Origin of the sequence: Bradyrhizobium sp. 87 (assembly GCF_023073015.1) — a bacterium.
GTDB classification, from domain to species: domain Bacteria; phylum Pseudomonadota; class Alphaproteobacteria; order Rhizobiales; family Xanthobacteraceae; genus Bradyrhizobium; species Bradyrhizobium canariense_D.
The window spans coordinates 113817-170135 of record NZ_JADPIQ010000133.1; the positions used below are offsets into that span (position 1 = coordinate 113817).

Here is a 56319-nt window from a genome sequence, read left to right on the forward strand (position 1 = left end):
AGCTTCGGCGCACGCTCGGTGAACGACTTGTCCCAGATGTCGGATTCACGGATGAACGTGAGACCGACATGGCTCTTCTTCAGCGACACCGTCTTGGAGACGATGAACTGGAGATAGAGCCAGGCCGCCTTGCGGCGATCCGGGGGAGTCGATTTCAGCAGCGTCGCCGAACCCGCATCCTGGTAGCCGAGCTTCATGCCTTCCTTCCAGTACGAACCGTGCGGCGACGGAGCCATACGCCACTTCGGCGTACCGTCCGCGTTCATCACGGCGATGCCCGGCTTCACCATGTCGGCGGTGAAGGCGGTGTACCAGAACATCTGCTGGGCGATGTTGCCCTGCGCCGGCACCGGACCCGACTCGGAGAAGGTCATGCCCTGGGCCTGCGGCGGAGCATACTTCTTCATCCACTCGAGGTACTTGGTGATCGAGTAGACCGCGGCCGGACCGTTGGTGTCGCCGCCACGCTCGACCGAGGAGCCGACCGGACGGCAGCCTTCCATGCGGATGCCCCATTCGTCGACCGGCAGACCGTTCGGGATGCCCTTGTCGCCGTTACCGGCCATCGACAGCCAGGCGTCGGTGAAACGCCAGCCGAGCGAGGGGTCCTTCTTGCCATAGTCCATATGGCCATAGACCTTGACGCCGTTGATCTCCTTGATGTCGTTGGTGAAGAACTCGGCGATGTCTTCGTAGGCTGACCAGTTCACGGGCACGCCGAGCTCGTAGCCATACTTGGCCTTGAACTTGGCCTTGTAGTCGGCGTTGGTGAACCAGTCGTAGCGGAACCAGTAAAGGTTCGCGAACTGCTGGTCGGGCAGCTGATAGAGCTTGCCGTCCGGCGCCGTGCCGAACGACTTGCCGATGAAGTCGTTGACGTCGAGCATGGGGTCGGTGACGTCCTTGCCCTCGCCGGTCATATAGTCCGACAGCGCGATGGTCTGGCCGTAGCGGAAGTGGGTGCCGATCAGATCGGAATCGTTGATCCAGCCGTCGTACACGTTCTTGCCGGACTGCATCTGGGTCTGCAGCTTCTCGACGACGTCACCTTCCTGGATGATGTCGTGCTTGAGCTTGATGCCGGTGAGCTCGGAGAACGCCTTGGCCAGCGTCTGCGACTCATATTCGTGGGTCGTGATGGTTTCGGAGACCACGTTGATCTCCATTCCCTTGAAGGGCTCGGCGGCCTTGGCGAACCACTCCAGCTCCTTCTTCTGGTCTTCCTTCGACAGCGTCGAGGGCTGGAATTCCGCGATCCACTTCTGGATCGCGGCGTCGTCGGCGGCGCGCACCGGCGCCGAGACGGCCAGCGACACCGCGACGATGGCGGCGACGCTGGACATCGTCAGAAAGCTATTCTTGGTCAATGGACGTTCCCTTCTCCTAAACTGCCGCATGTTATTCCTCCGTTGCAGCGACAAACTTTTTACAGGCCCGGGTTGGTCCCGGATCTGGCCGTTCCTTCGCGGGCTAGACCGTGCGGAAAATGAGTACGGCCGTGGCCAGCGAAATTCCTGATGCGATCCAAAGGCGCGAAATTTCAACTCCGTCCTCGCCGATCGGCAGCGTGGCGAGGGGGTCGGTGCCGGCGAAGGCGATCCACAGCAAGTGGATGACCGCCGCCGTGATCAGGGAGATGAACAGGCGGTCGCCGCGCGTGGTCGGGATGCGCAGCACGCCGACGCGCTCGGCTTCGGGATAAGCCACCCCGAGCCAGGTCATCACAGCCAGCGTGCAGGCGAGCGCGACAAAAAAGATCGCCGTCGGCGGCGTCCAGGCCATCCATGCAATCCATTCCATTGATGCCTCCCTAGACCCGACCGAGCGCGAAACCGCTCGCGATATAATTGCGGACGAACCAGATCACGAGTGCGCCCGGGATGATCGTCAGCACGCCGGCTGCCGCCAGCAGGCCCCAGTCCATGCCCGCAGCCGACACCGTGCGCGTCATGATCGCCGCGATCGGCTTGGCCGAGACCGAGGTCAGCGTGCGCGCGAGCAGCAGCTCGACCCAGGAGAACATGAAGCAGAAGAAGGCGGCGACGCCGATGCCGCTCGCAATCAGCGGCACCAGGATCTTGATGAAGAAGCGCGGGAAGGAATAGCCGTCGAGGAAGGCGGTCTCGTCGATCTCGCGCGGCACGCCCGAGACGAAGCCTTCCAGGATCCACACCGCCAGCGGGACGTTGAAGATGCAGTGCGCGAGCGCGACCGCCCAGGGCGTATCGAACAGCCCGATCGCCGAATAGAGATTGAAGAACGGCAGGGCATAGACCGCGGCCGGCGCCATGCGGTTCGAGAGCAGCCAGAAGAACAGATGCTTGTCGCCGAGGAAACGGTAGCGCGAGAACGCGTAGGCCGCCGGCAGCGCCACCGAGATCGAGATGATGGTGTTGAGGACGACATATTCCAACGAGTTGATATAGCCGGAATACCAGCTCTCATCGGTGAAGATGCGCTTGTAGTGCTGGAGCGTCGGCGCGTGCGGCCACAGCGTCATCGTCGAGACGATCTCGGCGTTGGTCTTGAAGCTCATGTTGACGAGCCAGTAGATCGGCAACAGCAGGAAGATCAAGAACAGCGCCATGATGAGGCGACGGCCGGGGATCGAGTGCATCACACGGCTCCTTCCTGCGGCTTCCGATCGCTGCCGGCGTTGGTCATGACGGTGTAGAAGATCCAGCAGACGATCAGGATGATGAGATTGTAGACCAGCGACAGCGCGGCGGCCTTGCCGAGGTCGAACTGGCCGAGCGCGATCTTGACCAGCTCGATCGAGACGAAAGTCGTCGAATTGCCGGGCCCCCCACCAGTCACCACGAACGGTTCGGTGTAGATCATGAAACTGTCCATGAAGCGCAGCAGCACCGCGATCAGCAGCACGCGGTTCATCTTCGGCAGCTGGATCGCCTTGAACACGGCCCAACGCGAGGCGCCATCGATCTGCGCCGCCTGGTAATAAGCCTCCGGGATCGACTTAAGTCCGGCATAGCACAGCAGCGCGACCAGGCTGGTCCAGTGCCAGACGTCCATCACGATGACCGTGACCCAGGCGTCGATGTCGTTGGAGACGTAATTATAATCGATGCCGGTCGCATTGAGGACATAGCCGAGCAGGCCGATGTCGGGACGGCCAAAGATCTGCCAGATCGTGCCGACCACGTTCCACGGGATCAGCAGCGGCAACGCGAGGATGACGAGGCAGGCCGCAACCGTCCAGCCCTGGCGCGGCATCGACAGCGCGACGACGATGCCGAGCGGCACCTCGATCGCGAGGATCACCAGCGAGAAGAACAGATTGCGGCCGAGCGAAGCCAGGAAGCGGCCGCCGAGATCGGTCGAAGGATCGAGCAATTCCTTGAACCAGCCGACACCGTTCCAGAAGAACTGGTTGTTGCCGAAGGTGTCCTGCATCGAATAGTTCACCACCGTCATCAACGGCAGCACTGCCGAGAAGGCGACGACCAGGAACACCGGCAGCACCAGGAACCAGGCTTTTTGGTTGATAGTCTTGTCCATCAGGCGGCTCCCTCCACCAGAAGGCTGTCGGCATAGACGTGGACGTGCGACGGATCGAATTTCAGGCCGGCCGTGCCGTCCGGGCTGGTGAAGCCGGCCGGCGCGCGCGCCGCGAGCTTGGCGTCACCGAGCCGCGCGCGCGCGAAGCGGATGCGGCCGAGGTCGTCGACGCGTTCGATCTTCGCACTGAGCAGGCCGGGCGCCGGCGCGACGGCCTCAACGAATTCCGGACGGACGCCGATCTCGATCTTTGCGCCAGCAGGCAGCTTGTCGTAGCTGCGGTTGAGCGCGATCACATGACCGCCGATCTTGGCCTCACGGCCCCTCACCTCGGCCGGCAGGATGTTCATGCCGGGCGAGCCGATGAAATAGCCGACGAACGTGTGCGCCGGCTTGTCGAACAACTCGGCCGGCGTGCCGCTCTGCACCACGCGGCCGTCATGCATGACCACCACGGTGTCGGCGAAGGTCAGCGCCTCGGTCTGGTCGTGGGTGACGTAGATCATCGTCAGGTCGAGCTCGCGATGCAGCGCCTTCAACTTGGAGCGGAGCTGCCATTTCAGCTCGGGGTCGATCACGGTGAGCGGCTCGTCGAACAGCACGGCGGCAACGTCGGAGCGTACCAGGCCGCGGCCGAGCGAGATCTTCTGCTTGGCATCGGCCGTAAGCCGCGTCGCCTTGCGGTTCAGATAGGGCTCGAGGTCGAGCAAGCGGCCGATCTCGGCGACCCGCTTGTCGATCTCAGCCTTCGGCACGCCGCGGTTCTTCAGAGGGAACGCCAAATTTTGCCCCACCGTCATGGTGTCGTAGATCACCGGAAACTGGAACACCTGGGCGATGTTGCGCTTCTGGGTTGACAGCGGTGTGATGTCCTCGCCGTCGAACAGGATTTTCCCCCGCGACGGCGTGATGATGCCGGAGATGACGTTGAGCAGCGTGGTCTTGCCGCAGCCGGACGGCCCGAGCAGCGCATAGGCGCCGCCCTGCCGCCAGGTCATGGTGACAGGCTTGAGAGCAAAGCTGTCCTGCGGGGCATCATTGCCGCCGTAGGAGTGGGCGAGATCGACGAGGTCAATGCGGGCCATGTCGCATCCCCCTCAGGCTTTTTTCTTTGACGCGTTTTCTTCACGCGAACCGCTCGGCACTTCGCTTGAAAACGCTATGGGACCGGGTGCCGCGACCAGCCGGTCGGCAGCATCGAAAACGAACACGTCGTTGGGATCGAGCACGGCATCGAGCGTCTGGCCGGGCTCGAATTCGTGCACGCCGTGCAGCACCGCCACCCAGTTCGATCCGTCGCGGGTCAGATGCACGAAACTCTCCGAACCGGTGATCTCGGTCACCGTTACCGTCGCATGGAAGGCGTGGCGGTCAGTCTCGCCATTGGCAAGTGCGAGCTGATGGGCGCGAAATCCGACGCGATAGGCGCCGTCCGCGAGCGAGGAATAGAGACCGGACGCCGGCGCGGCAATGCCGCCCGCATATTGCACGGAACCGTTCTTCTTCTCGATGCCGACGAGATTCAGCGGCGGATCGGAGAACACCTGCGCGACCCGCAAGGTCTGCGGATGACGGTAGACCTTTGGAGTCTCGCCGATCTGGAGCGCCTCTCCCTGCCACATGCACACCGTGTTGCCGCCGAGCAGCAGCGCCTCGGTCGGCTCGGTGGTGGCATAGACGAAGATCGCGCCGGAGGCCTCGAAGATGCGCGGCAGCTCGGTGCGCAGTTCCTCGCGCAGCTTGTAGTCGAGATTGGCGAGCGGCTCGTCGAGCAGCACGAGGTCGGCGCCCTTCACCAGCGCGCGCGCCATCGCAGTTCGCTGCTGCTGGCCGCCGGAAAGCTGGAGCGGCGTGCGCTTCAGGAACGGCTCGAGCCGGAGCAGCCGGGCGGCTTCCGCAACGCGCGCCTCGATTTCGGCGCGCGGCTTGCCCTGCACGCGCAAAGGCGAAGCGATGTTCTCGTAGACCGACAGCGAGGGGTAGTTGATGAACTGCTGATAGACCATGGCGACCGAGCGCTGGCGCACGTCGACCCCGGTGACGTCCTTGCCGTTGACCAGCAGCTTGCCCGATGTCGGTTTGTCCAGGCCAGCGAGCAGCCGCATGATCGAGGTCTTGCCCGACAGCGTCGGCCCGAGCAGCACGTTGAGCGTGCCGCTCTCGAGCGTCAGCGAGACGTCGCGGATGTGTGGGACCCCGTCGACAGTCCGGGTCACGTGATCGAGTGTCACCGTCATGAGCGTCCTCCGGCTTCCAGCAGGGGACTTTGCTGCACGGCGTGGGTCCTGATCCAGTCGTCCAGCGCCGCGATCTCGTCGGCACTTAGTCGCAGGCCGAGCTTGGAACGGCGCCAGACGATATCTTCGGCGGTGACGGCCCATTCGTTGGCGATGAGATAGCGGACTTCGCGCTCGGTCAGCGTCGCACCGAAGGCCTGGCCGAGATCGACCGCCGATTTCGCATCCCCAAGCAGCTTGATCGCCCTCGTGCCATAGGCGCGCGCCAGGCGCCGCGCATGCTCGTGGCTGAGGAAAGGATAGCCGCGCTGAAGCTCGGCGATCAGGCCGTCGACATCGGACACGCCCATGTCGCCGCCGGGCAGCGGCCATTTGCCGGTCCAGCCTTCGCGTGCTTTCGCACTGCGAAGATAGGGCGCGAGCCGCTCCAGCGCCTCCTCGGCGAGACGGCGATAGGTCGTGATCTTGCCGCCATAGATCGACAGCAGCGGCACGCCGCCGGGCGTGTCGAGTTCGAACACATAGTCGCGCGTCGCGGCCTTGGCTTCGCTGGCCCCGTCGTCATAGAGCGGACGTACGCCGGAGTAGGTCCAAACCACGTCATCGGGCGTGACAGGCTTGGCCAGATATTCGCTCGCCGCCGTGCAGAGATACTGGATCTCTTCGGCCGTCGCCTTCACCTTGGCGGGATCGCCGTCATAGTCGCGGTCGGTGGTGCCGATCAGCGTAAAATCGTCCTGATAGGGAATGACGAAGATGATGCGGCCATCTGCATTCTGGAACATGTAGGCGCGGTCGTGGTCGTAGAGTTTTTTCACGACGATGTGCGAGCCCTGCACCAGGCGCACCTTGGCTTTCGCGTTGACGCCGGCGCCGCGGCCGAGCACATCCTCGACCCAGGGCCCGCCGGCATTGACAACCGCACGGGCCTGGATCGACGAGCGCGCGCCTGTCAGCGTGTCGATCATGCTGACGGTCCAGATGCCGTCTGACTGTTTGATATCCGTCGCGCGAGTGCGGGTGCGGATCTCGGCGCCCTTGTCGGCGGCATCGCGTGCGTTGAGCACGACGAGACGGGCGTCGTCGACGAAGCAGTCGGAATATTCGAACGCGCGGCCGTAGCGGTTCGGGATCAGCGGGCGGCCGACCTCGTCGCGTCGGAGGTCAACCGAGCGCGTCGCCGGCAACAGATGACGGCCACCGATGTGGTCATAGAGAAAGAGGCCGAGGCGCAGCAGCCAGGCTGGCCGCAGGCCCGCATGGTGCGGCAAAACGAAACGCAGGGGGCGAATGATGTGCGGCGCGATGCCCCAGAGAATCTCGCGCTCGATCAGCGCCTCGCGAACCAGCCGGAACTCGTAATATTCGAGATAGCGCAGGCCGCCATGCACCAGCTTGGTCGACCAGGACGACGTCCCGCTCGCCAGATCGTTCATTTCGCACAGGAAAACCGTGTTGCCGCGGCCCACCGCGTCGCGCGCGATGCCGCAGCCGTTAACACCGCCTCCGATAATGGCGAGGTCGAAAATACGATCCAACAGACGCATCCCCCGGCGACCGCCCGTTCAATCGAGCGGTTACTTTCGCTTTTGATTAGATCACACCAGAAAACGAAAGCAAGATGAAAGAGGAGAGAAACGAAGTGAAAGCGGAACTTTTAAGCGGGCACACGGGGGGCGAAATAGGCAGTTCAGGAGGGATTTGAGCGGCATTATTGCTCTTGAAAAGTCGTCGATGACCCTTATTAGTAAGAATAGTCATATTGGTCGTTGTTTGCATGACGGAACACACTGCACCAGATTCACCAGCGACGGACTCGTGGACGCTTGCCAACGCCAAGGCCCGGCTCTCCGAGGTGATCGATCGTGCCCAAGCCGGCCCGCAAATCATCACCCGACACGGCAAGCCCAACGCGGTGATCGTTTCCGTCGAGGAATGGGCGCGCAAGACGGCGCGCAAAGGTACCTTGGCCGAATTCCTGCTGGCTTCGCCGCTGCGCAGCGGCGACCTCGAGCTTGAACGCGTTCACGACGCGCCGCACGACGAGCTGCCGTGAATCTACTGCTCGACACCAACGTGTTGTCGGAGGTCCAGAGGCCCGCCCCTTCGCCGAAAGTCTTGTCATGGCTTGATACGATCGACGAGGATCCTGCGTTCATCAGCGCGGCATCGATCGCCGAGCTTCGTCGCGGCATCGCGTTGCTGGAGGACGGCCGTCGCCGTGCAGCACTGGCCGCCTGGCTTGCCCGCGATCTGCCGGAGCGTTTTGCCGGGCGCACACTGCCGATCGACCACGCGGTCGCGGAACGCTGGGGTGACCTGATGGCTCAGAGTCGCAGAAGCGGTCTCGCATTGTCTGTCATGGACGGCTTCTTTGCCGCGACCGCGCTGGCAAACAACCTCATGCTCGTCACGCGCAATGTGAAGGATTTTGCGGTATTCGGCGTGCCGCTGCTGAACCCGTGGGACAACCCATAGTCCTACCTCAGCCGCACCACCGGCGCGGCCTCGGGCGCTTCTTGTGCCTCGGCCTGAGCCTCATCGACGTCCGCCCCCTTCGACATCGCGGCCATCACCTCGATGCCCTTGCCGTGGCAGATGGTGGCGAGGCGCTCTGGCAATTCCTGGTCGGTGACGAAGGTCTGGATCTGGCTGATATGCGCGATGCGGACCGGCGCGCTGCGCCGGAGCTTGGTGGAATCAGCGACCAGCATGACGCTGCGGGCGTTGGCGATGATGGCCTGCGCCACCTGCACCTCGCGATAGTCGAAGTCGAGCAGCGCGCCCTCCTCGTCGATCGCGGACGCTCCGATGATGGCATAGTCGACCTTGAACTGGCCGATCAGCTGCGTCGCGGTCGAGCCGACCACCGCGCCGTCGGCGCGCCGCACCGTGCCGCCGGCGACCACCACCTCGATGCGGGGATGACGATAGAGCAGCATGGCGACGTTCAGATTGTTGGTGATAACGAGGAGGTCCTCGTGCGAGGTCAGCGCGCTCGCGACCTCCTCGGTCGTGGTGCCGATGTTGATGAAGAGCGAGCAGCCGTTCGGGATCAGCGAGGCGGCCGCGGCTCCAATCGCCTTCTTCTCGTCGGCGGCGACGAAGCGCCGCGCCTCGTAGGCGAGGTTTTCGACGCCGGATGCGATGATGGCGCCGCCATGAATGCGGGTCAGCGAGCGCCGCTCACAGAGGTCGTTGAGATCCTTGCGGATGGTCTGCGCCGAGACCTCGAACCGGCGCGCCAGCTCCTCGACCATGACGCGGCCCGAGGCTCGCGCGATGTTGAGGATTTCGGCTTGGCGATGGGTCAGTCCGGTCACGGCGATGGCCTCAAGTCAGGAAGCTGCATGGTGCGGCGGTTCGCGCGCTCGGTCAATGCGCGCGCCGATCACGGTTAACGGACCAAGGTCCTCACCACGCCATTGCGGCGGCGAGACGCGCCAGCAGCTCCGGATCGTCGAAGGCGCTGGCGGAGGCGATGGCCCCGGCGGCGACGAGATCAGCATGGCTGAGGCTGGTCCGGATACCGATGGTCGGAATGCCGGCCGCTGCGGCCGATTGCACGCCGGTGCGGGAGTCCTCGAACGCGATCGAGGCCATGGCGCTGGCGCCGGCAAAGCGCAACCCTTCCTGATAAGGCAGCGGATGCGGCTTGCCGTGCAACAGCTCGGCACCGATCACGAGCGCCTTGAAGCGGTGCGTGATGCCGAGGCCGGACAGCAGCAGCTCCGCATTGAGCCGCGGGGCATTGGTCACGGCAACCATGGGAATACCGGCCGCATCCGCCCTGTCGAGCAGCGCCATCAGGCCCGGCAGCGGCTCGATCTGCCCGGCAACAAGCGTGCGGAAGACTTCCTCCTTCTCATCGAGGATCAAGGCACGCCGTTCGGGCGCCTCGTCGGGCAGAAAACGCTCGCCGATCGATACATTCGCGAAGCCTTGCAGCTCTCTGGAGAAGCGCGCGTGATCGAAGACGTGGCCGCGAGGGCCGAGCACCAGATTGAACGCCTTCAAGTGCAGCGGATCGGTGTTGGCGAGCGTACCGTCGATGTCGAACAGCAACGCCCTGCCGATAGCCTCGATCATGTCCGTACTTTCCCGAATATATGACGCATCAATACGAAAGCCGTATCAATACAGCGTCAATCGCGCAATGACGCACGTGCATGACCAATACGCGACCCTCGACAAAGTCGCGTGCGACTGCAACACTCCATGCAAGACCAAAAAGGAGGAAACGATGACGATCAACCGACGCGATCTCGCTCTCTCGACTCTTGCCGTCCCAGCTCTTGCCGTCTCCACTCTTGCAGTTTCAGCGCTCACGACACCGGTGCTGGCGGCCTCGGCCGACGAGGAAGCCGTGGCGAAGAAGGTCGAGGCGTTCCGTCTCGCCCAGATCGCGGCCGATCCCAAGGCGCTCGGCGCACTCTGCGCCGAAGAGGTGAGCTACAGCCATTCCAGCGGCAAGGTCGAGGACAAGGCGACCTTCATCGCCAACGCCACCGACGGCAAATCCAAATTCCTGTCGATCGAGTACAAGGACCCGACCATCAAGGTCGTCGGCCCCGCCGCGATCGTGCGCTTCCACTGGGTGGCGGAACAAGAGATGGCGGCTGATGGGAAAAAAGTGCCGACCAACCTTCACATCCTGATGAACTGGCAGAAGCAGGGCGACGACTGGAAGCTGCTCTCACGGGCGGCGACGAAGTTGTGAACAACGGCTCTTCCCCTCTCCGTTGCGGGAGAGGGTGGCTTCGCGAAGCGAAGTCGGGTGAGGGGTTTCTGTCCGACAACGAATCCTCTCGCATTGGAATTCGCGGAGACGACCCCTCATCCGGCGCTACGCGCCACCTTCTCCAACAAGGCGAGAAGGGAAGGCAGAGTTCGCGGCAAAAGATTCCCACCTCTCGGGCCACACGCGGCCCGGAATGACCCGCGGGAGGACTAAGCCGCTTCCTTCACATCACCGTTAACCAGCTTGCGCGCGGCGCGCTCGGCTTCGCGGGCGTTGCGGAAGAGCTGGCCTTCGAGACGGTTGAAGCGGCTGGACGAGGCGAAAAAGCAGTAGCCTCCCTGGGAACGAACGACGATACCTGCGGTCTGCGAATCGACTTCGATGATGTAGCTGTCCGGCATGGTCCGTGGATTCCTCAGTGCGGGCAAACAACGGCAGTTCTGCCCAAAGGTTCCTGGGCATTTTGACGCCGTTTCCACCCCGGATCGACACGCGACGGAGTACGCCGGGACCTCATCCGTTTTATGACTGGTTCTGGCAAAGCCGCGGCGGCGGGACTCAGTCGCGCCGCGTTTGGTGTTGCCGCACGCATCAGACAGATGAGGCGCAACGCCGCGTGCGATTACGTCGCGATCGCGGTGTCGGTCGGGCGAACCGGCTGCGGGCGGCCGTGCTCGTCGATCGAGACGTAGGTGAAGTTGCCGTCGGTGACGAGGAACGGTTGCTGCTCGCCGCGGCGCAGCGCCCATGCTTCCAGATGCACGGTGATGGAGGTGCGCCCGACGCGAACGAGGTGGGCGTGGACCGAAACGAGATCGCCGACATAGACGGCCTTGCGGAAATTCATCGCCTCGATGGCGACGGTCACGGTGCGCGACTTCGCGACCTTTGACGCAAACACGCCGCCGCCGACGTCCATCTGGCTGAGCAGCCAGCCGCCGAAGATGTCACCGTTGGCGTTGGTGTCGGCAGGCATCGCCAGCGTGCGAATGCAGAGATCGCCGCCCGGCCCGGCATCGGCTTGCTCGTTCATGCCGCTCTCACTTGAAGATTGCTCACTTGAAATTGCTCACTTGAAATTGTCCCAGCCCGGATCCGGCGCAAAGCGCTCGCCGAATCTTCCGGCCAGCGCGCGCAAGGTGGATACGACATGATCGACGCCACGCGTGCGCGCATAATTCAACGGGCCGCCACGGAACGGTGCATAACCGGTGCCGAAGATCATGGCGCCGTCGACCATGTCGGCATCATCCACGATACCCTCGCGAAGCGCCGCGACGCAGACGTTGGACATCGGCAGCACCAGGCGGTCGATCATCTGGTCGGTGACGCGCGGACCGGTCTCGGGCAACGGCGCCTTCTCGGCCTTGCCGTCACGCCAGACGTAAAAGCCCTTGCCGGTCTTGCGGCCGAGTTCGCCCTTGGCGACCTTCTCGCGCAGCCAGGCCGGCGTCGGCGGCAGCAGATCGCCGAACTTGGTGCGCAGCATGTCGCCGACATCGAGACAAATGTCGAGCCCGACCTGGTCGGCCAGTTCGATCGGCCCCATCGGCATGCCGAACTGCTCCGCGGCGGCGTCGATCAGGCGCTGGTCGATCTTCTCGTCCAGCATCACCATCGCTTCCAGCATGTAAGGCGTCAGCGCGCGGTTGACGAGGAAGCCCGGCGAGCTCTTCACCGGCAACGGCAGCCGATCGATCGCGCCGACGAAGGCGAGTGCCTCCTTCAGCACCTGCGTATCGTTACCGTCATGGCTGACGACTTCGACCAGTTGCAACCGCGACACCGGGTTGAAGAAGTGGAGACCGACCAGCCGCTCCGGCCGCGCCAGCGTGGTGCGCAAATCCTGCAGCGGAATGCTCGACGTGTTGGTCGCGAGGATCGCGCCCGGCTTCATTCGCGGCTCGAGGCCGGCATAGACCTTCTGCTTGAGCTCGAGCTTCTCCGGGACCGCCTCGATGATGAGATCGGCGTTGCGGACGCCCTCCCCATCCATGTCAGGCATGAGGCGATCGAGCGCGTCGCGCACCTCGGTCGGCTTGCGGATGATCTTGCCGTAGAGCTCGGCGGCGCGCTTGACTGCGCCCGCGATCGGCTCCGCCTTCATGTCGGCGAGCGAGACGCGCACCCCCTGCCCCGCGCACCAGGCCGCGATGTCGCCGCCCATGGCGCCCGCGCCGATGACGTGGGCATGCCTGATCGTGTTGCCGGAGCCTGCCGCTTTCTTCATCTGCTCGCGCAGGAAGAACACGCGGATCAAATTCTGCGCGGTCGGCGTCACCATCAGCTTGGCGAACGAGGCCTGCTCTGCCCCGAGCATCGCGGCCTTGCTGCCGCCATGGGTCTCCCAGAGATCGATCAAGGCATAGGGCGCCGGATAATGCTCGCGGGACGCGGCCTTCGCCGCCTCCGATCGCATCCGTTTGGCCAGCAGCCCGCGCACCGGGCCGAAATTCGCCGCACGCGTCAGAAAACCCGGCCGCGCCCTCTTGAGGCGGCCGAACAGCGCATCCTTGACGGCATTGCGAACGTGGCGCTCCTGCGTCACGGTGTCGACGAGGCCGAGCGATCTGGCGCGGCGGGCATCAATGGTGCGGCCGGTCAGCATCAGGGCCATCGATTGTGTCGGATTGACCAGCGCAGTGAAACGCGCGGTGCCGCCGAGACCGGGATGTAGCCCCAGCATCACCTCAGGGAAACCGAAGCGCGCGCCGTCGATCGCGATGCGCGATTGGCAGGCGAGCGCGACTTCGAGCCCGCCGCCGAGGCAGAAGCCGTGGATCACCGCGACCGTCGGCAGCTTCAGCGCTTCAAGATGATCGACCACCGCATGGGCGGCGCGGATCCGCGTCTCCACCATCCCGGCGTCACTGGCGCCGCGAAATTCGTTGACGTCGGCGCCCGCGATGAAGCCGGACGGCTTTGCGGAGCGGATCACGAGGCCGGCAGGGCGCTCGGTCTCGATCGCCGCCAGCACGGCGTCGAACTCCTCCATCACCTCCGAGGACAGCGTGTTGGCGCTGGCGTCAGTGCGGTCAAACAGCAGCCAGGCGACACCGTCGGCGTCGCGCGTCAGCTTGAAGTGCTTGTAGGGACGATCGGCGGCGGGCTTGGGCCCGAGCTCCAGCACGCGGTCGCCGAGCGCGGTCATGATCCTGGAATCCATGGTCATACCGCCTCGATCAGCATGGCGCCGCCGAGCCCGCCGCCGATGCATTCGGTGGCAACGCCGCGCCGCGTGCCGAGCCGCTTCATGGTGTTGACGAGATGCAGCACGATGCGATTGCCGGACGTGCCGACGGGATGCCCGAGCGAGATAGCGCCGCCATCGACGTTGAGTTTGTCGCGGTCGACCTCGCCGGCAGCGCCCTCCAGTCCCAAAATCTCGCGGCAGAACTTGTCGTCATTCCAGGCGGCGAGGCAGCCGAGCACTTGGGTGGCGAACGCCTCGTTGAGCTCCCAGGTCTCGACGTCCTGGATGGTGAGATCATTGCGCTTCAGTAACGGCGTCGCCGACATCACAGGACCGAGACCCATGATGCTTGGATCGAGTGCGGCCCAGTTGCTGTCGACGATGACGGCCTTCGGCGTCAGCTTGTGCCTGGCGACCGCTTCGTCGGACGCCAGGATCACCCAGGACGCGCCATCGGTGATCTGCGAGGAATTGCCGGCGGTGACCTGGCCCCAGGGACGCTCGAACACGGGCCGGAGTTTTGCGAGCCTCTCGGCCGTCGAGTCCGGACGCACGCCATCATCATGGTCGAAGAATTTTCCGTCGCGGGAGAACGCGGTTTCGACTTCGCCCTTGAGAAAACCTTCCGCCTGCGCATGCGCGAGCCGGCGATGGCTCTCGGCGGCATAGGCATCGGACTGCGCACGGGTGATGCCGAAGAGATGGCCGACGACTTCGGCCGTCTGGCCCATGTTGAGATCGGTAATAGGATCGGTCAGCCCGCGCTCGAGGCCGATGATCGGTTTGAGATAGCGCGGCCGCAGCTTGAAGGCCGCGGCAAGCTTCGCGGCGACGCCCTTGGCGGTGGCGAGGCCGGCGAACCAGCGCACGCCGGAATTGGGCCAGACCAGCGGCGCGTGGCTCAAGGCCTCGGTGCCGCCGGCCAGGATCATGTCGGCATGGCCCTCGCGGATGTAGCGGTACGCGGTGTCGATCGACTGCATGCCGGATCCGCAATTGATCTGAACGGTGAAGGCGACCATGTCCTCGCCCATGCCGAGCCGGAGCGCGGCGACGCGAGCCGGGTTCATTTCGTCCGCGATCACGTTGACGCAGCCGAGGATGACCTGGTCGAAGGTATCAGGCGAAAACGGCTGACGCGCCAGCAGTGGCCGGCCGCATTGCACGGCGAGATCGACCGGCGTGAACGGCCCCGGCCCCGAACGCGCCTTCAAAAACGGCGTCCGACTGCCGTCGACGATGAAAACCGGTCGTGCCATCAGCTCGCCGCCCTTTGTTCACCGAGTTCCTGGAAGAACTGATGCACGTCGCCGGTTTTCTTGTAAATCGGCGACAGCGCCTCCGGCGCAAAATCGTCGACCTCGATCACCTTTGTAACGGCTTCGCGGGCCGCGGCCAGCTGCTCGCCCTCCGCCTGCGTGATCACACCCTTGGCCACCGCATCCTTCCAGTCGCTCAGATGAGCCGCGCGCATGCGCCTGGCGATGGCGTCCGCACCTGCGATCAGGTTGAACGCGCGCTCCAGCCGGGCGAAGCCGCCATCGTCGTCGACATAAGCGAGATCGGGCGTGAGGCGGTCGCGCGCGGCCGACGGCTCCAGCACGAGGCTCGCGCATTGATGCACGACCCGGTCGGAGGGACCCAGCACGCGGGCGCCGAAGGGCTGGACCACGAATTTGAGGATGCCTGCGACGAAGCGGTTCGGCAGATTGGCGAGAATCTCGGCAAGCCGGTTCTCGATGGTCCGAAAGCCCGTCGCCATGCACCATTCGAGCGCGGCAAAATCCTCCTTCTGCCGGCCCTCGTCCTGCCAGCGCTTCAGCGCGGCAGAGAGCAGATACAGCTCGGACAGGATGTCGCCGAAGCGCGCCGACAGCATCTCTTTGCGCTTGAGCGCGCCGCCGAGCGTCAACAGCGCCATATCGGCGCAGAGGGCAAAAGCCGCCGAGTAGCGCGAGAGCTGACGATAGAATGGCCTGGCGTCACCCGCATCGGGTGCAAGCGCGAAGACACCAAAGCTCCAGCTCCGGCCGAACGCGCGCAAGAGTGTCTCGAAGCTGTGGCCGACATGTTTCCAGAACACCTTGTCGAAGGCGGTGAGCCCGCGCTCGCGATCGGCATCGGCAAGCGCATTCATCTCGTCGAGCAGATAGGGATGGGCGCGGATGGCGCCCTGTCCGAACACGATGAGATTGCGGGTGAGGATATTGGCGCCCTCGACGGTGATGCCGACCGGAACGGCGCGGTGGAGATTGCCGAGATAGTTTTGCGGACCGTCGATCACGGCCTTGCCGCCATGGATGTCCATAGCGTCGTCGACCGCGGTGCGCATCCGCTCGGTCGCGTGCAGCTTCATGATGCCCGAGATGACGGCGGGATGGATCCCGGCATTCAGTGCCGCGCAGGTCAGCCGTCGCGCCGCGTCGAGCTGATAGGCAGTGGCGACAATGCGGGCGAGCGGCTCCTCGACGCCCTCGAATTTGGAGATGGAGATGCCGAACTGCTCGCGGATGCGGGCATAGGCGCCGGTGGTGCGGGCGGCATAGGCGGCGCCGGCGGCGGAGAGCGACGGCAACGAGATGCCGCGGCCGGCGGCGAGCGCCGTCATCAGCATCTTCCAGCCCTGCCCCAGCCGCGCCTGGCCGCCGATGACGTAGTCGAGCGGAATGAAAACGTCGCGGCCCCAGTTCGGACCGTTCTGGAAGACCTGCATCGAGGGCAAATGGCGTTTGCCGATTTCGACGCCGGGAAGATTGGTCGGGATCAGCGCCACGCTGATGCCGAGCTCTTCCTGGTCGCCGACGAGATAATCGGGATCATAGGCCTTGAAGGCGAGGCCAAGCAGCGTCGCGACGGGGCCGAGCGTGATGTAGCGCTTGTGCCAGTTGAGCTTCAGGCCCAGCACCTCCTGGCCCTCGAAGGTGCCTTTGCAGATGATGCCGGTGTCGACCATCGAGGCGGCATCAGAGCCGGCCTCGGGGCTGGTGAGGCCGAAGCAGGGAATGTCGCGGCCATCGGCAAGACGCGGCAGCCAGCGCTGCTGCTGCTCCTTCGTGCCGAAGTGCATCAGGAGCTCGCCGGGGCCCAACGAGTTCGGCACCATCACCGTCACCGCGGCGGCGATCGAGCGGGTCGATATCTTGCGCACCACTTCCGAATGCGCATAGGGCGAGAAGCCGAGGCCGCCGAACTCCTTCGGAATGATCATGCCGAAGAATTTTTCGCGCTTGACGAAGTGCCAGACATCGGGCGGCAGGTCGCGCCATTCCCAAAAGATCTTCCACTCGTCGAGCATGGCGCAAAGCTCGTCGACGGGGCCGTTGAGGAAGGCCCGCTCCTCTTCGGTCAGCGTTGCCTGCGGGACCTTCAGCAGCTTCGACCAATCGGGGTTGCCGGTGAAGAGATCGGCGTCCCACCAGACGTCGCCGGCCTCCAGCGCCTCGCGCTCGGTGTCCGACATCGCCGGCAGCACGCCGCGCGCCCAGGAGAAAATCGGCTTGGTCAGGGTGTCGCGGCGGAAGCTCATGGCGGACCTCATGCATCGGCGCGGTGATCGGGCATTTTAGCGGAAAGTGGCCGGCGGCGGTGAAGACTTCGCCTGCGGAAAGACGCGAATTGACGCGGCCGGGCAGCCGCCCAGGGGCCATAACGGCCGAGGCGTGGTGGCAGTTCCGGGAGGGGATAGCTTCGCGGTCGGCCGGTCTAATCCGGCCGCACCATCTCGAACATGTTTTCCGGCTTGATTTCGAAATAATCCCCGCTGCGGCCGGCGCGTACGATCGGGCGGGCGGCGGCGGTCTGGTAGACGCCGTCCTTGATCATGGCCTTGTCGATGTGGACGGCAACGACCTCGCCGAGCGTCAGCCAGGCATTGGCTTCCTTGCCGTCGGCGCCCTTGAGGCGGACGATATCGGACACCTTGCATTCGAAGGCGACGGGACTCTCGCCGACGCGCGGCACGTTGACGAGCCTGCCGGGCACGGCGGTGAGGCCCGCAACTTTGAACTCGTCGACCTCAGGGCCAACATGCGCCGCAGTCGCGTTCATGTGCCTGGCCAGGTCCATGGTGGCGAGGTTCCAGACGAACTCGCCGGTCTGCTGGATGTTTTCGACCGTGTCCTTCCAGTTGGTGGAGGAGAAGCCGATGATCGGGGGGACGTAGCAGAAAGCGTTGAAGAAGCTGTAGGGCGCGAGGTTGACGTGGCCGTTGGTGTCGCGCGACGAAATCCAGCCGATCGGCCGCGGCGCGACGATGGCGTTGAAGGGATCGTGCTTGAGGCCGTGGCCCTTGGCGGGCTCGTAGAAGTGCAGGTCTTTGTCGGTCACGCGCTGTTTCCTTCTCGTCATTGCGAGCGCAGCGAAGCAATCCAAAATCCCTCCGCAGAGACAGTCTGGATTGCTTCGCAAAGCTCGCAATGACGGAGTTTGTTGATCCGTCCTTGCCCGCCATCAGCCGTCATTCCGTGGCGGTCGGCCTGCTTATAGGAGGAAATCCGCCGCCGCGTCAGTGGCGCGGGGACAATCCCGCGATGACGAAATCGATCATCTGGTCGATGGTCGGGCCCGGCTTGGTAGCGCACTGGGCGATCATCTGGGGGTGGAAAAAGCGCATCATCGCGGTGCAGGCGCACAGCGCAGCCAGTTGCAGGTCCGGCGCCTCGAACTCGCCGGAAGCCACGCCTTGCGTGATCATCTGGCCGATGACCCCGGCAATGCACTCCATGTGGTTGACGCAGACGTCCCAGTCCTCCTGCATCGCGATCTCGACCATCTCGTGCAGCTTATTGTCGCCGACATAGCGCTCGGTGTTCATGCGATTGATGGTGGTGAGCAGCTCACGGAATCGCGGCAGTACCGGACCGGGCCTGGCCACGATCCGCTGCGCTTCCAGCTCGACCTCGCCCATTAGCGAACGGGCCACCGCCTGATGGATCGCCTTCTTCGATTCGAAGAAGCGATAGACGTTGGCGGGGCTCATCTTGAGCTCCTTGGCGATGTCGCCGACCGTGGTCTTGAGATAGCCGATCTGGCGGAACAGCCTCTCGGCCACCTCGAGAATGCGTTCCCGGGTGTCGCCTTCGATATGTTCCGAAACCAGTGTCATCTGTCAGACTCGTCAATCAGCAGTTCATCTTCACTTATTCAGCCGCCTCAGCAAGCGGAATTGCGTTCTGGTCATCGCTCCCATGCTGCGGCGCGGCAGGCTGCTCGGGCGTGCCCGCCTCATCCAGGCTCTTGCGGAACCAGAGGGCGTAGAGGCCCGGCAGGTACAGCAGCGTCAGGAAGGTCGCGACGAACAAGCCACCCATGATGGTGATCGCCATCGGCCCCCAGAATGCCGAGCGCGACAGCGGGATCATGGCGAGGATGGCGGCAAGCGCCGTCAGCACCACCGGACGGGCGCGGCGGACGGTGGCCTCCACGATCGCCTCGCGGCGGGTCAGGCCGTGCGAGACGTCGGTCTCGATCTGATCCACCAGGATCACGGCGTTACGCATGATCATGCCGGCGAGCGCGATCAGGCCGAGCAGCGCCACGAAGCCGAACGGGGCGTTGGCGATGTTGAGCCCGAACGAGGCGCCGACGATGCCGAGCGGCGCAGTCAGAAACACCAGGATCAGGCGCGAGAAGCTCTGCAGCTGGAACATCAGCAGCGTCAGCATCACCATGACCATCAGCGGGAAGAGAATGAAGATCGAGGCGTTGCCCTTGGCGGATTCCTCGAACGCGCCGCCCGCCTCGATGCGGTAGGCCGGCTCCAGGTTGTCCTTGATTGCCTTCAGCTTCGGCGCGATCTGGCCGGTGACGTCGGGCGCCTGCACGCCGTCGACGACGTCGGAGCGCACGGTGATCGCCATGTCGCGGTTACGCCGCCACATGATCGGTTCCTCGTGCGCATACTCGATCTTGGCGATCTGCTGCAGCGGCACGGCCACGCCGTTGCGCGAGGTGATGGTGAGATCGCCGACGGCGCCGAGGTCGAGCCGCTCGGACGAGACGGCGCGCGCGACCACGCCGACCTTTTCGATGCCGTCGCGCACGGTCGTCACCTGCGAGCCCGAGATCAGCATCGACAGCGCCTGCGACACGTCCTGCGGGGTCAGGCCCATGGCGCGTGCGCGATCCTGGTCGACGACGAGCTTGAGGTAAGGCGACTGCTCGTTCCAATCGAGCTGGACGTCCTTGACGCTCTTGTTCTGCCGCATGACGTCGCGGACCTGGTAGGCGATCTCGCGCACCTTGTTGGCGTCGGGTCCGATGACGCGAAACTGCACGGGAAAACCAACCGGGGGACCGAAATTGAAGCGGTCGACGCGCACGCGGGCCTCGTTGAGCGCGCCGTCGGCAACGGCGTGTTCAAGCTTGGCCTTGATGCGCTCGCGCGCCTCGACCCCCTTTGCGACGATGACGATTTCGGCAAAAGCCTCGTTCGGAAGCTGCGGATTGAGGCCGAGCCAGAAGCGCGGCGAGCCCTGTCCGACATAGGCCGTGTAGGTCTCGATGTCCTTGTCGTCCTTGAGCATGGTCTCGGCCTTCTTCACCGCCTTTTCGGTGACGTTGAAGGCGGTGCCCTCGGGCAGGCGAAGCTGGAGGAACAGCTCGGGACGCTCGGACAGCGGGAAGAACTGCTGCTGGACGTGGCCGAAACCGACGATCGAGGCGATGAAGACGCCGACGGTCGCGACCACCACGGTGATGCGGTGGTCGACGCACCACTGCACGATGGCGCGCAGGCCCCGATACATGCGGGTCTCGTAGACCGCGTGCGGATCGTGATTGTGGTGCACCTTGATGTTGGGCAGCAGCATGACGCCGATATAGGGCGTGAAGATCACCGCCACGAACCAGGACGCGACCAGCGCGATCGCCACGATCCAGAAGATGCTGCCGGCATATTCGCCGACCGCGGAATTGGCAAAGCCGATGGGGAGGAAGCCAGCGGCCGTGACCAGCGTTCCCGTGAGCATCGGAAACGCAGTGGATTCCCAGGCAAAGGACGCCGCACGCATGCGGTCCCAGCCCTGCTCCATCTTCACCACCATCATCTCGACGGCGATGATGGCGTCATCCACCAGCAGGCCGAGCGCGATGATCAGCGCACCGAGCGTGATGCGGTGCAGGTCGAGCGACATCGTGTTCATGACGACGAAGACGATGCCGAGCACCAGGGGCACCGACAATGCGACCACGATGCCGGTGCGCCAGCCAAGCGCCAGGAACGACACGAACAGCACGATGACGAGGGCTTCCATGAAAGAGTGTACGAACTCGCCGACCGCGTGCTCGACCACCTTGGGCTGGTCGGCGATCAGTTTGACGTCGACGCCCTGCGGCACCGCCTTCATGAATTCAGCCGTCGCCTTCTCGACCTCCTTGCCGAGATCGAGGATGTTGGCGCCCTTGGCGGTGACGACGCCGATGCCGATCGCGGCCTTGCCTTCCTGGCGCACGACGAAACTCGGCGGGTCGACATAGCCATGGGTGACGGTGGCGATGTCGCCGAGGCGGAACACGCGACCGTTGCTCTCGACCGGGGTTTCGGCGACGGCCTTGGCGCCGTCGAGCGCACCGGTGACGCGCAGCGGCACGCGCTGCGACGAGGTCTCGACCGTGCCGGCCGGCGTCACGTTGTTCTGCTTGGCGAGCGAATCGAACAGCGCCTGCGGCGTGATGCCGAGCGTGGCGAGCTTGGCATGGCTGAACTCGACGAAGATGCGCTCATCCTGGTTGCCGTAAACGTCGACCTTGGTCACGCCCGGCACCTTCAGAAGGCGCTGACGGAAACCTTCCGAGACCTTCTTGAGCTGGGCGTAGTCGGCGCCGTCGCCCGTCATCATGTAGAGGATGGAATCGACGTCGGAGAACTCGTCGTTGACGACGGGCCCGAGAATCCCTGCGGGCAGCTGGCCCTGCACGTCGACCAGCTTCTTGCGCAGCAGATAAAAGAGATACGGCACGTCCTTCGGCGGCGTAGAATCGCGGAAGGTCACCTGGAGCGCAGTGAATCCGGGCTTGGAATAGGTCTGCACCTTCTCGAAGTAGGGCAGCTCCTGGATCTTCTTCTCGATGGGATCGGCGACCTGCGCCTGCATTTCCTGCGCTGTCGCGCCCGGCCACAGCACGGAGACGTTGACCACCTTCACCGTGAAGAACGGATCCTCGGCGCGACCGAGCTTCTGATAGGAGAAGAATCCGGCGACGCCGAGTATGAGCATCAGGAACAGGATCAGCGTCGGATGGCTGACGGCCCAGGCCGAAAGATTGAAGCGCTTCATCGCACTCTCCAAAGATGATCCGGTTGCAAAAAACCACAGCCACTCTGTTGAACGCGTCGTCGCGAGGCAGCGAAGCAATCCAGGGGGCTGGGCAGGTTCTGGATCGCTTCGCCGCTTCAGCCCCAGCATTTGCGCTTGGGCCGAAACTCACCTCACACGACGTAACTCGTAAACGAGACTTAAAAGGACAGTGACGACACGACCCGTACCTTCTGGCCCGGATCGAGCTTCTGAACGCCGAGGGCGACGATCTTGGCGCCCTCTTCGACACCACCGGTGATGACGACGTCGTTGCTCTCGTAGGACTTCACCACGACCGGCTTCAGCGTGACCGCGCCGTTGTCGTCGACGACGTAGAAGGACGGCTTGCCGCCTTCGTTGAACAGCGCCGACAGCGGCAGCCGCGCGACGCGTTCGGTGGCGGCGTCCGACAGCGTCAGCGTCGCGGTCATGCCGAGCGAGACCTTGTCGTCGGCCTCGGGCAGCGAAAACTTGGCAAGATAGGTGCGCGTGGCGGGATCCGCGGTGGGCGCGATCTCGCGCAGCTTGGCCGTGTACTTTTTGCCCGGCTCCGACCAAAGAGTGACGCTGGCGGCGCCCGATTTGGCACGTCCGACCAGCGTCTCAGGGATCGCGACGACCGCTTCCTTTTCGGCAAAGCGGGCGACACGGATCGAGGTCTGGCCTGCGGCAACCACCTGGCCAGGCTCGATCAGCGTTGCGGTGACGACGCCACGGGCGTCGGCGTTGAGCGTCGCGTAGGAAAGGGAATTCTTGGTCAATTCGACCGAGCGCTCGGCCCGGTTCAGACGGGCACGGGCCTCGTCGGCGGCGGCGCGGCTCGAATCCAGCTGCGCGTCGGTCGTCCAGCCCTTGGCCCTCAAATCCTTGGCGCGCTGCTCGGCGGCGGCGGCCTGGGCCAGCACGCCGGTCGCAGCGGTCTGCTCGGCGACGGCTTGCTCGGCCTGGAGCTTCAGATCGACCTCATCGAGGACCGCGAGCGGCTGACCGATCTCGACGGTCTGGCCAACTTCGACCAGACGCTTGGCGACCTTGCCCGCGACCCGAAAGCCCAGATCGCTCTCGATCCGCGGCCTGATGGTGCCGACGAAGCTGCGCTCGGGCTTTTCGGCATCGTAGTGGGCGGTGGCGACCAGGACCGGCCGCGGCGGGTCGGCCTTTTCAGCGACGGTGTCATTGCACCCAGCGAGGGCGGCAGCCATCAGCGCCAGCGAAACACCGGCCAAGAGCCTCGAATAGCTGGATAAAACGGATCGGACGAACATCGGAGGACACTCCCTCGGCTGCAATGAGAGGAATGTCGACTAATCACTGATGAAAGTCAATAATCGTCAGTCATCAGGAAAGCGTGATCGTTAAGAGGTGGTAACCTCCCCGCTGCCCTTGGCGGAAAGCCCGGACTGTTGGAAGAGAGCGTCGCGGCGCGGCCCCAGAGGGACCGCACGGAAATGGGCCTGGCTTTCGCCAGGGCGACATTTCGAGGCTACCGCCCCTGTTCGGCGAACTCGTGCTTGCTGTCGTGGCCACCGATGAAGACCAGGATGCCGGCGATCAGCGGCAGCACCGCGAGCACGAGCAGTCCGGTCGAGGTCTGCCCGGTGGCTTCCTTGACCCAGCCGATCAGATACGGTCCGCCGAACCCGGCGAGATTGCCGATCGAGTTGATCAGAGCGATGGCGCCGGCCGCCGCCGTGCCGGAGAGCCAGGCCGTCGGCAGGGTCCAGAACACGCCGAAGCAGCAGAACACGCCGATCGCGGCAACCGTCAGCACGATCATCGTCAGGGTGGGGTCGGTGAGATAACTGGAGACGCCGAGAGCGACGGCGGTGAGCAGCAACGGCGCGCCGACATGCATCACGCGCTCGCGCGTGGCATCGGAATGCCGCGCCCACAGGATCATTGCGATGGTGCCGAACAGATACGGAATCGCGGTGACGAAGCCGGTCTGGGCGTTGGTGAGGCCGAACGCCTTGACGATCTGCGGCAGCCAGAACTGCATGCCATAGAGCGCGCCGACGAAGCCGAAATAGACCAGGCTCAGCATGATCACCTTAGGTGAGGTCAGCGCCTCGCCGAGCGACATATGCTTCACCGCCTGCTTGGCCGCGATCTCGGCATCGAGCTTGGCCTTGAGCCAGGCCTTCTGCTCGGCCGAGAGCCAATCCGCCTTCTCTGGCCTGTCGGTGAGATAGAACCAGGTGACGATGCCGAGCAGCACGGAGGGAATGCCCTCAATGATGAACAGCCACTGCCAGCCCTTCAGGCCCATGGCCCCGTCGAGGCCGAGCAGCAGGCCAGAGACCGGCGCGCCGATCACGGTGGAGACCGGAACGGCGATGGCGAAGGCCGCGAGGAAGCGGGCGCGATATTCGGCCGGATACCAATAAGTGAGATAGAGGATGATGCCGGGGAAGAAGCCGGCTTCAGCGACGCCGAGCAGGAAGCGCAGCACGTAGAAGCTCGTGACCCCGCTCGTGAGCGCCATCAGCGCCGAGATGATGCCCCAGGTCACCATGATGCGGGCGATCCAGCGGCTGGCGCCGAACTTCTCCAGCGCCAGATTGCTCGGCACCTCGAAGATGAAATAGCCGATGAAGAAGATGCCGGCGCCCCAAGAGAAGATCAGCGGCGTGAATTTCAGCTCGGCATTCATGGTCAGCGCGGCGAAGCCGAGATTGACGCGGTCGAGATAGGAGAAGAAATAGGCCAGCACCAGGAACGGGATCAGGCGCCAGGAGATGGCGCGGATCGTCGAGGTCTCGATTTCCGACTTGGCTGCGCCGGTCGAACCGGCATAGGTCGTGGTCTGGCTCATGGCTTCCCCCGGGTTGTTGCTTTTATGGGCTGATCCGGGGTTTTGAGCATCGCCGCGAAAGAGTCAATGGAGCAAGCAATGCAAGGGGCGCAGCCGGCCACCACGTTGCGCTACGACAGAGCTCGGTGATCCGCGCCGCGCACAACTACTCTGCCAATTGAAACTTCGCAAAGCGATCGAGCTCCTCCTCGATCTTCCGTTTGAGCTCCTTGCGCCCCGCGGTCTTCTTCCCCTCGCCGACCCAGGTCCATTTCTGCATCAGCAGCTTCTTCGCCTGCCGGTCGGTCTTCAGATCGAGCGCGGCGACGATCTCGTCGCCGACCAGCACGGGCAGCGCGAAATAGCCGAGCTTGCGTTTGGCCTTCGGCACATAGGCCTCGAACAAATGGTTGTAACCGAAAATGAGATTGGTGCGCTTGCGCTGGATGATCAGCGGATCGAACGGCGACAGGATATGGACCAGATCCGGCGGCGCGCACTCGCCCGGCTCGAGCGCAGCCGGCACTGCCCAGTGCTCCTGCTTGCCGGCACCGTCGATGGCGACAGGCACGAGCTCGCCACGGCGGACGCGCGAGCCGATCAGGGCAGCCACCGCCGGCTTGCGCGGCGCGTTGAGATGGCAGACCGAATCGAGGCTCACGACACCTTGCGATCGCAGCGCGCGATCGAGCAGATAGACCGTGATGTCCTTTGCCGACGCCGGCCTCGGCAGCTTGTCCCAGCCGAAATGGCGCGTCATCAGCTCATAAGTCTTGAGCATGCCCTGCCGCTCGCTGACGGTCACGGCACCCATGTAGAAGGCGAGCTGCAATGCCCGCTTCGAGGGTTTTCGGCTTTGCCAGAGATGCTCCTTCTCGGTGAGCACGTCGTCCTCGATGTCGCGGATCGTCAGCGGGCCGGCGCGCACCAGCCGCATCACCTTGCGCATGTCGGCAGGTTTCACCGAGGCGAACCATTTGTGCCCCTCGCGGCGGTGCTCGCGCATCGCCGGCAGGAAGAAGCGGAAGTCGCCGGCCGGCACGTAAGACAGCGCATGCGTCCAATATTCAAACACGCTCTTGTCGACGCTCTGGGCATGGCGCAGGTCGGCGCGCCGGTAGGACGGGATCCGGCTGAACAGGAGGTGATGATGGCAGCGCTCGATCACGTTGATGGTGTCGATCTGCACATAGCCGAGATGGGCGACCGCGTCGGAGACGGCTTGCGCGCCGTCACCGAACGGCGCGCGCTCGTCCAGCCGCTGGGCATGAAGCCAGATTTGCCGGGCCTGTGTCGTGGTGAGTGGAATCGGTTTGGGCGCGCGGGACATTGCGGAATGCAGTGTAGCGGGATTCGCATCCAGCCAAGAAGCCGATCCAGGAGCGGACAAGGAAAAACCGCGCCGCCATCTGCTGACAGCGCGGCCGGACGGTGCGCGCTTACTTCATCGACATGGCCTTCTGCGCCTTCATGTAATGCATGCAGGCGCTTTTCATCTTGCCGTTGCTCATGTCGGTGTTGGCCATGGCCATTTCCTTGTTCATGGCCGTCTTGGCCGGCGTATCCGCCGTGCCGCCCATCATGGCGGCGGACTTCATCATATTCTCGCTGGTGCACGCCATCATCGCGGCAGATGCAGGGGAAACGGCGAACGCAACCAAAGCTGCAGCTGTGAGCAAGATTTTCATCGAAAAGTCTCCTCCGTAAAACGAAACCGGCGTCATGCCGGCCTTCGCGATACGTATTCTCCGGCGAAGACGTTTCGTGGAGAAGACAATTTCTTGCTGCGGTGCGAAGACGGGAGGACTCAGCGGCCGGCTTTCGGGGCTTTGGACCGGTCGCCGACGCTGCCTGTTGCGACATCGGGTTCGCACGAGGCCTTGCCGCGCTCCTCCGCCTGGCAGCGATAGACGTTGCCGGTGAGACGATCGACCAGCCACATGTTCTCGTCGGTTGGCGCTTGAAGCCCGACATAGCGGGAGGTCAGCCCCGTGATCAGTGTCGACAGCAGGATCGCCACCGCGATCATCGCCGCCCCGATATAGATGGGCATGGAGCTCAGGGACACGGTCCGATCCGGCGGGCCACTGCGATAGAACTGATAATCACTTGGCCTCGGCACGGGGTGGAACTCGGCTCCCTTCGTTTGCGCTTGTCGGAGGCTGTGCCCTGCTAGGCGTCCATCTGGCCGAAAAATTGTTCACAGACAGGCCAACACGCGACGGCTTTGCGACAATCGGTGAGCATGGGTTTCCTGGAGTGAACCGGCCCCGCCGCCCGAGCGGCACCTCGGCGCGGCGGTCCTCAGTGATGCGGATCACGACAGGACTGCGACGGCTCGAACCATCGCCGGAGAGGTGTGCGACCACTTCTCTTCCCGCGCTGGCGCCCCTCCTCGGAGCGGACCGCGGGTCGGCTCTCTATGAACCGAAACCGCTTGAAATACGCTGCCGTGGTCCAGGACGGCCCCGTTTCCACCGTGACCAAGATCACACCAGGGCTTTTGAACCTGCCCTATGCTCGCAGCATCAAATAGCCATCAGGCGTCACAACGAGGATACGACAATGACCCGTTTCAATAAGTCTTTTGCACTGAAGGCGGTGACCCTCTCGGCAATTCTGTCGATGACAGCCGGCCTGGCGATGGCCGGCGACGGCAATGTCTCTACCAACCAGATCCTGGATGCACTGAAGCCGAAGCCCGTGACCCGGGGTCTGTCCGCAGGTCCGCAGGTTGATCCGGCGGTCCAGGCCAAGGAATCGACGTTCCTGAACACCGTGCGCAACCGCTCGACGCGGTCGCTGTCGACGGGCGAGCGCGAGCAGATTGCCGAACTCGCCGCGACCAAGCCGAAGATCGATCTGGAGATCCAGTTCGACTACAACTCGGCCGACATCGCCAAGACGTCGGTGCCGTCGGTACAGGCGCTCGGCAAGGCGCTGTCCGATCCCTCGTTGAAGGGCTCGACCTTCGTCGTCGCCGGCCACACCGATGCGGTCGGCACCGAGGCCTACAATCAGGGGCTCTCCGAGCGGCGGGCCGACACCATCAAGAAATACCTGGTGCAGAACTACGGTCTCACCGGTACCGATCTCGTCACCGTCGGCTACGGCAAGACCAAGCTGAAGGACGCCGCCAACGGCGCCGACCCGATCAACCGCCGCGTCCAGGTCGTGAACATGGACACCAAGACCGCGTCGAAGTAATTCCCAAATTGTCGCCCATCAAGACGCCGCCTGCCGTTCTCCCGGCGGGCGGCGATTTCATATCCAGCTTTGGAAGAGCATCAGCCGATTGAAGGTCTGCATCGATGTGCCGACGAAGGCCGCCGAGATCGGCAGCATGGCGGCAAAGCCGATCGCGACGACCCCGACATAGGCCCACAACAGCCAGCCCGGTAGACCGTCCCGCCGCAGCACGTAGACCAGCGCGAGCGACGCCACGGTCGCAGCCGGCAGATAGTAATAGATGAAGGCGAGCGTACGCGGCAGCAACGCCCAGGCGAGCCAGGACCCGAAATAGAAGACCGCGATCAGGAACGCATCCCGGCGACGCGCGACGACGAAATCGCGCAGCACGACGGCGAGCGCGAGCAGCGTCGGCCACAGCACCAGGGGGTTACCGAGAAAGACGATCGCGGAGACATTGTCGTCCACGGTCTTGTCGAACAGGAACCACACCGGGCGCGCGAGCAGCGGCCATGACGGCCAGGCGCTCATATAAGTGTGGCCGGCGATGGCAGTGGTGGTGTTGTCCGCGAAGATCCGGCGCTGCGCCTCGACCAGATCCGGCAGCGACACGCCGTGGAGTGGGACGAAGGCCGCAAGATATGTCATCGCGGGCAGGACGGTGAAGCAGAGCACGACGTGATGTAATCTGAAGTCGGGCCAGAGATCAGGCCGGTACCAATCCCCCGGCTTCGCGTCGGCAAACAGGGTGTGCCAGCCCTGCATCAGGCGGATCACCGCGACGATGACGATGCAGATTCCGAGCGGAAACAGGCCGCTCCATTTGCAGGCGGCCGCACAGCCGAACAGGCTGCCGACAGCCGCGAATAATGCATGGGGACGATCCTTTCGAAAGCCATGCATGAAGGCGGCAATCGCGAGCAGGCCGAAGCCGAGTGCAAAAATGTCGAGCATCGCGACGCGCGCCTGCACGTACAGCATCTGGTTGCAGGCGGCGATCAGCGCGGCGGCGATCGCAGGCCCTTGCGCGGCGAACAGCGCGAGGCCGCACAGATAGATCGCGACGATCGCGAGCGCGCCGAACAATGTCGCGGGATAGCGCCAGCCCAGCGCGCTGTCGCCAAAGGCCGCGATCGATAGCGCGATCAGCTCTTTCGCCAAAGGTGGATGCATCGGATTGAGCATCGATTGCGACACCGCTGGTGCCAGCATCTGCCGCGCCGCCGGCACGTAGTGCACTTCGTCGAAGACGAACTTCTCCGGCGTCGTCAGGCCAATCAGCAGGGCAAGATGCGCGACCAGGAAAATCGCGACAGCAATCACTGCGCTCCGCGACACCTTCGGAACCGCAGGCAAGTCAAGTCGCGTTTGTGGGGATGTCTTGCGTGGCAATTTTGCGTCACCGCGGAGAATAATAGAGATCGCGGTTTTCATTGAACGCATTCTGCCGCAACTGTCACTAAGCATAACGCAGGTCTCGCGCTGCTTGTGATAATTCCGCCACATCGCAAGCGCGCGTGATCCGGTACGATCAGGGACACATCGATCGGTTGCGACTGAATTTGCGTTTCTGGCTTTTCTCCACGCTGTTGTCGACCCTCTTGTGCGCGGCCCCTTGCGCCCAAGCCCAGACGCGCGTCGGTGAAGCCGTCTTGATCCAGAATGAAGTCGTTCGCGTGGCCTCGACCACGACGCCGATCAGCGTCGGCGACAGCATGCTGCGGGACGAGACCGTGCGCACCGGCGCCGGCAGCGCGGCTCGCTTCGTGATGGCCGACAGCACCAATCTGTCGCTCGGTCCGAGCGCCACGCTCAAGCTCGACCGCACCGTCTTCAACGACGAGCACAGCTATCGCGACGTCGCGATCCGCATGACGACCGGCGCATTCCGTTTCGTCACGGGACATTCCGAGAAGACCGCCTACAAGATCACGACCCCGCTCGCGACCATCGGCGTGCGCGGTACCACTCTCGATATCCTGTCCCAGCGCGGCCGCTCGGTCGTCGTGCTGCAGGACGGTGCCGCCAGCGTCTGCACGACGAGCCAGCAATGCGTGCAACTCACCCAGCCCGGCGACACCGCAATCATCACCTCGACCGGCGGCAAGATCTCCATCAGTAAGACCAATACGCCGCCCTGGACCTTTGCCGCGACCTGCGCCGCGAGCGCGGGACTGTGCGCGGTCAGCCAATATGCGGAGGCCTCGCCGACCGTCACGCCCGCCATCCATGACGACGGCATGCTGTGCGGACGCTGAAGATGGCGAATCTCACCAGCCTCAGGCGCTTCATCCTGGCGAGCGTGCTGACCGCCGTGGCTGCGTTTGCGTTTGTCGCGTTCCATGCCCGTCCGGCGGCAGCCGCCGCGATTTGCGAGTCCGAGTGCGGAGGGTCGACGCCCACCCCGGCGCCGAGCTATTCCCCCTCGCCCACGCCGACCTACAGCCCCTCGCCCTCGCCCAGCCCCACCCCGTCATCGTCGCCGAGCCCTTATCCGTCATCCTCGCCGAGCCCGACGCCGACACCGACACCAACCGGCGCGGATTCAAGCGGCAGCTCGATCGGCGGCCTTGCCAATCAGCGCTTCAACCAGATGATCACCAACCGGGTGCTTGGCACGGTGCTGCTCGGGGTCAACGAGCAGATCAATTGCAGCAACTGCGTCAGCGCGTTCGGCTCCGCAGGCTCGTTCTCGGCCGGAATCCACGGCCGCAAGGAGCTGACCAACAATCTGTCGCTGCTCGCCGGCATCGCCTACACGCAGTACAGCGAGGGCGGCTACAACATCACAAGCGCTCCCATCGCCGCGTTCGCGCTGCGCTATGATTTCACCGACTGGGGCTCGTCGCGCCCGTTCTTCGACGTCGGCACGATCCTGACGCCGTGGGAGAAGGCGCGCTACACCCGCAGCTACAACACCAGCCTCGGCCCGGTGAACGTCACGAGTTCGACCAACGCCGCGAACTACGCCGTTTATGGCCGCGCCGGCTGGATGAGCCGCGTGTCGCCCCGCGACGAGGTCGCCGCCTCGATCGAGGTCTGGCAGCTCTGGCAGCGTGTCTCGGGCTATACCGACAGCGCAGTGGCGTTCAATCCGTTCGACGCCAGCATCGCGACCGGCACCGACCGCACCAGCCTGGTCAAGATCGGCGGCCAGTGGACGCATCTCTACGGCAGCAGTATCGAGGCCAACATCAATGGTGGCTGGGTGCAGTCATTCGCCAGCCATAGCGGCATCGTCGCCACCGTGACCGGTGACGGCATGGTGGTGCCGACCATGGGTAACCAGGGCTGGTTCGAATATGGCGGCCGGCTCGGCTTCCGCGTGCAGAAGGGCTGGATCGTCGACCTGTTCGCCAACGGCACGCTCGGCCCGCAGCCGGTGGGTAACACCATCCATGGCGGCGTGGGGCTGCGGATCAATTATTAGCGGCAGGCCTTCGCTCATATTCCGCTGTCATGCCCCGGCTCGACCGGGGCATCCAGTACGCCGCGGCCTATCGATTGACCAACGACCGTCTCGGCGTACTGGATGGCCCGGTCAAGCCGGGCGATGACAGTGAGGATGTGGCAAGGGGACGCCCTTCACACCGCCGACTTGCCATCGAACGCCCGCCGCAGCGCCTCCACGTCCAGTTTCACCATCTTCATCATGGCCTGCATCGCGCGTGCGGCAGCCGCCTTGTCGGGGCTGGAGAGGAATTCGAACATCACCTTCGGCACCACCTGCCAGGCCACGCCCCAGCGATCCCTGAGCCAGCCGCACTGCTCTTCCTTGCCGCCATGGGCCAGGAACGCATTCCAGACGCTGTCGACCTGGGCCTGATCGTCGCAATGGATCATCAGCGAGATCGCGTGGGTGTATTCCATTTTCATGCCGCCGTTGAGCGCGACCAAAGGCTGTCCCGCCACCGAGAATTCGACGACGAGCACGGAGCCTTCCTTGCCGGACGGGCCATCTGAAACGTTGCGCTGAACATGCGTGATCGCCGAATTCGGCACGAGCGAGACGTAGAACTTCGCGGCTTCCTCGGCATCGCCGTTGAACCACATGCAGGGAACGACCTTGGACATCTTGAATGCTCCTCTTCGGTTTCTTGCTGTTGTGGGGTTAGATCAGGCGTTCGCCATGTCGGACTGCGCCGCGAAGGCTGCCATGTCCATCCAGTTCACGCCCCACATGTGGCCGTCCGGATCCTCGAAGCTGCGGCCGTACATGAAGCTGTATTCGTCCTTCGGGCTGGGATCGGCCACCCCGCCTGCAGCCGCGGCCTTGCTGACGATATCGTCGACCTCGGTCCGGCTATCGGCGGACAGGCAGAACAGCGCCTGGTTTGAGGTCTTTGCATCCGAGATCGGCTTCGGCGTGAACTGCCGGAATTTCTCGTGGGTCGTCAGCATCGCGTAGATGGTCTCGGAAAAGACCATGCAACTCGCTGTTTCGTCGCTGAATTGCGGGTTCCTGGTCGCACCGACCGCCTCGTAAAAGGCAGTGGCGCGCTTGAGGTCGGTCACGGGCAGATTGAGGAAAATCATCCTGGGCATCGGAGCTCCTTGGGCGGGGTTCTGCCCAAGGACGGACGGCCAAGCGGCGATCCGACACGGCTTCCGGATCTTTTTTGGAGCCCTGCCCGCGAGGTTCTGTCACACAGAACCCGCTGGCTTTCAGGCGATCCTCACTTCTTCTCGTTCGGATCGCGGTGAATGGGATCGACCCACAGGACGGTCTCGGGCTTCTCGACCGGCTCGATATCGAGGTTGATCGCCACCGCCTCGCCGTCGCTGCGCACCAGCACGCATTCCAGCACCTCGTCCGCGCTGGCGTTGATCTCCTGATGGGGCACGTAGGGCGGCACGAAAATGAAGTCACCGGGGCCGGCCTCTGCGGTGAATTGCAGGCTCTCGCCCCAGCGCATCCGCGCCTTGCCCTTCACCACATAGATCACGCTTTCGAGATGGCCGTGGTGATGCGCGCCGGTCTTGGCGTCGGGCTTGATGCTGACCGTGCCCGCCCACAATTTCTGCGCACCGACGCGCGCGAAATTGATCGCGGCCGCGCGGTCCATGCCCGCCGTCGACGGAACGTTGGTATCGAGCTGGTTGCCGGGAATGACGCGCACGCCGTCATGTTTCCAGCGATCGTGGTGATCGTGGTCATGGTGGGAATGCGAATGGTCATGGCCGGTCATGGGACTTGCTTTCTATTGGTTCCGTGTGCGGCAAACTAACCCAAAGCCGCGACATCGAGCCATAACAAAATCGGAACCCTCATAACCGTCGAACGTTGTCTTGGCGAGCAAACCGCAGGAGAGTTTCATGGGTAGCACGACCGACAAGATCAAGGGCACCGCAAACGAGGCAATGGGCAAGGCCAAGCAGGGCGTCGGTGAAGCCACTGGATCCGAGCGCCTGAAGGGTGAAGGTGCAGTCCAGGAAGTGAAGGGCAAGGGCCAGCAGGCCATGGGCGACGCCAAGGACGCCGCGAAGGACGCGGTTGATCGCGCAGCCGCTGCGGCCAAGCGCGCGACGGAGTAACGGCGTCGCACTGAATGCGAAAAGACCGGCCGAGAGGCCGGTCTTTTTGTTTGCGGGCTTACTTCACCCCGAGCAATTCCACGTCGAACATCAGCGTCGCGTTCGGCGGGATCACGCCGCCTGCGCCCCGGGCGCCATAGCCGAGCTGCGGCGGAATGATCAGCGTGCGCTTGCCGCCGACCTTCATGGAGGCAACACCCTCGTCCCAGCCGGCGATGACGCGGCCCTTGCCGATCGGGAATTCGAACGGCTCGTTGCGGTCGACCGACGAGTCGAATTTCTTGCCCTTCTGGCCGTTCTCGTAGAGCCAGCCGGTGTAGTGCATCACGCAGATCTGGCCCGGCTTGGGCGAAGCTCCGGTGCCGGCGACGCTATCGGTAATCTGCAAACCTGAAGCTGTTGTCATGGTCTTCCCTGCGGTCTGGGCCGAGGCCGTGGTGGAAACGAAATCGGACACGCCGGCGATCACGGTGATCGCGAGTGCCGACATGATGGCGAGGAGCATGCGCTGTAAACGCTGCATAAGAGACCTTCCGTTTGAGGCGCAAGGTGTCTAGCGCAACGCTGACGCCGTTTCCACCCCTCACACCTCGATATTTTCGAGCCGCACGGGCAGCTTGCGGATGCGCTGGCCCGTGGCGTGATAGATCGCATTGCAGATCGCCGCATTGGTGCCGACATTGGCGAGCTCGCCAAGGCCTTTCACGCCGGCCGGGTTGATACGGTCGTCCTGCTCGGAGAGCAGGATCACTTCGACACCGGGCACGTCGGCATTCACGGGCACGAGATAGTCGGCGAGATTATCGTTGACGTAGCGTGCATTGCGCTCGTCGATCTCGGTGGCCTCCAGCAGCGCCGAGGACATGCCCCAGATCAGGCCGCCCATGAGCTGGCTGCGCGCCGTGCGCGGATTCATGATGCGGCCCGCCGCAAACGCTCCCACCAGCCGGGGGCAGCGGATTTCATGGGTAAAGCGGTTGACGCGGACCTCGACGAACTCAGCACCGAAGGCATAGGCGATCTTGTCTTTCATCTGATGGCCACCGACGAGCCGCGCGTGCCCGCTGTGCATGGCCGTGAAGGAATCCAGCGGCGCGCCTTCGGGCTTCCACTCGCCGTATTCCTCGACGATGCCGACGCCGAGCGCGTCGAAGGCCCTCTCGAGATCGAGTGGACGATCGCTCTGCGCCGCCTGCGTGCTCGGCGCCTGGCTGATGCCGACAGTCTCCTTGGCCTTGTCGGCGAGGCTTTCGCTCGGCATCACGGCCTTGAACAGCCTTTGGCGAATGCGGTCGCACACCATCATCACCGCCGAGCAGGTGCTGGCAGTCGAGTTCGAACCGCCGGCAACGGGCGCCGGCGGCAGATCGCTGTCACCCAGGAAGACCGCGACCTTCTCCAAGGGCACGCCGAGCCGCTCGGCCGCGGTCTGGGCGATGACGGTATACGCACCGGTGCCGATCTCGTGACCGGCGATCTCGACCCGGGTACGGCCGTCGCGCTGGAGGCGGACGCGCGCGGCAGAGGGCGCCATCTGCGTCGGATAGCAGGTAGCGGCACAGCCATAGCCGACCAGCCAGTCGCCGTCCGACATCGATTTCGGCTGCGGCGAGCGCTGCGACCAGCCGAACGCCTTCGCGGCCTCGTCGAAGCACGCCATCAATGACCGCGATGTATAGGGCTTGCCGCCGATCGGCTCGACGGTGGTGTCGTTGATGCGGCGGAGCTCGACGGGGTCCATGTTCAGCTTCACAGCGAGCTCGTCCATCGCGCTCTCCAGCGCGAAGAGATACGGCACCTCCGGCGGCGAGCGCATGAAGCCAGGCGTATTGCGGTCGGCGCGCACGATCGACACCAGACTTGCGACGTTCGGGCAGGCATAGAGCCGCGTCGTCGTCTTGGTGCCGCCGACGCAATAGGCATCCGGACGCGACGAAACCTCCGCGCCGTCGTGCCTCAAAGCCACCAGCTTGCCGTCCCGACCCGCACCAAGCCTGATCTCATGGCGCGTCTCGGCGCGATGGGTCGCGATGGTGAAACCCTGGTCGCGCGTCGGCACCAGCTTGATCGGCCGGTTCAGGCGTTTGGCGATGCCGGCGATGACGGCGGTCCGCGGCGTCATCGAGCCGCGCGAACCAAAGCCGCCGCCGACATAGGGATTGACGACACGGACCTTGTCGGCGTCGATACCGAGCTGCTCGGCGACGCCGTTCTTCAGGCCGTAGACGTACTGGCTGCCCTCGTAGACGACGAGCTCGTCGCCCATCCAGGCGCAGCTCGTCGTAAACAGCTCCATCGGATTGTGGTGCTGGGTCGGCGTTTCATAAGAGGCGGTGAGCTTGACCTCGGCCGCGTCGAACGCCTTGGCGAAATCGCCGACCTCCGGGTCTTCCTTGAACTGTGCGTTCTGCCCCTTTGCCGCTGCCGTGGTGGTCCCCGGCGAGTCGAAGCTCGCACTCGGCGCCGCGGCCGTGTAGCTGACCTTGACGCGATTGGCGGCCTCGCGCGCCGCCTCGTAACTCTCGGCGATGACGACGGCGATGATCTGGCCGTCATGGGCGATGTCGGCCGATTTCAGCGGCTGGATCGTGGTGCCGGCATAGCCGCCATTGCTGAACAGTTTCGATTCCTTCAGCTTCGGAGCGTTCTCGTGCGTGACGATGTCGATCACGCTGCGGACCCGCTTGGCATCGTCGAGATCGAAACTGTCGATGCGGCCCTTGGCGATGGCGCTGGTGACCAGGAACGCGTAAGCTGGATTGTCGAGCGGCATGTCGGACGCATATGTCGCCCGGCCCGTGACCTTTGCGGCCGCGTCATAGCGCGGCACCGGCTTGCCCATGTTCGCTTTCGGCTCGGGAGCTGCAGCGGTCATGATCAGATCTCCATCGTTACGGCCTGCTGGAGCGCGCGCGCCACCACGCGCTTGCCGAGCGCGATCTTGAAGCTGTTGTGCTGGCGGCCCCTGGCGTCCGCAAACGCGGCATCGGCCACACGCTGCGCCAGACCGTCGTCGAATTTCTGTCCCTTCAGCAGCGCCTCCGCCTCGCGCGCCCGCCACGGCACGGTGGCGACGCCGCCGAGCGCGACACGCGCGTCCCTGATCGTGCCATCCTGCACGTCGAGCGCGACCGCAGCCGACGACAGCGCGAACTCGTAGGACTGCCGGTCGCGCGCCTTGAGATACACCGAGCGCGGCCAGCGGCCGGGAACGGAGAACGCAGAGATCAGCTCACCGGGCCGAAGCGTGGTCTCGATGTCGGGCGTCCTGCCGGGTGCCTTGTGCAAATCCGCAAACGGCAGGTTGCGCGTTCCGGACCTGCCGGTAATCTCGACCATCGCATCGAGCGCGATCAGCGCCTGCGCAAAATCGCCGGGATAGGTCGCGATGCACTGATCGGACGTACCGAGCACCGCATGCATGCGATTGACGCCGTCCATGGCGGCACAGCCCGAACCAGGATTGCGCTTGTTGCAATTCTCATAGGAAACGTCGCGGAAATAGCTGCAACGCGTTCGCTGCATCACGTTACCGCCGAGCGTCGCCATGTTGCGCAGCTGGGCGCTGGCGGCGAGCTTCAGGGAATTCGCGATCACCGGATAGTGGCGCTGGATCTCGGCATGCGCGGCCACGTCGGACATCTTCGCGAGCGCGCCGAGCCGCAAGCCGTCACTGCCGGGCTCGATCGCCGACCAGCCCCGCGCCAGCGGATTGATATCGACGATCGCGGCGGGCCGCATCACGTCGAGCTTCATCAGATCGATCAGAGTGGTGCCGCCCGCGAGCGGCTGCGCTGTAGCCTTGGTCAGCGGATTGTTCGCAGCCGCGGCAGCGCTGAGCGCCTGCACGGCCATGTCGGGGTCTGTTGCCTTTTGATACGAAAACGGTCGCATGCGCTTAGCCTTTCATGATCTCGGGCGCGGCCTGCTTCACGGCGGCGACGATGTTGGGATAGGCGGCGCAGCGGCAGATGTTGCCGCTCATGTATTCGCGGATGTCGGCCTCGCTGCCCGCATGCCCCTCCTGGACGCAGGCCACGGCGGACATGATCTGGCCCGGCGTACAATAGCCGCATTGAAACGCATCGTTGTCGACGAAGGCCTGCTGCATCGGATGCAAATGATCGTCGGTGGCAAGGCCCTCGATCGTGGTGATCTCCTGCCCCTCGGCCGCGAGCGCGAGCGTCAGGCACGACACCACGCGCCGGTCGTCGATCAGTACCGTGCAGGCACCACATTGGCCGTGGTCGCAGCCCTTTTTGCTGCCGGTGAGCTTGAGATGCTCCCGCAGCGCGTCGAGCACCGTCGTGCGGGCGTCGATGCGCAGGCGCTTGTCCTTGCCGTTGACCCGCAGCGTGACATCGACAGGAAGCGCCGGATCCTGGGCGGCCGACACGCTCGCATCCTGCGCGGCCGCACGCGCCGTCATGGGGACCAGCGCGCTGCCGGCAACGCCGGCCATGAAGGCGCGCCGATCGAATCCGGACGGTCCGGAACCTGATTTTTCGGACATGGAGGGCCTCCGCCGCTTCGAGCAAGAGCAGCGCACGCCTGCACCGCTCATCGGCCCTTAACCTGAAGCAATGAGCTCCGTTCCGAACGAGAAAGGGCGACGCAGCAAATGCCGCGTCGCCCTTCGTCAACTTTTCCTGATCTCGCGCGGGGAACTCCGTGCGCGGTGGTCAGTATCCGAGCGCGCAACCGTCTTTGCGCGGATCGGAACCGCCGGTGAGCGTGCCCTTGTCCCAGTCGATCCAGATCGCCTGCGCGCCGCCGAGCGGACCGACGACGCTGGTGGTCTTGTGGCCGAGCTTCTTCAGGCCTTCGACAATGGCGGCCGGCACGCTGTCCTCGAGCTGGTACTGACCTTCATAATGCAGGCCGCGCGGCATATCGATCGCCTCCTGCACGTCGCAGCCATAATCGAGAATGTTGGTCACCACATGGGTCTGGCCAACCGGCTGATATTGTCCGCCCATCACCGCGAACGGCATCACGGAACGGCCGCCCTTGGTGAGCAGGCTTGGCATGATCGTGTGCAGTGGACGCTTGTCGCCGGCGATGCAATTCGGGTGGCCGGGCTGGATGCGGAAGCCGCCGGCGCGGTTCTGGAGCAAAATGCCGGTCTTGTTCGAGACGATCGCCGAGCCGAAGGAATGCGCAACCGAGTTGATGAAGGAGCAGACGTTGCGGTCCTTGTCCACGACGGTGATGTAGATGGTCGACGGGTTCATCGGCGGCGCGACGTTCGGCAGGTCGAGCATGCCGTCCATGCGGATCTTGTCGATGTGCTCGTTGCAGTATTCCTTGGCGAGGATCCTGGCGACCTCGATCTGCATATGCTCGGGATCGGCGACATGCAGCTCGCGATGCATGTAGGCGATGCGCGCGGCCTCGGCTTCGAGGTGGAAGCGCTCGATGCTGAGCGGCGCGTATTTCGTCAGGTCGAAACGCGACAGGATGTTCAGCATCAGCAGCATGGTGAGGCCGGGTCCGTTCGGCGGGCACTGCCAGACGTCATAGCCCTTGTACATGGTGCCGATCGGCGTCGTCGTCTCAGTGGTGTGCGCGGCGAAATCGTCGATCGTGTGCAGGCCGCCGATCCCGCGCAGGGTCTCCACCATGTCTTCCGCGATCGGGCCCTTGTAGAAGGCGTCGCGGCCGTCCTTGGCGATCGCCCGCAGCGTCTTGCCGAGCTCGGCCTGGCGGATGACGTCGCCGGCCACCGGCGGCTTGCCGTGCGGCAGCAGATACCGCTCCGTGTTGGTGCCGGCCTTCAGCTTCTCGAACTGGTTCTTCCAGTCGAAGGCGATGCGGGGGGCGACGACGTAGCCTTCCTCGGCCGCCTTGATCGCGGGCTGAAGCAGCCGGTCGAAGCCGAACTTGCCGTGATCGCGCAAGACGGTTGCAAAGGCGTCGATCACGCCGGGGATCGAGACCGAATGCGCCGAGGTCAGCGGCACGGAGTTGATCTTGCGCTCGAGATACCAATCGGCGTTCGCCGCCTTCGGGGCGCGGCCGGAGCCGTTATAGGCGATGATCTTGCCCTCGCCGCGCGGCTGGATCAGCGCAAAGCAGTCGCCGCCGATGCCGGTCGATTGCGGCTCGATCACGCCGAGAATGGCCGAACCCGCGACGGCCGCGTCCACCGCCGTGCCGCCCTCGCGCAGCACCTCGATCGCGGCAAGCGACGCCTGCGGATGCGAGGTCGCCACCATCGCGTTGGTGGCGTGGACCGTGGACCTGCCGGGGAAATGGAAGTTTCTCATCGAATTCTGCTCTCATTGGGCGTCTGGTGCGGATGGCGCGCCATCTCGGAAAAACCGGGCCTACATGACACATTCCGGCCGGCCGGGGCAATGCTGGCATGCCAGGGAAATGGCTGCCATCCGCCGGGAATAGAGCTGCTCGATGCGGGTTTTCCGGGCGAGCCCCGCCTGCTAAACGGGCGCCATGATTTACAAGGTCGCCGCCTTCTACCAATTCGCCGCCCTGCCCGATTACCGCGAGCTGCGCGAGCCGCTGCGCGCGTTCTGCGCCGGCCTGGAGCTAAAGGGCAGCGTGCTGCTCGCGCAGGAGGGCATCAACGGCACGGTCGCGGGCGCGGGCGAGGCGATCGACGCGCTTACCCAAGAGCTCGCTCACGGCGACATGTTCGGCGGCAGGTTGAACAATCTCGAATTGAAGTTCTCGACCGCCGAGACGATGCCATTCGGCCGGCTCAAGGTGCGGTTGAAGAAGGAGATCGTCACGCTCGGCGACGAAAGCGCCGACCCGACGCGGCAGGTCGGCACCTATGTCGATGCGGCCGAATGGAACGCGCTCATCGAAGCGCCGGATACGCTGGTGCTCGACACCAGGAACGCCTTCGAGGTGGCGATGGGGACGTTCGAGGGCGCGCTCGACCCCGGCATCAGGAGCTTTGGCCAGTTCAAAGATTTTGCGGCCGAGCAGCTCGATCCCGCCAGACACCGCAGAATCGCGATGTTCTGCACCGGCGGCATCCGCTGCGAGAAGGCGAGCGCACACCTGCTCGCGCGCGGCTTTGCCGAGGTCTATCACCTCAAGGGCGGCGTTCTCAAATATCTGGAAGAGGTGCCGGAGGCTCAGAGTCGCTGGCGCGGCGAATGCTTCGTGTTCGATGAGCGTGTCGCGCTCGGCCACGGTTTGCAAGAATGTGGATTGCGCGAACGGGACAAGGACGCGGCACGTGACGAATGAGATCAAGACGCTCGGCGAGCGCATCGACACGCTGGAGACCCGCCTCGCCTATCAGGACGACGCGATTGAGACGCTGAACCAGACCATCACCGCGCAGTGGAAGCAGATCGACGCGCTGACGCGGAGAATCGCAGAGCTCGGCGAGCGGCTGCAGGAGGCCGAGGCGAATGCGCCGGGAGCCGCCAATGAGCGTCCGCCGCATTATTGAGCGGGCTTACTGACCGGACGCCTTGAGAAGAAGGTTACTCACCTCGCCCGACATCATCAGCCGGTTGCGCCCGGCCTCCTTGGCGGCATAGAGCGCCTGGTCGGCGGCCTCGACCAGCGAGGTGACGCCGGCCGTGCGCTCCAGCGCCGGCCGGCACGCAGCACCGCCGAGCGAAGCGGTGACGCAGCCAGCCACATGGTTGCTGGTGTGGACCAGGCCCGCATCACGGATTGCCCGTCGAATCCGGTCGCCGATCAGGGCGCAGCCCGCAGCGTCGGTGTTCGGCAACAACATGGCGAACTCCTCGCCGCCGTAACGCGCCCCAAGATCGCCGGAACGCTGCGCCTCAGCAGCGATGATCTGGGCCACCTGCCGGAGGCAGGCATCGCCCGCGGGATGGCCGTAGTCGTCGTTGTAAGACTTGAAGTGGTCGACGTCGATCATCAGCAAAGAGAGGCTGGAGCGCTCGCGATAGGCACGCGCCCACTCCTCCTTCAATCGTTCATCGAAGCGGCGGCGATTGGCAAGCCCGGTGAGGCTGTCTTCGATCGCGAGCGTTTCGAGCCGGGTCTCGAGCTTCTTCTGCTCGGTGATGTCGCGCGAGATCGCGACCACGCCGTCGACGCGGCCATTCTCCTTGCGGGTCACCCGCATGGTCGATTCGAGCCAGACTTCCGAGTTCTGCCGGTGCACATTGCGATAGGTGACCCGCGCCTCCTCCGCATCGCCGCGCTTCATGGCGTCGACGAGGGCCTGGACCTGCGGCCGGTCGTCCGGGTGAATGCCGGCCAGCGCGAGGGTACCGATCAGTTGATTGGCGCGCCAGCCAACGACGCCAATCGATGACGGCGAGACATAGCGCAGCCGCTCGTCGAGCCCGATACGGGTCACCATGTCACTGGAGCCTTCGGCAAGCAGCCGGAAATGCGCTTCCTTCTCGACCAGCGCGGCCGCCATACTCTGGCCCCGTTGCAGCTGCCGCACCAGCACCGCACCGATGATCGCGATCAGCATGACCAGCGCGAGCACGTAGAGCATGCGGGAGATCGCCGCAGCACGCCAGGGCGCCAGCAATTCGGCCTTGTCGACGGTGGCGAGCAGGACCAGCGGATAACGGCCGGAGCGCTTGAAGAAGCTGACCCGGTCGGCACCGTCGAGCGGCGACTTGAAATGGTAGGCGCCGCCCGGCCGCTGCAAGGCGGTATCGCGGAACAGCGGCGTATCGGCAACGCTGCGACCGACGAACCTGTCGTTGCTGGGGTTACGCGCGATGATCAGGCCGTCGCCGTGCGTCAGCGCCACCGAGCTGTTGCGGCCGATCTCGAACTGTTCGTAGAAATGCGAGAGATATCCCGAGCTGATGGTCGCGAGCACCACGCCGCCGAAGCTGCCGTCCAGCTTGTTGAAACGGCGCGACAGGGTGACGACCCACTCGCCGTCGAGCAGGCTCTTCACGGGGCGGCCGACATGGGGTTCCCGTTTCGGCGAGAGCTGGTGATAGCGGAAGAACGCGTCGTCATTGAGCGTCGAGCCGATCGTGCCAGGCGAGGTCAACCAGTTGCCGCGCTCGTCGATGATGGCGAGGCTATGGATGCGCTCTATCGCCTTCTTTCGCGCCTCCAGCAGGTTTCGGAGCTTGGCGATCGTGGCCGGCTCACTGCCGTCCATCTCCAGCCGGCTGACGACGCCGACGACGCCTGAATCCAGGAGATCGAGGCTGTCCTCGGCATGTTGCGTCAGCGAGCGCGCAACGTTCGCCATTTCTGCCTCGGCGCCCTTGAGCACCGCGTCGCGGGCCGCCCATTCCCGCCAGCCGCTGACGCCGAGGATGGCCACGCAGGTCAGCGCGACGAACGCAGCCGCCCGCAGCGGCAGGCGGCTCCATCCGGCTCTTTGGGTCACAGCACTCATGCAGCAGAATTCTCCGATGACCGGAAACTCTGCTGCTTCTGTTATTGAACTCTGAAACACCGGGAGAAATATGCAGTGATGTCCCCGGCTTTCCGTAGTCGTACGGACGCCGGAATCAGCGCATCGCTAACAAGGCATTAGCAAACCTATCGGAATCCGGCGCTCTCCGCCTTAGCTGAAGATCGCCTTAACCTTGTCCCAGAGCGAGGGATTGTCGGCCTCCGCATCGGCCTTCGAGGGCGTCGGCTGGGCGGCGCTCACGGGGTCGGACGCCGGGAAGGTATCTTTCAGACCGGCGTCGAGCTTGGCGTGGCGGTCGGCGGCGAGCGCTTCGTGCAGATCGTCGGCGTGCTTGTCATGCGGCGCGGGGTTGAATGTCTCAGCCATGGTCTCGTCCTCCGTTGGCTGGTCAACGCGGCCCAATTGCGCTTGGTTCCCCTGTTCCGCTTCGGGCCGTGGCGGTGTATCAGGAGCCCTAACCATCTTCAGGACCGTTCGTGCCCCAGTCTGCGACCAAACCATTCATCGACGTCCTCTCCGGCCCGCGGCAGGTCGTTCCGCCGATCTGGATGATGCGGCAGGCCGGCCGTTACTTGCCCGAATATCGCGAGGTGCGCGCCAAGGCCGGCGGCTTTCTCGATCTCTGCTTCAACCCGGAGCTTGCCGCCCAGGTGACGCTGCAACCGATCCGGAGGTTCGGCTTCGATGCGGCGATCATCTTCTCCGACATCCTGGTGATCCCCTATGCGCTCGGACGTTCCGTGCGCTTCGAGGTCGGCGAGGGTCCGCGGCTCGAACCGCTGGATGATCCCGCCAAGGTCGCAACACTGGCGAAGCACGCCGATTTCGGCAAGCTCGCGCCGGTGTTCGAGGCCCTCAAGATCGTGCGCAGCGCGCTCGATCCCAAGATCGCGCTGATCGGCTTCTGCGGCGCTCCGTGGACGGTGGCGACCTACATGGTCGCCGGCCAGGGTACGCCCGACCAGGCCCCGGCGCGGATGATGGCCTACCGGCATCCGGAGGCGTTCGCAGCTATCATCGACGTGCTGGTCGAGAACTCGATCGAATATCTGCTGGCGCAGCTTGCGGCCGGCGCCAACGCCTTGCAGATCTTCGACACCTGGGCCGGCGTGCTGCCACCCTCCGAGTTCGCGCGCTGGTCGGTCGAGCCGACCCGGCGCATCGTCGAAGGCGTGCGCGCCAAGGTGCCGGACGCCAAGATCATCGGCTTTCCGCGCGGTGCCGGTGCGCAACTGCCCGGGTTCGTCGAGGCGACCGGCGTCAACGCCGTCAGCATCGACTGGACCGCGGAGCCGGCCTTCATCCGCGAGCGCGTGCAGAGCAAGGTTGCGGTTCAGGGCAATCTCGATCCACTGGTGCTGATCACAGGCGGCGCCGCGCTCGACCGCGCGGTCGACGACACGCTGGCGAATTTCGCGCAAGGGCGGTTCATCTTCAATCTCGGCCACGGCATCCAGCCGGAGACGCCGATCGCCCATGTCGAGCAGATGCTGAAGCGGGTTCGGGGCTGATTTATTTTGCGCCTGGGGAGCGGAAAAACAAAAAAACGCGAAAACAACCCCATGCACAGTAGAGAGGCCACGCCCGATCAATGACTTAGGGCGGACTGAAATCAGGTGCGCCGTCATCGCATCAGAGCGCGCCAACATTTGACCCGTCGGGCAAAACAGGCGCATGATGCCGTCATCCACCGATGCCCGCCTCGCGGCCGACTTAGCGCGGCCGGCTGCGCTCGATGATCTCCGCGGCGCCCTTGGCCAGCAGATCCAGTCCCACCGCACGGCCGAGTTCGCGTGGGCGATTGGCGGGGCCCGAACGCAAGGCTTCGATGATGGTGTTGCCGGAGAGATCGAGCACGGACGCGGTGAGCGACATCTGATCACCCGCAATGGTCGAAAAGCCCGCCACCGGCGAATTGCAATGGCCGTTCAGCACCCACAGCACCTCGCGCTCTGCATCGGCGCAGGCGTGGGCAGCGGGATCGTCGATCGATGCGAGGATGCGACGCGTCTGCCAGTCCTGCGCGGCGCATTCGACGGCGACGATGCCCTGCCCCGCTGCCGGCAGCATCTCGGCTGCGGTAAACTCGTAGGCGATGCGCTGTGAAAGGCCGACGCGGTCGAGGCCGGACCGCGCCATGATGAGCGCATCCGCAGGCCCCACCGCGCCGCCATCCGGCAGGCGCTGCTTCTCGCCATTGTCGAGTTTTCGCACGCGCGTGTCCGCGGCGCCGCGGAAGTGGATGATCTCCACGTCCGGAAACAACCGCCGCGCATAGGCGGCGCGGCGGACGGCGTTGGTGCCGATCTTGAAACCCTTGCCACGAGATTGGCGCAACGCCTCCAGCGTCACGCCGTCACGCAGCACCAGCGCGTCGTTGGGAGGATCGCGCGAGAGCGTGGCGCCGATCACGAGGCCGGGCGTGTCTTCGTTGCCGGGCATGTCCTTCAGCGAATGCATCGCCGCCTGGAGTTCGCCCGACAGCACCGCGGCGCGGATCTGCGCCACGAAGGCACCGCCCTTGCCGCCATGGGGCAACAGCTTGCTGGTCTGGTCGAGATCGCCCGTGGTGTCGAACTTGACGATCTCGACGTCGAGATCGGGCATGACGGCGGTCAGGCGGCGCGCGATCTCTTCCGTCTGTGCCAGCGCCATCGCGCTCTTGCGTGTGCCGATCTTGAATCGCGTAGCCAAGCCCAAATCCTCTCAAGACGCGAGTTTACCGCGCATCCTCCAATATCATGTCGGACGCCTTTTCGGCGATCATGATGATCGGCGCGTTGGTGTTCCCCGACACGAGATCGGGCATGATCGAGCCGTCGACGATTCGGAGGCCTTCGAGGCCCCTCACCTTCAGCCGCTGATCGACCACCGCGAGCGCATCACTCCCCATACGACAGGTCGAGGTCGGATGGTAGATGGTGCTGCCCCGCTCACGGCAATAGTCCAGCAGCTCGGCATCCGTGGACACCTTCGCTCCGGGATCGTACTCGTCGACCACGAACGGCTTCAGCGCCGGTGCATGCAATATCTTGCGCAGGACCTTCAGGCCTTCCACGTTGGTGGTGCGGTCGGTCTCGGTCGACATGTAGTTGATGCGGATCTCCGGCGGCACTGTCGGGTCAGCGCTCTTGATGCGCAAGGACCCGCGGCTTTCGGGACGGAGCTGGCACACCGACGCCGTGAAGCCGGAGAAAGCATGAAGCTTCTCGCCCATCTTGTCGGTCGAGAACGGCAGGAAATGGACCTGGATGTCCGGTGAGGCCAGCCGCGGACTGGTCTTGAAGAACGCGCCCGCCGTGCCGGCCGCGATCGTCAGCCAGCCTTTGCGGAACAGCGCATAGCGCGCGCCAGCCATGGTGCGGCGGAGCGGATGATTGACGGTGTCGTTCAGCGTGATCTTCTGCGAGCAGCGCATCACGATGCGGACCTGCATGTGATCCTGGAGATCGTGCCCGACGCCCGGCGCGTCCAGCACGACGTCGATGCCGTGCTTGCGCAGGAGGTCGGCGGGTCCGACGCCGGAGAGCTGGAGCAGCTGCGGCGAGTTGTAGGCGCCGCTCGACAGCACGACCTCCTTGCGCGCACGGGCGCGGCGCAATGTGGCGCCCTGACGGTATTCAACGCCGATCGCGCGGCGGCCCTCGAACAGCACGCGCTGGCCAAGCGCGCCAGTTTCGATCTTGAGATTGCGACGGGCCTTGGCGGGCCCGAGATAGGCCACCGCCGTCGAGGCGCGGCGGCCGTTGCGCGTCGTGGTCTGGAACAGGCCGACGCCTTCCTGGGTCGCGCCGTTGAAATCAGGATTGTAGGGCAGACCGGTCTCGACCGCAGCATCGATGAAGGCCTTCGACAGCGGGTCGGTCACCACCATGTTGGATACCGGCAGCGGGCCGCCGCTGCCGTGGTATTGATCGGCGCCGCGCGACTGGTTCTCGGCCTTCTTGAAATAGGGCAGCACGTCGTCATAGCCCCAGCCGGCGTTGCCGCGCTGACGCCATCTGTCGTAATCCTCGTGCTGACCGCGGACATAGAGCAGGCCGTTGATCGAGCTTGATCCGCCCAGCGTCTTGCCGCGCGGCTGGAACACCTGACGGCCCTTCAGCTCAGGCTCCGGTTCGGTCTGGTACATCCAGTTGACGGTCTTTTCCTTGAACAGCTTGCCGTAGCCGAGCGGCACATGGATCCAGATATTGGAATCCTTCGGGCCTGCCTCGAGCAGCAGCACGCTGTGCTTGCCGTTCGCCGACAGCCGGTTGGCGAGCACGCAGCCGGCGGAGCCGGCACCCACGATGACGTAGTCGAACTCGGGGTCGGAGGGCGTCACGGAGGAAGTTGCTTTCATGCGCTACTGTTCTTTTTGTTGGTGGGGGCGTTTCCAATCATCACTTAGCACGATCATGCAGCCACGCGCAGCGCCTCGACCAGCGACCTGAACGCACGGGCATATTCCGCACCCGCCCTTGCGATATCGGCGCGTCCGGCGCAGGCGACCGCGGCCTCCGTCACCGCCCCGAGCAGCAGCCGGGCCAGCGGCTCGACCGGCTGCCGCGCGATCAGGCCGGCCTCCATCGCCGCCGCGATCGCGCGCGGCAGCTTGCCCCCGAAATGTTTGGCGTCGATCTCGCGCCAGCGCTCCCAGCCGAGCACCGCCGGGCCGTCGCGCAGAATGATCTGGCCAGTCGGGCCCTTGGCGGTTGCGGCGAAATAATGCTGGGTGCCGGCGACCATCGCGGCAAGCACGTCCTTCTCGGCACGGGCCGTGCTGTCGATCTCCGCGACGAGGTCGCGCGAGACTTGGTCGAACACCGCTTCGAACACCGTCTCCTTGGTCTTGAAGTGATGGTAGACCGCGCCCTTGGCGACGTGGGCGGCTTCGGCGATCTCGTCCATCGTCGTCGCGACAAAGCCTTGCGTCCCGAACAGGCGGCGCGCCGCCGTCAGGATCGCCTCCGATGTCGCAGCCCGCCGCTCCGCCTGTTTCGCCATGGGTCTGCTGTAGTCGAAATGGACGAGGACAGCCAGTTGACTTTTCGACCGTCGGTCGGTATTTACCGACCAACAGTCGGTTTTATGCGTGAGGTGCACCATGCCGAGCCGTGATGTCGTCGAAGCTTTTGCCAAACGATTGGAGGACGGGGATTTCGTCGGGGCGATCCTCGACTACTACACCCCGGACGCCGCCACCTATGAAAACCAGGGCGACCCCGTGGTCGGACGCGACAAGCTCGCCGCCAAGGAGCGCGGCGTGCTGGCAGCCTTCAAAGAGGTCAAGGCGGTGCGCATCGGGCCGAGCCTGATCGAAGGCGATCATGTCGCGACGCGCTGGAGATTCAGCTTCACCAATGCCGAAGGCATCATCCGAACGTTGGATGAGATCGCATGGCAGACGTGGCCGGGCGATCAGTTGATCGAAGAACGGTTCTACTACGATCCGAAGCAGTTGGGGCGGTGATGCCTAAAGCACAGCTGTCATCGCCCGGCTTGACCGGGCGATCCAGTACTCCGAGACAGGTGTGATTGATCTGATAGGCTGCGGCGTACTGGATGCCCCGCCCCAGTGTGCAAGTGCGCACAAGGAGGGGCATGACAGTGGAATTGTTGGCGAACACCGGGCTGCCGTTACAGCCGTAACGCGAGGCGCCGCATTTGTATCGATTTGTTGTCGATACGACCTCACGAACACGCAGAAGTGGTCGCGGTGATCGTCGCAAGCTCGGATAATTCATAGTTCGTCAAAGGTTTGCAGCGAATTTTCCGGACCGGGCCGGACAGGCGGCCCATGCTGCAGGCTCTGGAATGCAGACTGAAACGACCAGCTATTTCGCGCGGCTGTTCGCCGGCGATCTGTCGGCCTTTGGCGGTCCCGTAACCGACGAAGCCGTCACCGGCCATATCCGCGCCGAACAGATGTCGCTGGTGCTCGGCTATTCTGTCGGCATCATGCTGGCCAATGCCTGCAACGCCGCGGTGCTGGCGATCGCGCTGTGGCAATCGCCCGACCGGATGTTCGTGCTGATCTGGGCCTTCGCCCTGGCCGGCGCCGCCATCGGGTTCGGTCTGCAATCCCACGCCGCGCGCCGCATCACCAAGCCGCAATTCGTCTCGCGCCGCGCCATGCACCGGCTCGTTCGCAATGCCTTTCTCCTCGGCGCCGCCTGGGGCATCGTCCCGGCCGCGTTCTTTGCAGGCGCCTCGACCGGCGGACAGCTCGTCATCACCTGCCTCTGCTCGGGAATGCTGGCCGGCGGCGCGCTTGCTTTCGCCACGATCCCGATCGCGGCCATCGCATTCACGGCGCCCATCTTCCTGGGGATCGCCATCTGCCTCGGCAGGAACGGCGACCTCGCCTTCCTGCTGATCGCCTTTCTCGTCGTGGTCTACGGAAGCGTGTTGTTGCGCGGCGTGTTCGTCAATTCATTCGTGTTCGCGCGGCGCGTGATGCGGCAGATCGAGGCCGAGCGTACGGTGCGGCAGGACTCGCTGACCCATCTGCCCAATCGCGTCGCGTTCAACGAAACGCTCGATGCAGCCTTGAAGCGGCTCGCTCTGTCCGGCGAGGAATTCGCGGTGCTTCTGCTCGATCTCGATCGTTTCAAGGAGGTCAACGACAAGTTCGGCCATCCCGCCGGCGACGAGTTTCTGGTCCAGATCGCGAGCCGCCTGCAACGCTGCACCCGCGCGGCCGAGCATGTCGCACGCATCGGCGGCGACGAGTTCGCGCTGGTGATGGCCAATCGGGCGCGGCCGGAGGATGCGCTCGAGATCGCCGAGCGCTTCGTCGCGGCCTTCGATGAACCGTTCCAGATCGAGGGCCGCCAGATCGTCGGCGCGACCAGCGTCGGCATCGTGCTGGCGCCGCGCGACGGCAGCACGCAACTCGACATCATGAAGAACGCCGACACCGCGCTCTACCGCGCCAAGAAGGCCGGACCCGGCACGGTGTGTTTCTTCGAGGAGGTCGACGACCGCTCGTCACGCGACCGCAAGGCGCTGCAATCGGATCTGGAAGGCGCCATCGCCAGGGACGAGCTGTTCCTGGTGTTCCAGCCGTTCCTCGACCTCGGCGGCAACCGCATCACCGGCTTCGAGGCGCTGCTGCGCTGGCAGCATCCCCAGCGCGGACTGGTGCCGCCGAGCGAATTCATACCGATCGCCGAGCAAACCGGCTTGATCCACGAGATCGGCGAATGGGTCGTCCGCCGCGCCTGCGCGACGGTTGCCGAGTGGCCCGAAGAGATCAGGGTCGCCGTAAATTTCTCGGCCGCGCAGTTTCACAACAACGGCCTCCTCCAGATCATCGTGCAGGCGCTCGCGGACGCGAAGATCGCCCCGCACCGGCTCGAGATCGAGATCACGGAATCGATGCTGCTGTCGAAATACGCCTCGGCCGCGTCGGTCCTGAACGCGCTGCTGGAGCTCGGCGTCACCGTGGCGCTCGACGATTTCGGCACCGGCTTCTCCTCGCTGACTTACCTGCGCAAGCTGCCGTTCAGCCGCATCAAGATCGACCAGTCCTTCATCCGCGACATGCTGGTGCAGCCCGACTGCGCCGCGATCGTGAAATCGGTGATTGGGCTCGCGCGCGACCTGCGCATCGGCGTGGTCGCCGAAGGCGTCGAGACCGCCGACCAGCTCGAATATCTGCGCCAGATCGGTTGCGACGAGGTGCAGGGTTATCTCATCAGCCGGCCGGTGTCGGCGGATGGCGTTCTGGCGCTGCTTGATCCGAAGAAGTTGCGGGCGACCTACGCGGCGTAGCCACCAAAGCATTCACGGCGTCACGGCCGGGCCTGTCCATCCACACCTACGACATCGCACGAAGAACGTGGATGCCCGGGCCTTCGCCTCGCCGAAGCGGCTCCGACCGCGCAGGCGGGACAAGCCCGGGCATGACGACCTCACCTCAGACCGGATCCGCCCGCAGCAGCGTGTCCACCGTGATGGTGCCCCGCGCGCGGGAAACGCAGGCGCAGATCTTCTGGTTGCTTTGCTTCTGATGGTCGCTGAAGAAGACGTCGCGATGGTCGATCTCGCCGTCGATGGCGACCACGTCGATGGCGCACAGGCCGCATTCGCCGCGCTTGCAGTCGTACATCACGTCGTGGCCGCTGGCGTTGAGGACATCAAGCATCGAGCGCTCGCGCGGGATCTCCAGCTCGACATCGGAGCCCTTCAGGCGCACGCGAAATGTCTCGGTCGGCAGCGTGCCGCTCGAACCGAACGTCTCGTAGCGGAGATCGGGAAGCGGATGGCCGGCGCCGATCCAGGCGTGGCGCGCGGCATCCAGCATCCGCATCGGGCCGCAGAACAGCGCCAGCGTGTCTTTGGGCACCGAGGCGAACAGGGCGTCGAGATCGAGCCGCTTGCCCTCATCGCTGGCGTGAACGACCAGGCGATCACCCAGCGTTGCGGCGAGATCGTCAAGATAGGCGGCCTCGGTGCGCGAGCGCACCGCGTAATGCAGCGTGACATCGGTGCCGCGCCGGGCCAGCGCCTGCGCGGCACCGAGGATCGGGGTGATGCCGATGCCGCCGGCGATCAGGCAGTAGTTTTGGCGTGCCCAATCGACGGCGAGCAGCGAGGCGGGCGTCGTGATGTCGAGCCGCGCGCCCGGCCGTAACGACCACATATAGCGCGAGCCGCCACGCGAGTCCTGGGCGCGGCGCACGGCGATCCTTAGACCCTGGGACGAGGCTTCCCCGACCAGCGAATAGGACCGCGTCTCGGGCTGCCCGTCGATGGTAACGCTGATATTGATGTGGCTGCCGACCGGATAGGCCGTGCCGTCGAACTGGTCGGGCCGGATCAGGAATTCGCGGATGCCGGGTGCGAGATCGCGTATCGAGACGAGCGTCGCCGGAATCCAGGTTTCGATGAAGCGCATGGCACTCCCCTCAATCGGTTGCGGACCTGATCAGCGCGAGCGCCGGCAAGAGGTCGAGATGGGTCCGGTTGCGCAGTGCGAGCCGCAAATTGCGCACCGCGAGCCGCGCATGCTCGCGCATGACCGCTTCGGCGCGGGCGCCTTCGCGGTTCTCGATGGCGTCGATCACGACGCGGTGGTGCTCCTGCCCGATGATCAGGATTTGCTGTGCCTCGGGCAGCGCCGACTGCGCCATCACGAAACCGCTCGGGGACGCAAACGGCAGCGACGAGGCGCGGTCGATCTGCCGGATCAGCGGCGGGCTTCGCGACAATTCGGTGAGCAGGGCGTGGAAGCGCGCGTTCAAAGTGACATAGGACGAGAACGCATCCACCGAGATCGGGACCTGGCGCAACAACTCGTCGATCGCGGCGAGGCACTCCTTCAGCGGCTCGAGCTCGCGCGCGGAGACGCCGCGCTCGGCGGCAAAGCGCGCGGCGAGCCCTTCGAGCGTTCCGCGCAGCTCGATGGAATCAGAGATGTCGCGCTCGGAGAACGCCTTCACCATGAAGCCGCCGGAGGGAATCGCCTCCAAGAGGCCCTCCTCCTCCAGCCGCACCAGCGCCATGCGCACCGGGGTGCGCGAGGCGCCGGTGGTCTCCACCGCCTGGAGCTCGGAGATGCGCTCGCCCGGGCGCAACGAGCCCGACAGGAGCTGGTCGCGCAGCGCGAGCTGCGCCTTCACGGTCTGCGAGACGGAGCGGTCGACCTCGCGCTCGGCCATGTCGGCTTACTCCGCGGCCTGAAGATGCTGCGGCGGATTTTCCTTTGCCACCATCTTGTCGATCAGCTTGCGCGTCCACATCGCGCCGGCGTCGATGTTGAGATTGTAGAAGATGCGATCCGGGTTCTCGTCCATCGCGCGCTGCTGCGCCTCGAGGATCAGCTCGTCCTCGTGGAAAATGCCGGAGACGCCGTCCCGGATCTCGGTGGTGATGCGCTGCTCACCGAGCTGATAATTGCGCACGAAGGCCCAGAAATAGTGGCAGGTCTTCTCGGTCTCGGGCGTGATGGTGTTGAGCACGAAGCCGTTGACGCCCTGCGAGCGGTCGCCTTCCGGCGCGCCGGTGCCGGTCGGGGCCACGCCGACGTCGATGGCAATGGTGCAGGGCGCTTCGAAACGGATGATCTGCCAGCGGTCGACGAGGCCGGACTTGCCGAGTTGTTTCGCCCAGAACGGCGGCGCCTCGATGCCGCGCATCCAGCGCGTCACCGTGACCGTCTTCTCGCCATGGGTGACGTCGAACGGCGCCTCCGCGACCGCCTCGTTGCCGATGGAAGAGCCGTGCACGAACGTCTCGTGGGTGAGGTCCATGAGGTTGTCGAGCACGAGGCGATAGTCGCAATTGACGTGGATGGTCTTGCCGTCGCCGGCCCAGGCGGGGTCGTGATTCCAGTGCAGGTCGGGCACCAGCGCAGGATCCGCCAGCGCGGGATCGCCCATCCAGAGCCAGATGTAGCGATGACGCTCGACCACCGGATAGGCGCGCACGCAGGCCGACGGGTTGATGGTCTCTTGCGAGGGCATGAAGGTGCAGCGCCCTTGCGCGTTGTACTTCAGGCCGTGATAGCCGCAGACGACGGTGTCGCCTTCGAGCCTACCCTTGGACAGCGGCACCAGGCGGTGCCAGCAGGCATCCTCCAGCGCAGCCACCGAACCATCGGCCTTGCGGTACATCACGACGTGCTTGCCGCAGATCGTCCGCGGCAGCAGTGCCGGCTTCACATCGGCGTCCCAGGCGGCGGCATACCAGGCGTTCATCGGGAAGGGTTTTGTCACCGGTTCACTCCCAAGGCTTGTGGATACGTTATGTATACAATAGCGGAGGAATGGAATCGTTCAAGGGCGGATGGGAGGCGTATTATAATACCTTTATCTCGCATCGTGTATACAAATCTGTTCCGCTGTCATTCCCCGCGAAAGCGGGGAATCCAGTACTCCGCGGCGGTTGTTGGTTTACTCAACTGGCGCCACGGCGTACTGGATCACCCGCTTTCGCGGGTGATGACACCTGTTGATGCGGCGAGTCTCCCCCCCCGGGGGAGCAGTGGCAGCGGCGCTTTGGCTCGACGACTACGCCCCGAACACCTTCGCCAACCCTGTCTGAGCCTCCTGCTGAATCGCCTTCAGGTGCTCGGGGCTGCGAAAACTCTCCGCGTAGATCTTGTAGACGTCCTCGGTGCCTGACGGCCTTGCGGCGAACCAGCCGAAATCGGTCTCGACCTTGATGCCGCCGAACGGCTGGCCGTTGCCGGACGCCTTGCTCAGGGTGGCGCGGACGGGATCGCCGGCGAGATCCTTCAGGCCGAGCTGCTCGGGCGTGACGGACTTCAGGATGTTTTTCTGCGGCGTGGTGGCGGCGACGTCGATGCGCGCGTAATGGGGCACGCCGAACTCGGCAGTGAGGTCGTTGAAGAGCTGGCTCGGATCGCGGCCGGTCTTGGCCATGATCTCGGCCGCGAGCAGGCCGAGGATGATGCCGTCCTTGTCGGTCGTCCACACCGTGCCGTCGCGGCGCAGGAACGAGGCGCCTGCACTCTCCTCGCCGCCAAAGCCGAAGCCGCCCGTGAGCAGGCCATCGACGAACCATTTGAAGCCGACCGGCGTCTCAACGAGCTTGCGGCCGAGTTTTTTCGCGACGCGGTCGATGATCGAGCTCGACACCACGGTCTTGCCGATCGCGGCGCCCTTGCCCCAGTTCGGGCGGTGCGCGAACAGATAGTAGATCGCGGTCGCGAGATAATGGTTCGGATTCATCAGGCCGCCGGTGCGCGTCACGATGCCGTGGCGGTCGGCGTCAGTGTCGTTGGCAAAGGCGACGTCGAAGCGGTCGCGCATCGCGATCAGGCTCGCCATCGCATAAGGCGAGGAGCAGTCCATGCGGATCTTGCCGTCCCAGTCCACCGTCATAAAACGGAACGTCGGGTCGATCGCCTCGTTCACCACGGTTGCCTTCAGGCCGTAGCGCTCGATGATCGGATGCCAGTAATGCACGGCGGCGCCGCCGAGCGGATCGATGCCGATATTCACGCCGGCGGATTTGACCAGGTCGAGATCGACCACGTTGCCGAGATCGGCGACATAGGGTGTGACGAAGTCATAGGCGTGGACGTTCGCGGCTTTGCGTGCCCTGGCGTAGTCGATGCGGTTCACGCCTTTGAGGCCGTCGGCGAGATAGGCATTGGCGCGCTTCTCGATCACGGAGGTCGCGTCGGTGTCGGCCGGTCCACCATGCGGCGGATTGTATTTGTAGCCGCCGTCCTCGGGCGGATTGTGCGAAGGCGTGACGACGACGCCGTCGGCAAGGCCGGAGGTGCGGCCCTTGTTGTAGGTCAGGATCGCATGCGAGATCACCGGCGTCGGCGTGTAGCCGCCGTCCTTGTCGATCATGATGTCGACGCCGTTGGCCGCGAACACCTCGACGGCGCTGACCAGCGCCGGCTCGGCCAGCGCATGGGTGTCGATGCCGATAAAGAGCGGACCGGTCAGCCCCTTTTCACGTCGGTAATCACAGATTGCCTGCGTCGTCGCGAGGATATGGCCCTCGTTGAAGCTGGTTTTGAACGAGGTGCCGCGATGGCCGGAGGTGCCGAACGCCACCCGCTGCGCGGGATCGGCGACATCAGGCTTGCCGGCGAAATAGGCCGTCACCAGCCGCGGAACGTTGGTGAGCGCGTCCGGCGAGGCCTGCTTGCCCGCCGCGGGATGAACATCAGCCACTGGATATACCTCGTCCTGTCGTAGAATTGCGCGATACCATAGCATCGGCCAAGCCCCCGCCAAGAGCACAACACCCGCGATGGGGCGGCCGTTCCTGAGATCATGCTATGGTCTTTTGATCGGGGCTTTTCGAGTCGGGGCATGACGCTGTTTCAGAGGCTCTTGGTTGTTCTGATGGCCTGGTTTGCGACGGCTGGCATCGTGCCCGATGCAATGGCCGCGGAGTTCTACACCGAGGATTTGCGTATCCCGATGGCCGAGGCCGGACCGCAGGGCCTGGAGGCGTTCCTCGTCCGGCCAGCCGGGACCAAGCGCTATCCGCTCGCGCTGCTCAGCCACGGCTCGCCGCGCAGTTTCGACGATCGCGCGACGATGTCCGCGCACAAATATTACGGCATCGCTCTCGAATATGCCCGGCGCGGTTTCGCCGCGCTGATCGTGATGCGGCGCGGCTACGGCACCTCGCCCGGCGGGCGCGTCGACAGCGTCGGCGGCTGCGCCAATGCCGCTTATCTGCCGGCGGCGGCGGTCGCGGTGGCGGATTTGCGCGCGGCGATCGAGGCGATGGTGCGCAGGGCCGACGTCACCACCTCGGGCATGATCGCGGCCGGCCATTCCGCCGGCGGGTTCGCCACTGTCGCCTTGACCGCGCAGGCGCCAGCGGGTCTCGCCGCCGCGATCAGCTTTGCCGGCGGGCGCGGCTCGCGCGACGATGACGACGTCTGCAATCCGAACGGGCTGGTGCAGGCCTTCGCCACGTTCGGCAAAACCTCGCGTGCGCCGATGCTGTGGGTCTACGCCGCCAA

Annotated in this window: 53 protein-coding genes (2 of these 53 running past the window's edge); 13 read left to right on the forward strand and 40 right to left on the reverse strand. The window is 64.6% G+C overall.

The window, feature by feature from the left end; all coding sequences use genetic code 11:
- The 7 genes from IVB50_RS35605 to glpD form a co-directional block, all read right to left on the reverse strand.
- Positions 1–1343 carry the 5' portion of an ABC transporter substrate-binding protein gene (locus tag IVB50_RS35605; protein WP_039799251.1) on the reverse strand. The gene continues 400 nt to the left of window position 1, outside the view, so the window shows 1343 of its 1743 coding nt (coding positions 1–1343); it begins with the start codon at positions 1341–1343; its stop codon lies off the left edge, out of view.
- A 127-nt stretch (positions 1344–1470) separates the two neighbouring features.
- Positions 1471–1800 (reverse strand): DUF2160 domain-containing protein, encoded by a 330-nt coding sequence (locus tag IVB50_RS35610; protein WP_018454978.1) that lies wholly within the window; start codon positions 1798–1800, stop codon positions 1471–1473.
- A 10-nt stretch (positions 1801–1810) separates the two neighbouring features.
- Positions 1811–2617 carry a carbohydrate ABC transporter permease gene (locus IVB50_RS35615; protein WP_018454979.1) on the reverse strand — a complete coding sequence of 269 codons (807 nt, stop codon included), beginning with the start codon at positions 2615–2617 and terminating at the stop codon, positions 1811–1813.
- Complete coding sequence (locus IVB50_RS35620) at positions 2617–3519, reverse strand: sugar ABC transporter permease (RefSeq protein ID WP_018454980.1); 903 nt, start codon at positions 3517–3519, stop codon at positions 2617–2619. Before IVB50_RS35620 ends, IVB50_RS35615 begins: the two co-directional genes overlap by 1 nt.
- A complete protein-coding gene (locus tag IVB50_RS35625) occupies positions 3519–4604 on the reverse strand; it encodes an ABC transporter ATP-binding protein (RefSeq protein ID WP_018454981.1) in 1086 nt (361 codons plus the stop codon). Before IVB50_RS35625 ends, IVB50_RS35620 begins: the two co-directional genes overlap by 1 nt.
- 12 nt (positions 4605–4616) lie before the next feature.
- Positions 4617–5756, reverse strand: coding sequence for an ABC transporter ATP-binding protein (locus tag IVB50_RS35630; protein WP_018454982.1), 1140 nt, complete (start codon positions 5754–5756; stop codon positions 4617–4619).
- Positions 5753–7303 carry a glycerol-3-phosphate dehydrogenase gene (gene glpD / locus IVB50_RS35635; protein ID WP_085361305.1) on the reverse strand — a complete coding sequence of 517 codons (1551 nt, stop codon included), beginning with the start codon at positions 7301–7303 and terminating at the stop codon, positions 5753–5755. The genes IVB50_RS35630 and glpD overlap by 4 nt, the downstream gene beginning before the upstream one ends.
- Positions 7304–7533: 230 nt before the next feature.
- Between glpD and IVB50_RS35640 the strand changes: the two genes are divergently transcribed.
- Positions 7534–7812, forward strand: a complete 279-nt coding sequence (locus IVB50_RS35640) for a type II toxin-antitoxin system Phd/YefM family antitoxin (protein ID WP_018454984.1) — start codon at positions 7534–7536, stop codon at positions 7810–7812.
- Positions 7809–8234: a type II toxin-antitoxin system VapC family toxin gene (locus IVB50_RS35645; RefSeq protein ID WP_247299590.1), complete on the forward strand. Its 426-nt coding sequence runs from the start codon at positions 7809–7811 to the stop codon at positions 8232–8234. Before IVB50_RS35640 ends, IVB50_RS35645 begins: the two co-directional genes overlap by 4 nt.
- Before the next feature lie 2 nt (positions 8235–8236).
- Here IVB50_RS35645 and IVB50_RS35650 read toward each other — a convergent pair whose 3' ends face one another.
- Together IVB50_RS35650 and IVB50_RS35655 are read right to left on the reverse strand one after the other, a co-directional pair.
- Positions 8237–9079, reverse strand: coding sequence for a DeoR/GlpR family DNA-binding transcription regulator (locus IVB50_RS35650; protein ID WP_247299592.1), 843 nt, complete (start codon positions 9077–9079; stop codon positions 8237–8239).
- Between the two features lie 91 nt (positions 9080–9170).
- Entirely contained in the window at positions 9171–9845 is a 675-nt protein-coding gene (locus IVB50_RS35655) for an HAD-IA family hydrolase (RefSeq protein WP_018454987.1), read from the reverse strand.
- A 154-nt stretch (positions 9846–9999) separates the two neighbouring features.
- Between IVB50_RS35655 and IVB50_RS35660 the strand changes: the two genes are divergently transcribed.
- Positions 10000–10476: a nuclear transport factor 2 family protein gene (locus IVB50_RS35660; protein WP_026232853.1), complete on the forward strand. Its 477-nt coding sequence runs from the start codon at positions 10000–10002 to the stop codon at positions 10474–10476.
- Positions 10477–10706: 230 nt separating this feature from the next.
- Here the strand turns inward: IVB50_RS35660 and IVB50_RS35665 are convergent, their stop codons facing one another.
- From IVB50_RS35665 to IVB50_RS35725, 13 genes are all read right to left on the reverse strand, one after another.
- Positions 10707–10898: a hypothetical protein gene (locus IVB50_RS35665; protein ID WP_018454989.1), complete on the reverse strand. Its 192-nt coding sequence runs from the start codon at positions 10896–10898 to the stop codon at positions 10707–10709.
- A gap of 221 nt (positions 10899–11119) precedes the next feature.
- Positions 11120–11530 (reverse strand): acyl-CoA thioesterase, encoded by a 411-nt coding sequence (locus IVB50_RS35670; protein WP_018454990.1) that lies wholly within the window; start codon positions 11528–11530, stop codon positions 11120–11122.
- 36 nt (positions 11531–11566) lie between these two features.
- The gene (locus tag IVB50_RS35675) at positions 11567–13663 is read right to left on the reverse strand and encodes a 3-hydroxyacyl-CoA dehydrogenase NAD-binding domain-containing protein (RefSeq protein WP_247299594.1); all 2097 of its coding nucleotides are present in this window, start codon (positions 13661–13663) and stop codon (positions 11567–11569) included.
- Between the two features lie 2 nt (positions 13664–13665).
- Positions 13666–14949 carry an acetyl-CoA C-acetyltransferase gene (locus IVB50_RS35680; RefSeq protein ID WP_247299597.1) on the reverse strand — a complete coding sequence of 428 codons (1284 nt, stop codon included), beginning with the start codon at positions 14947–14949 and terminating at the stop codon, positions 13666–13668.
- The gene (locus tag IVB50_RS35685) at positions 14949–17216 is read right to left on the reverse strand and encodes an acyl-CoA dehydrogenase (RefSeq protein ID WP_018454993.1); all 2268 of its coding nucleotides are present in this window, start codon (positions 17214–17216) and stop codon (positions 14949–14951) included. Before IVB50_RS35685 ends, IVB50_RS35680 begins: the two co-directional genes overlap by 1 nt.
- Positions 17217–17392: 176 nt before the next feature.
- Positions 17393–18016, reverse strand: coding sequence for a flavin reductase family protein (locus IVB50_RS35690; protein ID WP_026232855.1), 624 nt, complete (start codon positions 18014–18016; stop codon positions 17393–17395).
- Positions 18017–18194: 178 nt separating this feature from the next.
- On the reverse strand, positions 18195–18794 hold the full coding sequence (locus tag IVB50_RS35695; protein ID WP_018454995.1) for a TetR family transcriptional regulator: 600 nt from the start codon (positions 18792–18794) through the stop codon (positions 18195–18197).
- Between the two features lie 34 nt (positions 18795–18828).
- On the reverse strand, positions 18829–21966 hold the full coding sequence (locus IVB50_RS35700) for an efflux RND transporter permease subunit (RefSeq protein WP_018454996.1): 3138 nt from the start codon (positions 21964–21966) through the stop codon (positions 18829–18831).
- 179 nt (positions 21967–22145) lie between these two features.
- Positions 22146–23252, reverse strand: a complete 1107-nt coding sequence (locus IVB50_RS35705) for an efflux RND transporter periplasmic adaptor subunit (protein WP_247299599.1) — start codon at positions 23250–23252, stop codon at positions 22146–22148.
- A 218-nt stretch (positions 23253–23470) separates the two neighbouring features.
- The gene (locus IVB50_RS35710) at positions 23471–24802 is read right to left on the reverse strand and encodes an MFS transporter (protein ID WP_247299600.1); all 1332 of its coding nucleotides are present in this window, start codon (positions 24800–24802) and stop codon (positions 23471–23473) included.
- A 145-nt stretch (positions 24803–24947) separates the two neighbouring features.
- A complete protein-coding gene (locus IVB50_RS35715) occupies positions 24948–26111 on the reverse strand; it encodes a crosslink repair DNA glycosylase YcaQ family protein (protein WP_247299601.1) in 1164 nt (387 codons plus the stop codon).
- Positions 26112–26220: 109 nt separating this feature from the next.
- Positions 26221–26469 (reverse strand): hypothetical protein, encoded by a 249-nt coding sequence (locus tag IVB50_RS35720; protein ID WP_247299602.1) that lies wholly within the window; start codon positions 26467–26469, stop codon positions 26221–26223.
- Between the two features lie 119 nt (positions 26470–26588).
- Entirely contained in the window at positions 26589–26834 is a 246-nt protein-coding gene (locus IVB50_RS35725; protein WP_018455000.1) for a hypothetical protein, read from the reverse strand.
- A 512-nt stretch (positions 26835–27346) separates the two neighbouring features.
- Here IVB50_RS35725 and IVB50_RS35730 point away from each other — a divergent pair.
- Positions 27347–27988, forward strand: coding sequence for an OmpA family protein (locus tag IVB50_RS35730; protein ID WP_247299603.1), 642 nt, complete (start codon positions 27347–27349; stop codon positions 27986–27988).
- Positions 27989–28045: 57 nt separating this feature from the next.
- Here IVB50_RS35730 and IVB50_RS35735 read toward each other — a convergent pair whose 3' ends face one another.
- The gene (locus tag IVB50_RS35735; RefSeq protein ID WP_247299604.1) at positions 28046–29476 is read right to left on the reverse strand and encodes a phospholipid carrier-dependent glycosyltransferase; all 1431 of its coding nucleotides are present in this window, start codon (positions 29474–29476) and stop codon (positions 28046–28048) included.
- A gap of 50 nt (positions 29477–29526) precedes the next feature.
- Between IVB50_RS35735 and IVB50_RS35740 the strand changes: the two genes are divergently transcribed.
- Together IVB50_RS35740 and IVB50_RS35745 are read left to right on the forward strand one after the other, a co-directional pair.
- Positions 29527–30228: a FecR family protein gene (locus IVB50_RS35740; protein WP_018455003.1), complete on the forward strand. Its 702-nt coding sequence runs from the start codon at positions 29527–29529 to the stop codon at positions 30226–30228.
- A gap of 2 nt (positions 30229–30230) precedes the next feature.
- The gene (locus IVB50_RS35745; protein ID WP_085384930.1) at positions 30231–31400 is read left to right on the forward strand and encodes a hypothetical protein; all 1170 of its coding nucleotides are present in this window, start codon (positions 30231–30233) and stop codon (positions 31398–31400) included.
- A gap of 155 nt (positions 31401–31555) precedes the next feature.
- Here the strand turns inward: IVB50_RS35745 and IVB50_RS35750 are convergent, their stop codons facing one another.
- From IVB50_RS35750 to IVB50_RS35760, 3 genes are all read right to left on the reverse strand, one after another.
- Positions 31556–32044, reverse strand: coding sequence for a VOC family protein (locus IVB50_RS35750; protein ID WP_247299605.1), 489 nt, complete (start codon positions 32042–32044; stop codon positions 31556–31558).
- 42 nt (positions 32045–32086) lie between these two features.
- Complete coding sequence (locus IVB50_RS35755) at positions 32087–32515, reverse strand: VOC family protein (protein ID WP_026232857.1); 429 nt, start codon at positions 32513–32515, stop codon at positions 32087–32089.
- 131 nt (positions 32516–32646) lie between these two features.
- On the reverse strand, positions 32647–33159 hold the full coding sequence (locus tag IVB50_RS35760; RefSeq protein WP_085349946.1) for a cupin domain-containing protein: 513 nt from the start codon (positions 33157–33159) through the stop codon (positions 32647–32649).
- Positions 33160–33286: 127 nt separating this feature from the next.
- Between IVB50_RS35760 and IVB50_RS35765 the strand changes: the two genes are divergently transcribed.
- Complete coding sequence (locus tag IVB50_RS35765) at positions 33287–33505, forward strand: CsbD family protein (RefSeq protein ID WP_007606928.1); 219 nt, start codon at positions 33287–33289, stop codon at positions 33503–33505.
- 58 nt (positions 33506–33563) lie between these two features.
- Here the strand turns inward: IVB50_RS35765 and IVB50_RS35770 are convergent, their stop codons facing one another.
- From IVB50_RS35770 to ggt, 5 genes are all read right to left on the reverse strand, one after another.
- A complete protein-coding gene (locus IVB50_RS35770) occupies positions 33564–34028 on the reverse strand; it encodes an FKBP-type peptidyl-prolyl cis-trans isomerase (RefSeq protein ID WP_026232858.1) in 465 nt (154 codons plus the stop codon).
- 60 nt (positions 34029–34088) lie between these two features.
- On the reverse strand, positions 34089–36380 hold the full coding sequence (locus IVB50_RS35775; RefSeq protein WP_247299606.1) for a xanthine dehydrogenase family protein molybdopterin-binding subunit: 2292 nt from the start codon (positions 36378–36380) through the stop codon (positions 34089–34091).
- A gap of 2 nt (positions 36381–36382) precedes the next feature.
- Entirely contained in the window at positions 36383–37399 is a 1017-nt protein-coding gene (locus tag IVB50_RS35780) for a xanthine dehydrogenase family protein subunit M (RefSeq protein WP_247299608.1), read from the reverse strand.
- A gap of 4 nt (positions 37400–37403) precedes the next feature.
- Positions 37404–38018: a (2Fe-2S)-binding protein gene (locus tag IVB50_RS35785; RefSeq protein WP_247299610.1), complete on the reverse strand. Its 615-nt coding sequence runs from the start codon at positions 38016–38018 to the stop codon at positions 37404–37406.
- 169 nt (positions 38019–38187) lie between these two features.
- Complete coding sequence (gene ggt / locus IVB50_RS35790) at positions 38188–39774, reverse strand: gamma-glutamyltransferase (protein WP_247299611.1); 1587 nt, start codon at positions 39772–39774, stop codon at positions 38188–38190.
- Positions 39775–39958: 184 nt separating this feature from the next.
- Here ggt and IVB50_RS35795 point away from each other — a divergent pair, with 184 nt between their 5' ends.
- Both IVB50_RS35795 and IVB50_RS35800 read left to right on the forward strand, forming a co-directional pair.
- The gene (locus IVB50_RS35795; protein ID WP_085357458.1) at positions 39959–40726 is read left to right on the forward strand and encodes a rhodanese-related sulfurtransferase; all 768 of its coding nucleotides are present in this window, start codon (positions 39959–39961) and stop codon (positions 40724–40726) included.
- The gene (locus IVB50_RS35800) at positions 40716–40934 is read left to right on the forward strand and encodes a SlyX family protein (protein WP_007606917.1); all 219 of its coding nucleotides are present in this window, start codon (positions 40716–40718) and stop codon (positions 40932–40934) included. Before IVB50_RS35795 ends, IVB50_RS35800 begins: the two co-directional genes overlap by 11 nt.
- Before the next feature lie 6 nt (positions 40935–40940).
- Here IVB50_RS35800 and IVB50_RS35805 read toward each other — a convergent pair whose 3' ends face one another.
- Both IVB50_RS35805 and IVB50_RS35810 read right to left on the reverse strand, forming a co-directional pair.
- Entirely contained in the window at positions 40941–42845 is a 1905-nt protein-coding gene (locus tag IVB50_RS35805) for a diguanylate cyclase (protein ID WP_247299613.1), read from the reverse strand.
- 171 nt (positions 42846–43016) lie between these two features.
- Positions 43017–43232, reverse strand: a complete 216-nt coding sequence (locus IVB50_RS35810; protein WP_007595236.1) for a hypothetical protein — start codon at positions 43230–43232, stop codon at positions 43017–43019.
- A gap of 110 nt (positions 43233–43342) precedes the next feature.
- Here IVB50_RS35810 and hemE point away from each other — a divergent pair, with 110 nt between their 5' ends.
- Complete coding sequence (hemE, locus tag IVB50_RS35815) at positions 43343–44377, forward strand: uroporphyrinogen decarboxylase (RefSeq protein ID WP_247299615.1); 1035 nt, start codon at positions 43343–43345, stop codon at positions 44375–44377.
- Between the two features lie 202 nt (positions 44378–44579).
- Here the strand turns inward: hemE and hemC are convergent, their stop codons facing one another.
- Genes hemC through IVB50_RS35830 form a run of 3 tightly spaced genes read right to left on the reverse strand, consistent with a single transcriptional unit; the run spans position 44580 to position 47855 of the window.
- On the reverse strand, positions 44580–45560 hold the full coding sequence (gene hemC / locus IVB50_RS35820; RefSeq protein WP_247299617.1) for a hydroxymethylbilane synthase: 981 nt from the start codon (positions 45558–45560) through the stop codon (positions 44580–44582).
- Positions 45561–45585: 25 nt separating this feature from the next.
- A complete protein-coding gene (locus IVB50_RS35825) occupies positions 45586–47211 on the reverse strand; it encodes a choline dehydrogenase (RefSeq protein ID WP_247299619.1) in 1626 nt (541 codons plus the stop codon).
- 53 nt (positions 47212–47264) lie between these two features.
- Positions 47265–47855: a TetR/AcrR family transcriptional regulator gene (locus tag IVB50_RS35830; protein WP_085384920.1), complete on the reverse strand. Its 591-nt coding sequence runs from the start codon at positions 47853–47855 to the stop codon at positions 47265–47267.
- 100 nt (positions 47856–47955) lie between these two features.
- Here IVB50_RS35830 and IVB50_RS35835 point away from each other — a divergent pair, with 100 nt between their 5' ends.
- On the forward strand, positions 47956–48321 hold the full coding sequence (locus tag IVB50_RS35835) for a nuclear transport factor 2 family protein (RefSeq protein WP_247299621.1): 366 nt from the start codon (positions 47956–47958) through the stop codon (positions 48319–48321).
- Positions 48322–48665: 344 nt separating this feature from the next.
- Positions 48666–50627, forward strand: a complete 1962-nt coding sequence (locus IVB50_RS35840) for an EAL domain-containing protein (RefSeq protein ID WP_085384922.1) — start codon at positions 48666–48668, stop codon at positions 50625–50627.
- 145 nt (positions 50628–50772) lie between these two features.
- Here IVB50_RS35840 and IVB50_RS35845 read toward each other — a convergent pair whose 3' ends face one another.
- The 4 genes from IVB50_RS35845 to pgm all read right to left on the reverse strand — a co-directional run bounded on the left by IVB50_RS35845 (position 50773) and on the right by pgm (position 55513).
- On the reverse strand, positions 50773–51753 hold the full coding sequence (locus IVB50_RS35845) for a PDR/VanB family oxidoreductase (RefSeq protein ID WP_247299624.1): 981 nt from the start codon (positions 51751–51753) through the stop codon (positions 50773–50775).
- A gap of 10 nt (positions 51754–51763) precedes the next feature.
- A complete protein-coding gene (locus IVB50_RS35850; RefSeq protein ID WP_204513794.1) occupies positions 51764–52516 on the reverse strand; it encodes a GntR family transcriptional regulator in 753 nt (250 codons plus the stop codon).
- A gap of 6 nt (positions 52517–52522) precedes the next feature.
- Positions 52523–53572 carry an aromatic ring-hydroxylating dioxygenase subunit alpha gene (locus IVB50_RS35855; RefSeq protein ID WP_026232861.1) on the reverse strand — a complete coding sequence of 350 codons (1050 nt, stop codon included), beginning with the start codon at positions 53570–53572 and terminating at the stop codon, positions 52523–52525.
- A gap of 294 nt (positions 53573–53866) precedes the next feature.
- Positions 53867–55513, reverse strand: a complete 1647-nt coding sequence (gene pgm, locus IVB50_RS35860; protein ID WP_247299625.1) for a phosphoglucomutase (alpha-D-glucose-1,6-bisphosphate-dependent) — start codon at positions 55511–55513, stop codon at positions 53867–53869.
- Positions 55514–55654: 141 nt separating this feature from the next.
- On the opposite strand from pgm, the gene IVB50_RS35865 reads away from it, so the two are divergent.
- Positions 55655–56319, forward strand: the 5' portion of a protein-coding gene (locus IVB50_RS35865; RefSeq protein ID WP_247299627.1) for an alpha/beta hydrolase. It continues 478 nt past the right edge of the window; only the first 665 of its 1143 coding nucleotides appear in the window; its start codon is at positions 55655–55657; its stop codon lies beyond the right edge, outside the window.

What these genes read in the sequence shown, in the direction of transcription:
- IVB50_RS35610 (WP_018454978.1), bottom strand. Translation starts at nt 1,800, where the DNA reads ATGGAATGGATTGCATGGATGGCCTGGACGCCGCCGACGGCGATCTTT.
- IVB50_RS35615 (WP_018454979.1), bottom strand. Translation starts at nt 2,617, where the DNA reads ATGCACTCGATCCCCGGCCGTCGCCTCATCATGGCGCTGTTCTTGATC.
- IVB50_RS35620 (WP_018454980.1), bottom strand. Translation starts at nt 3,519, where the DNA reads ATGGACAAGACTATCAACCAAAAAGCCTGGTTCCTGGTGCTGCCGGTG.
- IVB50_RS35625 (WP_018454981.1), bottom strand. Translation starts at nt 4,604, where the DNA reads ATGGCCCGCATTGACCTCGTCGATCTCGCCCACTCCTACGGCGGCAAT.
- IVB50_RS35630 (WP_018454982.1), bottom strand. Translation starts at nt 5,756, where the DNA reads ATGACGGTGACACTCGATCACGTGACCCGGACTGTCGACGGGGTCCCA.
- glpD (WP_085361305.1), bottom strand. Translation starts at nt 7,303, where the DNA reads ATGCGTCTGTTGGATCGTATTTTCGACCTCGCCATTATCGGAGGCGGT.
- IVB50_RS35640 (WP_018454984.1), top strand. Translation starts at nt 7,534, where the DNA reads ATGACGGAACACACTGCACCAGATTCACCAGCGACGGACTCGTGGACG.
- IVB50_RS35655 (WP_018454987.1), bottom strand. Translation starts at nt 9,845, where the DNA reads ATGATCGAGGCTATCGGCAGGGCGTTGCTGTTCGACATCGACGGTACG.
- IVB50_RS35660 (WP_026232853.1), top strand. Translation starts at nt 10,000, where the DNA reads ATGACGATCAACCGACGCGATCTCGCTCTCTCGACTCTTGCCGTCCCA.
- IVB50_RS35665 (WP_018454989.1), bottom strand. Translation starts at nt 10,898, where the DNA reads ATGCCGGACAGCTACATCATCGAAGTCGATTCGCAGACCGCAGGTATC.
- IVB50_RS35670 (WP_018454990.1), bottom strand. Translation starts at nt 11,530, where the DNA reads ATGAACGAGCAAGCCGATGCCGGGCCGGGCGGCGATCTCTGCATTCGC.
- IVB50_RS35675 (WP_247299594.1), bottom strand. Translation starts at nt 13,663, where the DNA reads ATGGATTCCAGGATCATGACCGCGCTCGGCGACCGCGTGCTGGAGCTC.
- IVB50_RS35680 (WP_247299597.1), bottom strand. Translation starts at nt 14,949, where the DNA reads ATGGCACGACCGGTTTTCATCGTCGACGGCAGTCGGACGCCGTTTTTG.
- IVB50_RS35685 (WP_018454993.1), bottom strand. Translation starts at nt 17,216, where the DNA reads ATGAGCTTCCGCCGCGACACCCTGACCAAGCCGATTTTCTCCTGGGCG.
- IVB50_RS35695 (WP_018454995.1), bottom strand. Translation starts at nt 18,794, where the DNA reads ATGACACTGGTTTCGGAACATATCGAAGGCGACACCCGGGAACGCATT.
- IVB50_RS35700 (WP_018454996.1), bottom strand. Translation starts at nt 21,966, where the DNA reads ATGAAGCGCTTCAATCTTTCGGCCTGGGCCGTCAGCCATCCGACGCTG.
- IVB50_RS35705 (WP_247299599.1), bottom strand. Translation starts at nt 23,252, where the DNA reads ATGTTCGTCCGATCCGTTTTATCCAGCTATTCGAGGCTCTTGGCCGGT.
- IVB50_RS35710 (WP_247299600.1), bottom strand. Translation starts at nt 24,802, where the DNA reads ATGAGCCAGACCACGACCTATGCCGGTTCGACCGGCGCAGCCAAGTCG.
- IVB50_RS35715 (WP_247299601.1), bottom strand. Translation starts at nt 26,111, where the DNA reads ATGTCCCGCGCGCCCAAACCGATTCCACTCACCACGACACAGGCCCGG.
- IVB50_RS35720 (WP_247299602.1), bottom strand. Translation starts at nt 26,469, where the DNA reads ATGAAAATCTTGCTCACAGCTGCAGCTTTGGTTGCGTTCGCCGTTTCC.
- IVB50_RS35725 (WP_018455000.1), bottom strand. Translation starts at nt 26,834, where the DNA reads ATGCCCATCTATATCGGGGCGGCGATGATCGCGGTGGCGATCCTGCTG.
- IVB50_RS35730 (WP_247299603.1), top strand. Translation starts at nt 27,347, where the DNA reads ATGACCCGTTTCAATAAGTCTTTTGCACTGAAGGCGGTGACCCTCTCG.
- IVB50_RS35735 (WP_247299604.1), bottom strand. Translation starts at nt 29,476, where the DNA reads ATGTGGCGGAATTATCACAAGCAGCGCGAGACCTGCGTTATGCTTAGT.
- IVB50_RS35745 (WP_085384930.1), top strand. Translation starts at nt 30,231, where the DNA reads ATGGCGAATCTCACCAGCCTCAGGCGCTTCATCCTGGCGAGCGTGCTG.
- IVB50_RS35750 (WP_247299605.1), bottom strand. Translation starts at nt 32,044, where the DNA reads ATGTCCAAGGTCGTTCCCTGCATGTGGTTCAACGGCGATGCCGAGGAA.
- IVB50_RS35755 (WP_026232857.1), bottom strand. Translation starts at nt 32,515, where the DNA reads ATGCCCAGGATGATTTTCCTCAATCTGCCCGTGACCGACCTCAAGCGC.
- IVB50_RS35760 (WP_085349946.1), bottom strand. Translation starts at nt 33,159, where the DNA reads ATGACCGGCCATGACCATTCGCATTCCCACCATGACCACGATCACCAC.
- IVB50_RS35765 (WP_007606928.1), top strand. Translation starts at nt 33,287, where the DNA reads ATGGGTAGCACGACCGACAAGATCAAGGGCACCGCAAACGAGGCAATG.
- IVB50_RS35770 (WP_026232858.1), bottom strand. Translation starts at nt 34,028, where the DNA reads ATGCAGCGTTTACAGCGCATGCTCCTCGCCATCATGTCGGCACTCGCG.
- IVB50_RS35775 (WP_247299606.1), bottom strand. Translation starts at nt 36,380, where the DNA reads ATGACCGCTGCAGCTCCCGAGCCGAAAGCGAACATGGGCAAGCCGGTG.
- IVB50_RS35780 (WP_247299608.1), bottom strand. Translation starts at nt 37,399, where the DNA reads ATGCGACCGTTTTCGTATCAAAAGGCAACAGACCCCGACATGGCCGTG.
- IVB50_RS35785 (WP_247299610.1), bottom strand. Translation starts at nt 38,018, where the DNA reads ATGTCCGAAAAATCAGGTTCCGGACCGTCCGGATTCGATCGGCGCGCC.
- ggt (WP_247299611.1), bottom strand. Translation starts at nt 39,774, where the DNA reads ATGAGAAACTTCCATTTCCCCGGCAGGTCCACGGTCCACGCCACCAAC.
- IVB50_RS35795 (WP_085357458.1), top strand. Translation starts at nt 39,959, where the DNA reads ATGATTTACAAGGTCGCCGCCTTCTACCAATTCGCCGCCCTGCCCGAT.
- IVB50_RS35805 (WP_247299613.1), bottom strand. Translation starts at nt 42,845, where the DNA reads ATGAGTGCTGTGACCCAAAGAGCCGGATGGAGCCGCCTGCCGCTGCGG.
- IVB50_RS35810 (WP_007595236.1), bottom strand. Translation starts at nt 43,232, where the DNA reads ATGGCTGAGACATTCAACCCCGCGCCGCATGACAAGCACGCCGACGAT.
- IVB50_RS35825 (WP_247299619.1), bottom strand. Translation starts at nt 47,211, where the DNA reads ATGAAAGCAACTTCCTCCGTGACGCCCTCCGACCCCGAGTTCGACTAC.
- IVB50_RS35830 (WP_085384920.1), bottom strand. Translation starts at nt 47,855, where the DNA reads ATGGCGAAACAGGCGGAGCGGCGGGCTGCGACATCGGAGGCGATCCTG.
- IVB50_RS35835 (WP_247299621.1), top strand. Translation starts at nt 47,956, where the DNA reads ATGCCGAGCCGTGATGTCGTCGAAGCTTTTGCCAAACGATTGGAGGAC.
- IVB50_RS35840 (WP_085384922.1), top strand. Translation starts at nt 48,666, where the DNA reads ATGCAGACTGAAACGACCAGCTATTTCGCGCGGCTGTTCGCCGGCGAT.
- IVB50_RS35845 (WP_247299624.1), bottom strand. Translation starts at nt 51,753, where the DNA reads ATGCGCTTCATCGAAACCTGGATTCCGGCGACGCTCGTCTCGATACGC.
- IVB50_RS35850 (WP_204513794.1), bottom strand. Translation starts at nt 52,516, where the DNA reads ATGGCCGAGCGCGAGGTCGACCGCTCCGTCTCGCAGACCGTGAAGGCG.